The organism is Streptomyces flaveus, from assembly GCF_014647675.1.
In the GTDB taxonomy this organism is placed as follows: Bacteria; Actinomycetota; Actinomycetes; order Streptomycetales; family Streptomycetaceae; genus Streptomyces; species Streptomyces flaveus.
On record NZ_BMPQ01000018.1, the window covers coordinates 1 to 57,671 of the forward strand.

A 57,671-nucleotide genomic window follows, 5' to 3' on the forward strand; every position below is an offset into this window, starting at 1 on the left:
CCCCAACTCCCGTATCTGCGCCCGGACGGCCTGGGGGCCGCGGGCGTCGGCCACCTGGACGTCGTGACCGGCCGTGCTGAGTTTGGCGGCGAGGTTCCCGCCGATGGCACCGGCACCTATGACAGTAATTTTCATGATGTGTTCCTTGAGAGGTCGTGCCGCCCCCGGGGGCGGTGCGAGGTGATGGCCGGGGGGTGGTGCCGCCTGGCGTTGCGGGGGTCGGGGCGGGGCGGGGTGTCGGGCGGTTTACGCCTGGGTGTCCTGCCGGCGGTAGCCGCTCGCGATGAGTGTGCGGAGCCGGTCGAGCGACTCCTCGTCGGCGCCGGTGCCCTTGATCCAGGCAACGGAACAGGCCGCGAGGAACAGGTCGTTGCCCCGCACCGAGTCGCGCACGTGCCCGGTGAGTTGCGCGGCTTGCACGTACTGATCGGTGGCGGTGATGAGGGTGTGGCAGGGGATGGTGAGCGGGTTGTCCGGCTCCTGCGCGCGGGCCGCGGCCATGAGCGGGTCCGGCAGGCCGCTGAAGGCGCTGAAGTACTCCTCCATCGCGCGCAGCCACTGTTCCAGCGCCTGGGCGGGGTCGGCGAGCTGATCGATGCCGGCCTGGCGGGCGACCAGTTCCTCGGAGCGGGTGTGCAGCACGGCCGCCAGCAGTGCTTCCCGGGTGGGGAAGTGCCGGTACAGGGTGCCGGGTCCGACGCCTGCCTCCTTGGCCACCGCCTCCAGGGAGGTGCCGACTCCGTGCTGCAGGAAGTGACGCTGCGCGGTCTCCAGGAGGGCGGTGCGGTTGCGCTGGACGTCCGCGCGGGGCTTGCGTTCGCGCTGTTCGCCGGCGCTCATGCGCCCTCCTGCCTGCCGTGATCGTGCGGCCGCATCAAAACGGATGCTGCCTCCGTACGCATTCGAGAATAAAACGGAGGCGGCATCCGGTCAAATGGGCGGCCCGAGCGCGGAGCCCGGACCTCGCAGGGGGCGCGACATGTTTGGCCGTAGAGCGCAGGGCAAAAGCCGTGCGGGCTGCACCATTCCAGGGTGCCCTTGTCCGGCCCCTCCCGCGCCGAGTCCGGCCCGGTCCCGGTCCCGGTCCCGGACGTCAGGGGGTGAGCTGTTGGTGTCCGATGACGGAGAGCAGTTCGAGTTTGCTGTGGCTCTCCGTGCCGGGGCGCGTGGTCAGCACCACCAGGGTCTGCGCGCGGTTCTCGGTGTACAGGAGCTGGGCGTCGACGTCGATGCGGCCGAGTTCGGGATGGAGGACGGTCTTGCAGTCGCCGTAGCGGGCGACCTCCTGAAGTTCCCACATGCGGACGAACTCGGGGCTGTGTTCCTGGAGTTCGGCGAGGATCCGGGCGGCTCGGGGGGTGTCGCTGCCGGCTGTCAGCGCGGCCCGCAGGCGTGCTGCCTGGGCGCGGCCGTGGCGTTCGTGGGCCTCCTCGGGATACACCAGACGTTCGGCCGGGTCCATGAACCAGCGGTAGTAGCCGCTGCTGGCCAGACCGGTGTGGCGGGTCTGGTCGCCGAGCAGTGCGACGGCCAAGGGGTTCATCGCGAGAGTGTCGACCAGGTCGGTCGTTACCAGGGCCGGGGTGTCGTCCAGGCGGTCCAGGACCCGCAGCAGCGTCGGGCTGACATGCTCAGAGCGGTGGAAGCGGGCCGGGGCGTTGTGGCCGATGAGGACGAAGAGGTGGTCGCGTTCGTCCAGGGTCAGCCGCAGTGCCCGGGCGAGAGCTTCGGTGATCTGGACGGAGGGCTGCGGAGCACGCTGCTGTTCCAGCCGGGCGTAGTAGTCGGTGGACATGCCGGCGAGCTGCGCGACCTCCTCGCGGCGCAGCCCTTGGGTACGCCTGCGCGGCCCCTCGACCAGCCCGACGTCGCGGGGCCGCAGCGTCTCACGCCGGTAACGCAGGAATTCCGCCAGTTCCTTCTTGTCCATGGCCCCATCCTCGTCGCATCCCGCCCGGCTATCCAGAGACCGCCGATCCATGGCTGAGCCCTCCCCTTCTGCCCGCGCGAAGCCGCTCGTACGGCCGACGCCGAGGGCGCGCGCAGCCAGAAGACCCGATGGTCCCTTGACCTGCCTGGCCCGCTGGGAAATTCGCCGACCGTCGGCGGTGCGGCGCAGACCGTCGGTATGGAAGACGGCCTGCGGCGACGGTCCCCCGTCGAGGACACCCAACGCTTTGACCGGTCCCGAGCCTCGTCGCCCGGCCGACAGGACTATGTTCGCCGTGTCAGACGGCCGCTCGCGTGCCCCTCGGCGCTCAGGAAAGAGCCGGTCGCCTCCAGTGCGACGACCGGGGCGAAGCCGAAGGCGCTTCCTGACCGTTCCGCGTCTTGGGCGAGGACCTCCCCGAAGCGGGTCGAGCTCGCGTTCGCCCATGCTGTGGCCCCACAGGACCCGCCTGTGTGCTGTTGTTCCGCGTCGGGCATTTCGGGTCGGTCAGCTGCCGGTCATCATGGCGAGGACGTCGTCGTAGGAGCCGTTGGCCACCGCGTCGCGGATGAACCTGGCGGGCTCGACGACCAGCTCCTTCCCGTCGGGCTTCTCACGCAGCAGGCCGAGGACCTCGGTGAGGAAATCGTCCAACGGCATGGACTGCTCGCTGTCCTGCTGGCCCATCAGCGTCGTGCGCACGCCCGCCGGGACCACCTCGACCACCTGGACACCGGCGCCGGCACCGGCGAGCTGGATGCGCAGGCTCTCGGAGAAGGAGTGCAGCGCGGCCTTGGTCGCGCTGTAGGTCGGCGTGCTCGGGAACGGGACGAACGCCAGCGCCGAGGTGACGTTCATGACGACCGCGTCGTCCTTGCCCACCAGCAGCGGCAGGAAGGCGTACGTCATCCGGATCGTGCCCAGCAGATTGACCGTGACGTGATCCTCGGCGACCTGGAGTCCGGCCGGGTCGAGGAGGTTCTCCGGCAGCATGATGCCGGCGTTGTTGACCAGGACGTTCAGCCCCGGGTGGCTCGCCGCCACGGTCTCACGGGCCCGGGCGATCGAGTCGGGGTCCGCGACATCGAGGACGAGTGCGTCGATGCCCGGGTGCTCGGCCGTGATCTCGTCGAGGAGTTCCTTGCGCCGGCCGGCGACGATCACCTTGTTGCCGGCCTCGTGCAGGCGCAGGGCCAGGCCGAGGCCGATGCCCGAGGTGCCGCCGGTGATCAGGATCGTGTTGCCGGTCATCTTCATGGGGTCTTGCTCCTTCGGTACGGCGGGCCGGTGAGCGCCCGCAGCCTCGACCGTAGGAGCGCCCGTGCGGGGGCGGGAGAGGAAGGTTTATCCATGGACCGGCGGTCCCTGCCTCGTGAAGCGGCCCTGCGCAGCGGATCCGGTGTCGTGGGCGGTGGAGGTGGAGGTGGCGGCGATGGTGACGTCGATGCCGAGGCGGTCGGCGTCGGATGAGGCGACGTCGAGGGCGGTGACCGAGCCGCCCGGCGCATCCCTGATGCAGGGGGGATTGATGTGTTACATGCCACCTTCAGCACTATCCGCCAGGGAAGGTCACCGGGACCGGCAGCACTCCTGCGCCACCGAGACGAAGGCCAGCTTCGCGCGCTTGAGTTCGTCCGGCCTCTCATGGCGTCTCAGACAGTCGACGAGATGCTGCGCCGCGGCGGCGGCATCCGGCGGGCCTTCCAGGAGCACCCCGCCCAGGGCTCGTTGCAGCAGGACGTCGTCGGCCTGACCCCGCCCGTTCCGCTCGGTGAGGATCCTGGTCTCCGCGGCTCCGAGGAACTCCGCGTAGGTCTGGCGGCGGAGGGCGAACTCGCGGTGGTCGGACTCGGCGCGAAGCGTCATGCGAACCGATTCGAGCAGCGCGTCAGCCTGGCGCTCGCCCGCGTGGCGCGCGGCTGCGGCCTGCCGGATGCCGGCGCTGCGGGCGTACCAGCCGGTGACGATGCTGCCCGCGATCGCCGATCCCGCGGCGATCAGTGCGATTCCCCAGTCACTCATGCCGCCATCCTCGCGATCAGCCACGGTATGCCACACCGCCCTTGCCGAATGTGCGGTGTGGATCACTCTCGGCAGCCTTCGAACAGCGCGCGATAGGATCGGATCATGTCGCCCGACGACACCAACGAACCTGCCCCGACCTGCGGAAACAGCAGTTTCCGCCCGCCGGTTCCCGGTAGACTGAACACTCGTGGGCGACGGGCGACGGGCGACGGGCGACGGGCGACGGGCGACGGGCGACGGGCGACGGGCGACGGGTTCTGTTCGCGGCTCGGTCGGCGGTGGCCTTGTACCGCCTGCTCGACGTTCTGCCCGTCTTCTCCGGTGACGACCGGATCAGCCGCCTGTTCACTCTCGTCCCCGGGTCCGACTTCGGAGCCGACGCCCTCTCCGCGATCGACGCCCTCGGAGCCCGTACGGTGCCGTGGAGCGAAGCGTGCGGTCGTACGTACGACATGGTCGTCGCCGCGAGTCCGAAGGGGGACCTGAGGCTGCTGCGCGGCCCGCACGTCCTTGTGCCGCACGGCGCGGGCTTCAACAAGTCGATCCCCGGCGAAGGTTCGGCCGACTCGGCGTCCGGGCTGGATCCGGCGTATCTGCGACGGCCCGACCACGACGCTCCGATAGCGCTGCACGCCCTGGCCCATCCCGATCAGGTCGCCAGGCTGGCCGCCACGGACCCGCGGGCCGCCCGGCACGCGAAGGTGATCGGCGACCTCACTCTGGAACGCGTCCTCGCCTCGACGTCCCTGCGCGACCGCTACCGGGCGGCGCTGGGCACCGGGGCCCGCGAGCTGCTGGTCCTGGTCTCCACGTGGGGGCCGGAGTCCCTCATCCGGCAACACCCCGGACTGCCCGCCCGACTCGCGGCCCAACTGCCCCACGACGAATACCAGTTGGCGCTCGTAGTCCATCCCAACGAGCGCGGCCTGCTCGGGACGTACGAACTGACCGAACGTCTGGCGCCCGCCCTCGACGCGGGGATGATCCTCCCGGATCCGCACGAGGAGTGGGCCTCCGTCCTGATCGCCGCTGACGCCCTGGTCACCGACCACGGATCGGCCGCCCTGTACTACTGCGCCGCCCGGGACCGCCCCGTCGTGAGCGTCCACCGAGGCGGCGGCGAACTGATCCCCGGCAGCCCGATGGGCGTACTCCTCGACCGGATACCGCAGTTGGGACGCGCCGAGAACATCGCCGACGCACTGCGGGCGTATCGGCCGGGTCCTGGGCACGCCGCCGCCGAGGCCGCGTTCGCGCCCCCCGGTGATGCCGTCGACCGCCTGCGAACCGAGGTCTACGCCCTGCTCGGTCTCGCGCCGCCCATCCACGGCTTCACCCCCCGGCCGCTGCCCCCGCCCGCGCCCGCCACGCGTGTCCCGGCGGCGTTCGACGTCCACGTGGAGACCACCGCGGCCGGCACCCGGATCACCCGGCACCCGGCCGGCACCGGGCCGCCCGGCCACCACCTGGCCGTGGAGCACGGCTCCGCAGGCGAACAACTCGCCCGTTCCGCAGGCCTGTTGTACCGTCGCCCGCTCCCGGCGTCCACCGCCCCCGTGGACCTGGCCTGGACCGCCGACGGGTGGACCCGGCACGCCCTGTCCGCCTACCCGAACTGCCGCTCGGCCGCGGCCCTGCTGCCGTCCGGCCGGTGCCTGCTCCGAGTCCGCGGCCATGAACAGACGTACGCCGTCCAGGTCGAACCGCGGTCCGAAGAAGGCCGGATCGTACGGATCGACCCGGCCGTCGCTCTGTCGGCCGCGCACGCCCGGCTGGTCTCCCCTCAACCCGCCCCTGACAGCCACACCGTGCTGAACTGCCTCATCGGAGAGCGCACTTTCCGCATCACCCTCCGCCCGGCCACGGACACCGAAGCAACGCAGGTGATCTAGACGAGGCCGTTGCGCCGTCGGAGAGTCCGGGCCGCCGCACGATGCTCCTCGGCCTCCACCAAGTGCCCTTCGGCTGTGTCCAGTTCGGCAAGCGCGTCGTGGACGCGTGCCAGATCGAAGCCCGAGCGCCGCCTGTCGGCCCGCTCGAGCGACTGCTGGTACAGCTCACGGGCCTCGTCCGTCCGGCCGAGGCGGTGCAGGACACCGGCGAGGGCGAACGCCGAGCGTCCGATCAGCCTCTCGCGCTTCTTCGCCACGAACCCGGTGTACGCCTCGGACAGCAGACGATGCGCTGTCCCAAGGTCATCCGCCTTCGCGCTCGCCTCTCCCATCCGATAGGTCTGGAGCAGGACGCCGTAGGGGTTGGGGATCGCCCGGTGCATGTCGCGGGAGCCGGCGAAGTCGGCCAGAGCGGCACTCCACTCACCCCGTACGCCCTTGAGCATGCCGCGGAACTCGAGGGCTGACGCGGCGAGTTTGCGGTCCCGTTCGGAGTCCCCCAGCAGTTCAAGGGCGGACATCGCGCTGTCGAGCTGGACCTCGGCCTCGCTCAGTTCTCCCGACTCCCACAGCGGCCTGGCCAGCTGGCAGCGCGTACGCACCAGCCATCCCGCGTTTCCCCCGTGCCGGACCGCCGAGTCGACGGCGCGCCTGAAGACCTCGATGACCTCGGACTGGTGGGGATGGTCCAGAGCATGCGTCCACACGGGCTCGGACAGGGCCACGACCTCGGTGTCCATCCCACGGCCGTGGGCCAGGCGCGAGCACGCGAACAGCACATGGCGTTCCTCGTCCAGCCAACGGGCCGCGCGCTCGGCGCGTTCAGCCCGGACTTCGTCCTCCACGGCCGCTTCCGGATCCTGCAGTGGAACGTCCGGCACACCGGGAACAGGGTCGAGAAGATCCACGACGGTCAGCCGACGGCCGGCGGTGAACCGGTCGGCCAGCTGAGCCTGCCGCACGAACCAGCGCAGCAGCCTGGCCTGTGCCTCGGTCACCTCCCCGTCCGCCGCCTCCCGGCGGGACCGGCGCAGGGCGTGCCCGCGCTGCGGCCCGGGCAGCCTCATCTGGCCGGCCTCCGTCAGCGACAGCAGACGCAGGTCCAGCAATCCGGCCCGGTCCAGCTCCTCCAGGGCGTCCTGGCAGGCCTCCGGCTCCAGCCCCGACAACGCGGTGGCGGAGTGGAGTGTGAACGTCTCGCCGGGATGGTGCGGAAGCAACCGGTAGAGCAGGGCCGCCGGGCGGGACAGACCGGCGTAGGCCGTGTCCCAGATGTGCTCCACGCCGGACACGCCCTTCTCGTCCAACTCGGCCTGGAGGTCGGCGAGGATACGGGAGAGCGGGCGCAGCCGGTGCGTGCGCACCCACCGGCCCGCCACGTGCAGCGCCGCGGGGAGGCCGTCGCACAACCCGACCACCGCCCGCGCCGCCTCCGGGTCGGCGGCCAGCCGGTGGTCACGGACGATCAGTTCCAGCAGCTCCGTCGCCGCCCGCTCCTCCAGTGGCGGCAGCGCCAGATCCACCGCGGTTCCGGCTTCGAGGTCGTGGAGCGGACCGTGACTCGTGGCTATCACCACGCTGTCGCCCGACGCCGGAAGCAGGGGGACGACCTCCGAGGCGTAGCGCGCGTTGTCCAGCAGGAGGACCAGATTCGCGTCGGAGGTCCTGTTCCAGTACTGCCTGCACCGAGCCGCGTACTGGGCCTGCACCTGGTCCGGCGCCACGTCGAGGGAGTTCAGCAACTGGGAGAGCACATCACCGGGATCCAGCACGCCGTCCGCCCGGAAGTCGTCGAGGTCGACGGACAGCACACCATCGGCAAAGGGGCGGCGGTCGAGCAGAGTGCGGGCGATCAGGCCGGCCAGCTCCGTCTTTCCCAGGCCGCCAGGACCGCTCAGCGCCAGGACCAGCGGACGGGAACGGCTCCGCCATTCCGTCACGGCGCGCAAGGCACGTTCCCGCTCATCGTCGCGGTTGACGAAGTACACCGGCTCCGGCGGAAGTTCGACCCTCACAACAGTCCCCTCGACCATCCGCAGTGCCCTGCACGCACTTCCCGACGATCATGCACTCTAGAGACTTTCACCACCCGGTGCCCGGTATCCCGAAGACCCGAAAACCCCGGATCATCCGCGCTGCACCTCAACACCTCAACACCCACGCACGGCACTTGTCGGACCTGCACAGGTTGCCCGGGGGCAGGATCCTGCACGCTTTACCGGTAACCGGTCGCGAGCGACATCGTGCTCAGGCGTCGACGACCAACTGCCCCAGGAGGTGCTCCACACCCTTGCGGAGGTCGTCCGCGGCAGTGTCGCGACCGGTCAGGTACCTGAGCAGCGCCTGCTGGAAGAGCCCGTCGAAGAGCGCGTACGCCACGGGGGGCGACAACACGGGGGGCGAGCCGACGAGCTCGGCGAAATGGCTGACGACGCGCCAGATCATCCGTTCCAGGCTCTGGTCGATGTCGAGGACATCCTCACGGAACGACTCCTCGAACAGGCTCTGGTTCCGCAGGTCGTACCAGAGCCGGTGCATCGTCGCTTCCTCTCGCAGCGTGTCGGCCATCGCCGCGGCGAAACCCTGCTTGAGTTCCTCGGCCGAGCCGGCGGTGACGATGATCTGGTCGTAACGGGTGACGCACTCCGCCTTGTACTGCCGCACGCAGTAGGTGATCAGCTCCACCTTGTCGCGGAAGTAGTAGTGCAGGACGCCGTGGGAGAACTCGGAGTTCTGCGCGATCTCGCGCAGGCTCGTGCGGGCGTAGCCGAGTTCGGACAGGGTCTGCAGCGCGGACGCCGCCAGTTGCGCCCGTCGCTCGGCGAACTTGTCGACCTGCCGCCGGGAGATCCTGTCCCGGCTCTTGCCCGCAGTCTGGGTCACAGCGCGTCTCCGTCGGCCCTTCCGCCCGCCCGCACCCTGCGGACCGCTGCGCCAGGCTATCGCGGCCCGGGACGAGAACCCAGCAAGAATCTGGACAGTCGTCAAAGAAAGTTTGGACGGTCGTCAAAAGAAGTCTTGACGACTGTCCAGAAGTGCCTACGCTGGCGTCACGTCCCGCAGTCCCCCGGTCCGGGTTTCCGTACGACCGAGTGCGTGACGCCGACAGCACGTCATCTCAACGAGGAGATGTTCCATGAGCGTGTACGACCTGACCGGGCGCAAAGCCCTGGTGACGGGTGGGGCCCGAGGACTCGGGGCAGGCATGGCCGAGGCGCTCGCCCGGGCCGGCGCCGCCGTCGTCATCGGCGACATCCAGGAGGAGGCGGGCAAGGCGACCGCCGATTCGCTCAGGGAGTCCGGCGCCACCGCCGCCTTCGTGTCCCTCGACGTGACCGAGGACGCGAGCTGGGAATCGGCCGTCTCGCAGACGATCGACGAGCTCGGCGGCCTGGACATCGTCGTCAACAACGCCGGCGTCGAGATCTCCGGCCTGGTCGCCGACCTCGACCCGGCCGATGTCCGCCGGATGCTGGAAGTGAACGTCCTCGGCACGGCGCTCGGCGTCAAGCACGCCTTCCGCGCGATGCGCCCCGACGGTCCGGCCGGCAACGGCGGCGCCGTCGTCAACATCTCATCGGTCGCGGCGACCATCCCGTTCCCCGGCATCGCGGGCTACTCCGCGACGAAGTCGGCGGTCGACCGGCTCACCCGGGTGGCCGCGCTGGAATCCGGCAAGCTCGGCTACGGCGTGCGCGTCAACTGCGTCTATCCCGGCCTCGTACCGACCGAGATGGGCGCCAAACTCGCGGCGGACATGGAGACCCTGGGCCTCTGGCCGAGCGCGGAGGCGGCCGTCGGCGACGTCATCGCCCTGACCCCGCTCGGCCGGCTCGGCGAGGTCGCCGACATGGCCGACGCCGTGGTCTTCCTCGCCTCCGACGGCGCCCGCTTCATCACCGGGGCCGGCCTGCCGGTCGACGGCGGCATGGGCATGTGACGGGCCCCTACCCGGCGCCTCCACCTCACTCCCCCACCGCCGACACCGCCGACCATCGAAAGGCCGAACCATCATGAGCAACGACAAGCCCGTCGTCGTCTACGGGGCCTCCGGCTACACCGGCCGCCTCGTCTGCGAGTACCTCCGGGAATACAACATCCCCTTCATCGCCGCCGGACGCGACAAGGCGCGCATCCAGGAGGTCCTCGACAAGGTTCCCGGAATCGACACCGTGGACCACGAGGTCGTCGAGGTCGAGCACGCGGTCGGACCGCTGACCGAGCTCTTCCGCGGCGCCAAGGTGGTGAGCAACATGGTCGGCCCGTTCATCAAGTACGGGCCGGAGGTCGTCGAAGCCGCGCTCGCGGCCGGCTGCCACTACCTCGACACCACCGGGGAGCAGGACTGGGTCCTCGACGCGCAGGCGCGGTGGGGCGACCAGTACGCCGAGAAGGGCCTCCTGCTCTCCCCCGGTGTCGCGCAGATGTACACCACCGGGGAGATCGCGGCCAACATCTGCCTGGAGACACCGGGCCTGGACACCCTCGACATGCTGGTGCTGTGGAAGGGGTTCCCGACCTACGCCTCCACGCAGACGATCTTCACCATCCTGAAGGCCGACTGGCACTACCTGGAGGAGAACCAGTACAAGAAGTGGGACCCGCTCACCGCCGTCGAGGTGACCGTCCCCGGACAGCACGAAACGGCGCTGGCCCTGCCGTGGGGCGGCACCAGTCATCCCGTGTGGTTCAAGAACGATCCACGTGTGGCGAGTTGCAGGGTCCTCGGCGGCGTCATGGACCGCGGCGTCATGCAGGGCGTGGTCGAGACGGTGAAGATGGTCGAGACCCAGATCAAGACCCTGCCGGCCGACGAGCAGGACGCCGCGCTGGCCGAGGTGGCCGCCTCGGTGCAGGCGGGTATGCCGCCCCGGGAGAACCCGAGGATCAACACCTCGGTGGACTCCGTCCACGCCTCGGGCCCGCTCGGGCGGGCGCACTGCGTGATCCACGGCAACAGCAACTACAAGCAGACCGGGCTGCTCCAGGCGTACGCCGCGTACTCGCTGCTGCAGCAGGCGCCCAGGCGCGTCGGCCTGGCGTCGGCCTGCCAGGCCTTCGGCCACCGGGAACTGCTCGGCGTGCTCAAGGCGTTCGGCCTCGTACTCGACCCGGTGCTGACCGTCCACAACTGACCGTTCCGGGGGCTCCGGCCGCACTGAGCGGGTCCGGCGAGGTCCGGTGCGGTTCGGCAGCGCCCCGAAGGGGCGCGGGGCTGTATCGATGTGCGGCTCCGCCGCGTGGGCGCGACCAGCCACGACGGACCCGCGGTCGACGCACCGCACCTCCAGCGGAGCGCTTAGTGCCGGAGCTCCCGGTCACCCACGTAACCACTGAGGACGGCGTCCGTGCGGCTGACCGACTATCTCGACAAGGGCGCGTCCCTGGGCCCCGGGGCCCCTTGCCTGACCACGGGGGACCGCACACTCACGTACGGCGAGGTCCAGGAGCTCTCCTGGCAGGTGGCCCGCGCGCTGGACCGGTCGGGAGTACGCCCCGGGGACAAGGTGGCGATCCTCTCCGCGAACGATCCGACCGCCTTCTCCTGCGTGTTCGGCATCTCACGGGCGGGCGCGGTGTGGTGCCCGGTCAACCCCCGTAACGAAGCCGCGGAGAACCGCGACCTGCTGGACCTCTTCGACTGCACCTGCCTCGTCTTCCAGGAGGCCTACGCCCCCCTGGTCGCGAAGATCCTGCCGGATCTGCCGAAGCTCACCACGCTGGTCTGCCTCGACGGATCCCCGGCCTTCGCGACAGCCTTCGGCGAGTGGCTGGACGGCGTTCCCACCGAGCCCTGGCAGGCCGGGCCGGTCGACGGAACGGTCATGCTCGTCGGTACGGGCGGCACCACCGGCAGGCCCAAGGGCGTCATGCTGACCGACCGGAACATCGAGACCATGTCGGCGCTGACGCTGATGAGTTACCCGTTCGGCACCCGCCCGGTCTACCTGGCGCTCGCCCCGCTGACCCACGCGGCCGGAGTGCTGTGCTTCCCCGTCATGACGCTCGGCGGGGAGATCGTCATCATGCCCGCGCCTGACCTCACCGAGTTCCTCGCGCTGGTCGAACGGCACCGGGTCACCCACACCTTCCTGCCCCCGACCCTGATCTACATGCTCCTCGGCCACGCCCGCCTGGCAGCCACGGACCTGACATCCCTGCGGTGCCTCTGGTACGGCGCGGCCCCGATGTCGGCGGCCCGGCTGGCGGAGGCCGTCGAACGGATCGGCCCGGTGATGGCCCAGCTCTTCGGCCAGTCGGAAGCCCCCATGATGATCTCGACGATGGCGCCCGAGGACCATTTCCACGCCGACGGCTCGCTCGCCTCCGAACGTTTCGCCTCCGCGGGACGGCCCGCTCCGCTGGTGACCGTCGCCATCATGGACGGCGAGGGGAACCTGCTGCCATCCGGTGAGCGCGGCGAGATCGTGGTGCGCGGTTCCCTCGTGATGGCGGGCTACTACAAGAACCCTTCCGCCACCGAGGAAGCGTCCCGGCACGGCTGGCACCACACCGGGGACATCGGCTACCTCGACGCCGACAACTACCTGTTCATCGTCGACCGCGCGAAGGACATGATCATCAGCGGCGGCTTCAACGTCTACTCCGCGGAGGTCGAGCAGGCGGTGATGGAGCACTCCGCCGTCCAGGACTGCGCGGTCGTCGGCCTCCCCGACGACAAGTGGGGTGAGCGGGTCACAGCGGTCGTGCAACTCCACCCGGAGCAGAGCGTGACCGAGGGCGACGTGCGCGCCTTCGTCAAGGCCAGGATCGGCGGCGTCAAGGCTCCCAAGCAGGTCGAGGTATGGCCGGACCTGCCCCGGTCGAAGGTCGGCAAGGTCCTCAAGAACGAGGTCAGGTCCCAACTGCTGCGCGAACTCCCCCCTGGCCGTTCGTAGGAGGTCGCATGGCTGACGAGGTGCGCGTGGCCGGGGTCGGCATGATCCCGTACGTGCTCTGCTGAGCGGAGGACAGCTGACGGACACTGCCGTCGGCGCCCCGCAGACCGCAGGCCGGCGTTGCCGCGCTCGCCGAGGCAGGATTGGGCAAGCTGCTTGACCGGTCTGAAAGGCAGCGATCAAGTACGGAAGGACAACAGCTTCCAAGACCGGTTCCAGGACCAGCCGGCCCGAGCAGATCTTCACGAGAACCGACCCCGTCATGCCGCGCGTCTTGATCTACGGTGCCAGCAGTCACCCACGACGGGGAGGGCCCGTGGAGCAGACAAGTACAGCGCTCGCCGAGCGAATTGCCGAGCGGAGAAGGGGAGTCGGTGACCCTCGTGCGCTGATCGGTGAGATGCGGCGCTCGGTCCTTCTGGTGCCGACGGCCGGCGGAGGCCTCTGGTCGGCGCGGTCGGGCGGGGTGCGGTGGATCTGCGGGTTCACCGACGAGGCCGCGCTCGCCCGGTTCGCCCTGCATCACTCGTACGGTGATCAGCCCATGGATTACGCGGCGCTGCTGGGCGCCCGCATCGTCGACGAGGTCGTGCCGTCCCTGGACGAGCCCGCCGGCCTCGCCGTCGACATCGCCACCGAGGACGGGTCGATGTTCTTCCCGCCGGTCACCGGCATCGTCCCGGACGGCGTCGCCGTCGACTCCGGCGAGGCACAGGAGGGGCGCGGCCGTGGGCGGTGACGGGGCTGACCTGCAGTTCGACAAGGCGTCTGTCGCGAAGTTCACGCAGGGCGTGGGCGCGACCATCGACCAGCTCGGTGAACTCGGCGGCGCCACCGGTTCGGTGATGGGCAAGGGCTTCTCGGAGCTGTCGATGACCGGGATGGAGGCCGGGCACCACGGTCTCTCGGTCGACTTCGAGGACTTCTGCGAGCGCTGGGAGTGGGGTGTGCGAGCCCTGGTGAGCGACGCCAGTGCGCTCGCGAACCGTCTCGGCCTGGCGGCGGGCACCCAGTGGGAGCACGACCAGTACGTCGAGGGCTCACTGAAGGTGGGCGTCAACTCCGTGCTGGGCGGCAACCCGCACGCCACCGAGGAGGAGATCACCCAGCAGGACTGGGGCGAGGTGGCCACGCCGGACGCCCTGAACCCGGACTGGAGCGCCGAGTCGTGGGAGCAGGCCGGTCAGGAGATGGAGCAGACGTGGAAGGACACCGGCCGCACCGTCCTCACCGAGGGCCAGGGCGGTCAGCGGTCCGAGGTGCTCAACGACGCGCTCGGCATCTCCGACGACCAGTGGAACCAGGCACTGGACGACACCTTCGGCCCGTCGCCGGAGGAACGCGCCCAGCAGGCGCAGCAGCAGGGTGAGTCCGGGGGGAACTGACTGTGGGTATCGGCGACTTCATCAGTGACATCACGCCCGACTCGGTCGAGAACGCGGTCGAGGACGGCGTCGAGTGGGCCGGCAACCGGGTCGAGGACGCCGGGAACTGGACCGCCGACCGGCTGAATGACGTCGGCTGGGAGTCCGGTGCGGACTGGGTGCGCGAGCAGTCCCGTTCGGTAGCCAACCGGATGGGCGCCGAGGTCGACGAGATGGACCTCGGGCAGACCGAGGACAAGACCAAGCTGATCTACGGCAGCCCCGCCGAGCTCGACGCCACCGCCAAGAAACTCCGGGCCTTCCAGACGGCCTTCGACAACACCGGCGACGGTCTCAGGGGCCTCGACTCCTCCCGGCTCAAGGGCGAGGCGGCCGAAGCGCTGCGCACCGCGGTGAGCACCCAGCCGCCCAAGTGGTACGCCGCCGCCGACGCCTGCGCGAAGGCGCTCGGCGCGCTCGACGCGTTCGCCGACACCGTCACCTGGGCGCAGGGACAGGCGCAGGCGGCGATCGACAAGTGGAAGGAGGGTGTCAAGGCGTCCGAGGACGCCGCCGACGCCCACCGCAAGAAGGTCGACGACTTCAACGCCGCTGTCGACCGCTACAACGCCCAGCCCGCCGATGAGCGCAACCCGTCCTCGCTCCCTCCCAGGCCCGCGGAGACGTTCCACGACCCCGGCAAGCAGCTGATGCAGGATGCCCAGGACATCCTCGCCGAGGCCCGCAAGCAGCGGAACTCGGCGGCGGAGACGGCACGTACGGCGGTCCGCGCCGCCCGCGACATGGCCCCGGAGAAGCCGTCGTACGCCGACCAGTTGAGCGACGGCGTCCAGGAACTGCAGATCATGGGCGACCACGTCGGCGGCGGCATCATCAAGGGCACGGCGGGGATCCTCAACTTCGTCCGGGGCATCAACCCCATGGACCCGTACAACCTCACGCACCCGGCCGAGTACGCCACGTCCCTCAACAGCCTTGCCGCCGGTCTGGTGGTCGCCGCCAACGACCCGGTCGGCACCGGCACCCAGATCGTCAAGGACTTCATGAAGGACCCGGCCGAGGGCTTCGGCCGTCTGCTGCCGGATGCCGCGCTGACCGTGGCCACGGGCGGCGGCGGTGCCGCGGTGAAGGGCGTACGCATCGCCGAGGAGGCCGCCGACGCCGCACGGGCTCGCAAGCTGATCGACGACACCCCGGACGGGACTCACAACCGACCGGACGGCGAGCGCACCACCGACGGCACCGACCCGGTGGACCTCGCCTCAGGCCGGATGTACCTGCCCCAGACCGACCTCGAGATCCCCGGCATCCTGCCGCTGGTCTTCACCCGCCGCACCGAGTCCGGTTGCACGGTCGGCCGCTTCCTCGGGCCCGCCTGGACGTCCACCGTCGACGAGCGTCTGCAGATCGACGCCATCGGCGTCGTCCACGTCACCGCCGACGGACTCCTGATCCCGTACCCGCACCCGGTCCCCGGCGCACCCACCCGGCCGCATTCGGGCAGGGCCCGCACGCTCCTGGCCCGCGACGCCGACGGCGACTACACGGTCACCGACCCCGACAGCGGGCTCACCTTCCACTTCACCGCCCCGACCGGCGGCGAGCCGGGCGGCGACGGTACGGCCTGGCTGTCCGGCATCGCCGAACGCAACGGCCACACCGTCACGGTCGACCGCGCCGAGGACGGTCTGCCACTGGCCCTCGTCCACTCGGCGGGCCACCGGGTGAAGCTGTCCGTCACCGACGGCCTGGTCACCGCCCTGTCCCTGGCCGGCGCGGGCGAGGGCGGTGCGGACCTGCCCCTGATGAACTACGGCTACGAGGAGGGCAACCTCACCGCCGTCACCAAGCCCTCCGGCGCCACCACCACCTTCGTCTACGACGACCGCCGCCGCGTCATCGCCTGGATCGACTCCAACGGAAGCCGCTACGACTACCTCTACGACGACCGCGACCGCGTCATCGCCGAAGGCGGCGAAGCCGGCCACATCCAGATCACCCTTGCCTACACCGAACCCGACCCCGAGACGGGCCACCGCACCACCACCCTGACCACCGCCGGGGGTCACACCACCCGCCACCTCATCGGCCCCGGCTGTCGCGTCCTGGCCACCACAGATCCGCTCGGCCACATCAACAGCTTCACCTACGACACCCGCGGGAACCTCCTCACCCGCACCGACCCACTCGGCCGCACCACCGCCTGCACCTACGACGAGAACGACCGCCTGGTCGCCGTGCTCCGCCCGGACAGCAGCCGACTCGCCATGAAGCCTGGCCCGTTCGGGAGGTACACGGACCTCCACGGCCCGGACGGCAGCCGCTGGCTCCAGAGCTTCGACGAGCGCGGCAACCGGACAGCGGTCACCGACCCGGCCGGCCACACGACCCAGTACGCCTACGACGCTCGGGGATGCCTGACGTCGATCACCGACGCGCTGGGAGCCGTCACCACAGTCCGCTGCGACGCCATGGGCCAGCCCGTGCAGGTCATCGACCCGGCCGGCGGAACCACTCATCTTCAGCGTGACGCCCTCGGAAACGCAAGACGCGTCACAGACCCCACAGGCGGCGTCACTTGTCTCGAGTGGGACGCGGACGGCAACCTGATCCGCCGGGAGGCCCCGAACGGCGCCACCGAGTCGTGGACCTACGACGGCGAGGGCAACCGCCTCACCCACACCGACCCGGTCGGCGGGGTGTCCCGCTTCGAGTACACCCACTTCGACCTGGTAGCGGCCCGCACCCAGCCGAACGGAGGCCGGTACGAATTCGGGTACGACGCCGCCCTGCGACTCATCCAGGTCACCAACCCGCAGGGCGCGCGCTGGACTTACGAGTACGACGGGGCCGGTCGCATGGTCTCGGAGACCGACTTCGACGGCCGAACCCTCAGCTACCGTCTCGACTCCGCCGGACAACTCACCTCCCGAACCGACTCGCTCGGCCACATCATCTCCTTCGAGCGAGACCAACTCGGCCAGGTGATCCGGAAGGACGCCGACGGCCAGGTGACCACCTACGGCTACGACCGGGCCGGACGTCTTCTGCAGGCGTCCGGCCCGGACAGCGAACTCCTCTACATGTACGACCGCCGGGGACGGGTCAAGTCCGAGCTCGTCGACGGCCGCGCCATCAGTTACGCGTACAACGCCGTGGGCCGCCGCACCCGCCGTATCACTCCCACCGGCCACGTGACCACCTACACGTACGACGCCAGTGGCCGTCCCGAGCGCCTGACCACCGGAGGGTCCCCGGTCGTCTTCACCCATGATGTCGCGGGCCGTGAAACGGCTCGTGTCTTCGCAGACTTCGCCGCCCCCCTCACCGTCACCTCGGCCTGGGACGAGGCCGGGCGGCTCTCCGCCAGTCACCTGACCGCCGACGGCCGTACTCTCAACAGCCGTACCTACTCCTACCGCCCGGACGGCCACCTCAGCTCTGTCAGCGACCTCTTGTCAGGCACCCGCACCTTCGACCTGGACGCAATTGGCCAAGTCACCGCCGTCCACGCTCAGGATTGGACCGAGCGGTACGCCTACGACGCGAGCGGCAACCTGACCGAGGCGTCCTGGCCCGCTTCCCACCCCGGCAACGAAGCCACAGGACCGCGGACTTACGCCGGCACAGCGATCACCCGCGCCGGAGCCGTCCGCTTCGAACACGACGCCATCGGCCGCATCACACTGCGGCAGAAGACCCGCCTGTCCCGCAAACCCGACACCTGGCGCTACGAATGGGACGCCGAGAACCGACTCACCTCGGTGATCACCCCGGACGGGACCCGTTGGCGCTACCGCTACGACCCCCTGGGCCGCCGCGTCGCCAAACAGCGCCTGGCGGCCGACGGCGACAGCGTGGTGGAGGAGATCCGGTTCGCCTGGGACGGCATGACCCTCTGCGAACAGACCGTTCACCACCCGGACCTCCCGGGCGCAGTCGCCCTCACCTGGGACCATCGGTCCGGCGTTCCCCTCTCACAGACCGAGCGCATCCTCACGGCGGACACCCGTCAGGACGAGGTGGACCGGCGCTTCTTCGCCATCGCCACCGACCTCGTCGGGACCCCTACCGAGTTGATCGGCCAGGACGGCGACATCGCCTGGCGCACCCGCGCCACCCTCTGGGGCACCACCGCCTGGAGCAGTTCCAGCACGGCCTACACCCCGCTCCGCTTCCCCGGTCAGTACTACGACCCGGAAACCGGCCTGCATTACAACCTGTTCCGCCACTACGACCCTGAAACCGCGCGATACCTCACCCCCGACCCCCTCGGGCTCACCCCCGCGCCCAACCCCGCCACCTACGTCCACAACCCCCACACCTGGTCCGACCCCCTCGGACTCAGCCCGTATCCGCGTGGTGAGAAAGGCAACCCATTCGAGAACCGTGCGGATGCGGAAAAAGCCGCGTACGAGCTCGCCGGTGTTCGTTACGGCGAAGACCCCGTCGCCGAGTGGGTAGTCACTGGGGACAAGCAACTGAAGCACACGCCGGGTCATATTTATTCATCCGACCCGGCACACTGGGGAAATTTCCGGCAATTCGAAACGGACAGTGGCTCGCGTGTGGTCGTCGAGCACACCCACGATCCGGCAGGTCCACACTTCCATGCCGGCAAACCGAAGATCGATGACACCCGGAACTTCGTCAACTTCGGCTGGGACAATGCAAGGGTGCAGCGACCCGACGGTAGCCTCGGCTATCCGGAGTCCATGGAAAGATATGCCAAGATAAACAAATCGGGTGGTGACCATCACCTGTTCTACGAAGGAAACTGAATGCTGTAGGGACCGATGAAAGGTCAGGGATCATGAAGGACCGGCAGGCACCGGAGTGGCTGGACACCCTTGGGCGCTGCGGACTTGAGGTGACGGGGGAGGCGGCACCTGACGGCCCACCCGTGAACGCCGCCATCTATGCGGTCAGCGGATTCGAGGTGGAGCCGGTCGCCGCAATCCCCGCCTCCACTCCCAACGCCGCCGACGACCTGGACGAGGCGTGGCATCACCATGCTTCACAATCTTCGCTCTACGGGGAGAACGGAGAGTTTCTCATCCTCCCGCCCGTACCCGGCGGGAGCGAGGTCGGCTGGGTGCGCGTAAAAGACCCGGTCGGCAAGAACCTCCCGTCACGTATCTCCGGGGTGACTGGTTCACCCGAGTTCGTGGCTGTTTCGGTTGACGGCCGCCACCTGTGTGCCGCCTCGGTCGAAGAATCCGACTACTGGGTGGTGGTGCACGAATTCCGAGGTCCATGAGCGTCACGAGCTCATTTAGTCAGCAGTGACCAACCGAAGTCCGACACATTCCTCATGAAAAGCACGGCCGCATTCTCTTTCCCGGACGGCATTCACCATGAGACTCACCCTCGACGGCGACTGGCATGCGACGGCGACGGACGATCCACTGCGCATCACCCCGCGCTTCGGCCACTCCGTGGACATCGCGCCCTTCGCGAACGTGATGGAGCGTCAGCGGTTCCTCGCGGACACCTTCGGCAGCGAGGACTGGCTGTGGGACACGCCTGACATCCTCCGGTTCGACAAGGCGAGCCGAGAGCTGGTCGGAGCGGAATTCCACTGGCCGGAGGAGTCCGCCTCCGCCGAGGAGGTCGCCCGCCTGCCCCTCGCGCCCGCGGTACGCACGGGCGGGCTCCGTGCTGATGAGGCCCGGGACTTCCGGCATGAGAGGGGCACGGTGCTGTGCCGCGCCCCCGGAGACACCGTGCTGACCTGTCTACGCGACCTCGACGTCCTCGACGAACCACTGGACGCCCGCATCGGCATCGCTCCCGATGTGGCACTCCTCGTCCAGCACGGCACCGTCGTCGGCTGGAGCCTCACCGACCCCGCGCGCTACCTGACCACGGCGTACACCGACCCCGACCCCAATCCACCCTCCCCCGCCACCCGTCGCCTGCTCGCCGAATGCCTGGACCTCATCACCACGCCGGTGGTCGACGACGTAGCGGACGGCGAACCGGCCGCCCTGGCCTGCCTCCAGGCCGCCGACAAGGCCCTGCGCGAGCAGCGCGAGGACCGGCACCGGGCCGACGCCCTGCTCGAGCTGATCGCCACCTACGTGGAGGACTACGGAAACTGGTGAACGGGGACGAAGGCCAAGGAACTGGACGGTGCCGGGGGATCAAAGCCAGGCACAGCCAGGTCCCCGCCACATGCGCCGCAGCGCACGGCGATAGGCTGCACGTCCGTGAGCGAGTACCAATACTACGAGTTCCAGGCCATCGACCGACCGTTGACCAAGGACGAGCTCGAGCAGGTACGGGCCCTGTCGAGCCGGGCCAGGATCAACACGACGCACTTCGTCAACGAGTACCACTACGGCGACTTCCGCGGCGATGAGCACAAACTGATGGAGCAGCTGTACGACGCCCACTTGTACTTCGCCAACTGGGGCTCGCGGCGCCTGATGCTGCGCCTGCCCACCACGCTGCTGCCCGCCCGCAGCGTCGAACCGTACTGCATGGAAGACGCCTTGACCTGCTGGACCAGGAACGGGCATCTGCTGCTCGACTTCGCCTACTCGGCCGAGGACGGCAGCGAGTGGGACTTCGAGACCTCCTTCACCCTCGCCTCGTTCACCACCCTGCGTACCGAACTCGCCGCGGGCGACCTGCGTCCCCTCTATCTGGCCTGGCTCTCCGCGCTCACCCGCTGGGAGTTGGAGGAGGACGTCAACGAGGAGGAATACACCTCCACCGTCGAACCGCCCGTACCCGCAGGTCTTGCCCAACTCACCGGTCCGCAGCAGGCCTTGGCGGACTTCCTGCACATCGACCCGCACCTGCTCACCGCTGCCGCCCGCGCCGGCGGTGCGGCCTCTTCCCAGGCGATCGACAAGGACGCACTCGCCGCCTGGATCCGCGCCCTGCCGCAACATGAGAAGGATGCCCTGCTGCTGGACGCCGCCCTGGGCGCCGCCCCACAGCCGGGCCCCGCACTCCTGGCCCGCCACCGCGCCGCGTCCCACGACGGCACAGCCGAACCGTCCACCGCCACCCGGCGCCGCTCAGCCGCAGAACTCCTCGATGCCGCCTACGAGGTGCGCAGCGAGCACACCCGGCAGCGGGAACAGGCCCACGCCCAGGCCCGCTGAGCCGAACAGCCGGCCGCGAGAACCACCTGGCCGAGAACGCCGGGCAAGCCTGGCAGGACGTCGCCAACTTGATCGGGCAGAAGCAGCCCAGCCCCTACGGCGCCGCTGTCACCCTCCTGAAGGATCTCCGCGAGGCCCACAACCGGGCGGGCACCCCCGAGGAGTTCGCCCGGCGCCTCCACGACCTGCGCGAGCAGCACCGCGGCAAGTCCGTGGCTGAACCGCCGACCGGGCGCTGCCAGCCCTGACGGCGGCGATGAGCCTGCTGAAGGAGCAGTGCCCGGCGAGGCCGACAACTTCCGCGGCACCGTCCTGGTCGCCGTCGAAGCGGCAGCCTGGGCCGGCAAGGGCGGGCCCGGTCCCGTCCTGGCGGAGATGCCCCTCAAGATCACCGGCGCCATCGACGCCGCTTGACCGGACACGAGGGCCGGAACTCTTCCAACCGGCCCCCGACCGCTCAAGGCTGCTACCCGACGTCCTTCACCGAGGTCGGCCCCAACTGCTTGGCGCTGGCGTACTCCGGCATCGTCATGGGCTTGTCGAACAGGAAGAACGACTGGTTCGTGCCGACCGTGAACTCCATGTACGCGCCCGTCGTGGCGTCGAAACCGTAGTAGGCGTTGCAGGTGGAACCCGAACTGTACGTGCCGTCCATGCCGGGCTGTGCGAGGACCGCGATGCCGTTGTCGGAGTCCTCTATCTTCTCCGTCGGAGTGAGCATCTTGCAGCGCGGCACCGGCAGGCCCTTCATGATGAAGTACCCGTACTCGCCGTTGGCGTTCTGGATGTAGACGTACGAGAGTTTGCCCCGCTTCCCCCACGTCTTGATCCACTGGTTGATCGCTTCGCGGGTCGGCGAGTACTCCATGCGGCCCGCCGGCTGCTGGGCCACGAGGTGGTCGTAGTTGTCCTGCTTGGCCTTGTTCTCCTTGTCCTGGCTGGAGTCGTCGGTGCAGGACGTCAGGGCAAGGCCCACAACGAGCGCGACGACGGCGGCCAGGGCCATGCGTGCGAACTTCTTCATGCGGTGCTGCCCTCTTCCCTGGATGAGATGGGGATCAGTTGGTGCACGTCGTGCGCTCGGCGGTGGCATCCAGCCGGTACGGCAGATCCTTGTCACGGAAGGGCGCGCGGTGCTCCTGGGCGGCCTTCGAGTTGTAGGCGTTGACCGACTCGATCCGCGTGGCCTTCAGCGCGGTGATCGACTGGTCGATCTGCGTCGTGCGAGTCTCAGAAGCGGCCTTCCGCTCCTCCTGGAGCGCCTGGATCGTCCCTTCGGCGTTCTGCACGGCCTCGCACAGATCGAAGAACTCCTCGTACGTGGTCTGACGGAACTCGCCCGAGCCGACGGTGTTCTCGCGCTTGTCCGCCTCACCGCGGAACGGGGCGGTGATCCACCCCGCGCCGCCGAAGGCGAACACCCCGATCACGTACAACACCGCCAGGCCGATGACCCCGCCGACGGCCCAAGCCCCTAACCGTGCCCCCTCGCGTATCTGCCCCATGGCCATCCCCCTTCACAGGTGGTTCCGCGGCGTGGAACCACCTTCCGTGATGGAGGACACGGCGCCTGGTGAAACGGTTCCGCCGGCACGAGTGTCACGACCTGCGCCACGGCGCAGCCACCCTCATGCCGGCCAAGCGGACGAAGCCCGAAAAGTAGGTCCCAGGTCACTCCGCTCACGCAAGCCACCTCTCGGCACCCCGGCCGTGTGGCGCGTCATGCCCCGAGCAAGGAAAAACCCCAGGTCACGGCGAGTGAGTCCTGGGGTTTCTCGGAGCCGCCTTCGGGATTCGAACCCGAGACCTACGCATTACGAGTTGTCCGATCTTGATCCGGGGGTGTCCATGGGCGTCCCCGGCAAGGCTCGCATGGCCGGTCAGAGGGCCTTCCGGACTTCGCCGGAAACCGGCGGACCACCCCGGAACGAGCGGTGATTGAGACCACGACTGAGACCGCGACCTCTTCATCCCGAAGCAACTTGGGTGACTGTCCGGCCTTGGGCCGCTGCGTCTCTCACCTGCTCCGATGGTCCGCAGGCGTCCACGCTTGTCCGCCACTGTCCGTCGGCGTTGTCACGCAGTTAGACACTCAGCGGTGTTGGGCTGGCCTTCCGCAGACCTCGGCCCCCCTTGCGGGATGGCCGAGGCTTCGTGCCGCTCATGCGGTGGATCAACGCTGAACCCACCACGCGATGCAAGAGACCGCAGTGGTGCCGAGTCCGGCAGCGATGCCTCGAACGAGTCCGTGGCCGGCGGTGCGTCCCAGCGCGCGCACCTTGCGGCGCCGGGCTGGCGATGCCCACTGAGAACGGGTGTTCCGCAGCCAGAACCCCACGCGGGTGGGCAGAGTCGACGGCTTCCGGGGCTGGCCCGTAGCCTTGAGGGTGTTACTGATGGCTCCTCCTGTAGGTCGAGCGATTGGTTGTTTCATCTGGCGGCTCCCTGCGGGAACAGGGGGCCGCCGCCTTTTGGGCGGCGACCGGTGCCATTTGTCCTCACCTGGGTGGTGGGGTTCAGCCTGCTTCGCCCTTGCGGACTAGGAACTCCACGGTCGGAAGCAGTGGCTCGTCTGGGGCCGAAGTGGACGCTGCCTGCCCGTCTTTTTCGGTCTTGGTCTCATCACCTGCGGAGCAGTCAGCCGCTGTGGCGCGCTTGCTGACGTTCAGGTTGTAGGGGGCCTGGAAGGCATATTTGTCGGCGGTCGTCGTGAGGGTGGGCAGAGAAGTGTCGATGTAGATGCCGTACCCAATCGTGGTAAGAACCCCTGCCGTCAGCAGTTCCTCACGCCCTTTGCGGATCGTCTTCGGAGATAGCCCGTACCAGTCCGCGAACACCTCGGGAATATAGAACTGCGGATCGCGTCGGCTCATGCATATGAGCAGCAGCGCCTTACCTGACAGGGTCAGCTTCTCGTGCAGTCCATCGACCCAATACTGAAACGGCAGTCGGAAGTAGATGTCCTCAAGGGGGCCATCGGCCATGCCGATGGGCGGACGGTAGGAGGTGCTCGTGCCGTCCTCCATGAGCTTTGTAATCTTGGTGAACTTGCCGTTCTGGGACCTTTTGATCAAACCGAGTTGCTCAAGCTGCAACCAGAGGCGTGAAACCATGACACTGGCTGAGGCACCCGGAGCGTGGTGGCCCAGGCAGCGGGCCCAAAGCTCGGACCGCTCGGTTACGTCATAGGGGGCTGCGGTGGTTACAGATGCCATGAGCAGGTACAGATCCAACGCCCGCTCGCGGCGGGCGCGCACGAGTGCGCTCAGCGGACTAGGAGCCTTGGCGTCTCCACTGTCTCCCTGGACGACACGTTGCACGAGGGACCGGCGGATGGGCACCTCTCTCTTACGCCGCTTTGAGGAGCCCAGGAGCGCGGCGATGCTGTGCTCCTGGGAGAGGCCGCCATCCGGGAGGGGATCGTCGGCCGGTGGAAAAATGATCCGTGGCATAGACCCAGCATGCACGCAGGGCCGCCGGTCTGAGGTGCCGTCACCGGTACCTGCCTCACGACCCGGTTGCTCCTCTGAGCAGGCATCAGATATCCATGATGACTAGTAACAACTATTAGATACAGGCGAGGTGAGTACGACACCCGTCTCCGCAGATGGAGCAGGCTCTAGAAAAAAGGATCTTTAACGTCTTGACTCCAGGATCTTTGCTGGTTGTAGCCAGATCCCTTGTCTTTCCTTCCGGACGCCCGTTGCGCTCGTGTCCCGGCTCCGCAGGGTCTGAACGGGAGAGCAACGGCCTGTCTTCTTGCCCTGGGTCTGGCGGGCCCGTTTTTCGGCCCTGGCCAGAGAAGTGCAGGCCCAACTGACCTGCGGCTGAGCGGTTGTTGGTGGTCGTCGTCGGTCGTTGCCGGTCGTCGTCGGAGGTCCCACGGAGGTCCCAGAGAGGGCCCCAACCTGGGGCGCGTCGGGACCTCTAGCGCTAGAGGTCAGACCCTCTACCGCTAGAGGTCTTGAGGTGAACGCGTAGATCGCGTTTACGTGGTGAGTCCCGCCCTTTCACAAGCGGCTTTGTACTTGGGCGTGCAGATCTGATCGATCGTGTACATGCCGTCCTTGACGACCGTGTCCTTGATGTTGTCGGCGGTCAGGGAGATCGGCGTGAGCAGGACGGCCGGGATGTCGTCGGTGGTGGGGCTGTCGACCATGTCTGTGGCGATGTCGCCGAGTTGTTCACCCTGGGCCAGGGCGACGGCCATTTCGGCGGCGGCCTCGGCCTCAAGCTTGAAGGGCTTGTAGACGGTCATGTACTGCTCGCCGCTCACGATGCGCTGTACGGCCGTGATGTCGGCGTCCTGGCCGGTGACCGGGGGGAGCGGTGAGACCTTGGAGGCCCTGAGGGCGGAGATGACGCCGCCAGCGAGGCCGTCGTTGGCGGAGTAGACGCCGTCGATGTTGTCGGCGCCCAGAACGGAGATGGCGCCGGACATGTTGATGTGGGCGTTGTCCGGATTCCACTCGACGGTGTCGTACGCCTTGCCGATCTTCACCTTCCCCTGGAGGACGGACAGGGCGCCCCTCTTGAAGGCGGCCGAGTTCGGGTCGGCCGAGGAGCCATTCATCATGACGATCTGCCCGCCGTCCGCCTTGTCGCCCATGGCCTTGAGGAGCGCCCGGCCCTGGATCTCGCCGACCTTCTCGCCGTCGAAGGAGACGTAGCCCGAGATCGGGCCCGTGGCGAGGCGGTCGTAGGCGACGACCGGGATGCCCGCGCGATCGGCCGTCTCGACCGAGGATCGGGCCACCTTGGCGTCGACGGGGTCGAGGATCAGGACCTCGACCCCCTTGGTGACCATGGAGTGAATCTGCTGGTGTTGGGTGGCCACATCCTCCTTGGCGTTGGCGTACTCCACCGTGCAGTCGCCGCACAGGTCCTTGATCTTCTTCTCGATCAGGGGCCTGTCGAACTGCTCGGCGCGAGGGGTCCCGGCTCCCGGGAGCAGCAAGCCGATCGTCACGCCGGAGGTGTTCCCGGCCTTGCCGCAGGAGGCCAGGACGACGGCCAGGGACACCGCGGCCACAGAGACGGCGGCACGGCGCAGGTAGAGCTTCACGTGCGGGCACCTCCTTACCCGTCGACCGGACGCCGATCAGATCCCCATCCCAGTATGGGCAGGCACAGGGTTCTATGCGCAGGCACAGGGTGCGGAGGGCTGACCAGACTGCAGCAAGGGGCGGACGTTCCGGAGCCGCAAGTGCGCCGAGATACGGAACCGCTACAGCGCGGAACCAGCAGCTCAGGACTACCTGACTCTGAAGGTGTACGCGCACCTCATGCCGAGCAGTCGGGAGCGGGCCCGGAAGGCTCTCGGGCAGGCTCTCCGGCCGCAAGATCACACGGGCTGAGGTTCCAGAGAGGTTCCACGGCATGAAAATGCCCCTGAGTCGCGCCGTATGCGCAGCTCAGAGACATGATCACAAAACCTACTTCTTCTTGCCCTGGGTCTGGGGGCCCATTTTTCGTCCCTGATCAGCGGGCCGCGCACCTCAACTGACCTGCAGTTGGGCCGTCGTTGGGGTCTAATTCGGCAGACACCATTAACGTGGCCTCCGTCGTCAAACGCGGTTCAGGGACCCGGACACAGTGTCAGGGTCCCTTCGTTCTGCCCTGGGGAAACTCTCATCGGCTCGGGCTAGTGAACTAGGGTTTGTCCGGCCGATCATGTGACTGCCTCGTGTCTGGGTCGTTGATGTGGGCATGGGGCGGGGTGATCTGACGGATGCGGAGTGGGAGCGGCTGCGGCCGTTCCTGCCTGTCAGCAATGGGCGTTGTGGCCGGTGGCGGGATCACCGGCATGATCGACGGGATCCTGCACCGGGTGCGGACCGGGGTGCAGTGGCGGGATCTGCCCGAACGGTTCGGGCCGTGGAAGACCGTCTATGAACGCCACCGGCTGTGGTCGGCCGACGGTACCTGGGAACGCCTGCTCCACCAGGTCCAAGCCGCGGCCGACGCCACCGGCGACATCGACTGGGACATCGCGGTCGACTCGACCATCGTGCGCGCCCACCAGCACGCGGCCGGTGCTCGCACCGAACCACCGCCAGCGCCCGCGTCAAAGGGGGCCGAAACAGCAGAACACCAGGACGAGACGCCGTGGCAGAACCTGCTCGCCCGGCTGGTGGAGGTGGTGCAGGAGGTGAGGCACTGGGCCGCTCGCGCGGCGGGCTCACCAGCAAGCTCCACCTGAGCGCCGACGGACGCTGCCGCCCGCTGTCCCTGATCGTCACCGGTGGACAGCGCGCGGACTGCACTCAGTTCCAGCCGGTGCTGGAGAAGATCCGCGTCCCACGGCCGCGGCCGGGCAGGCCGCGAACGAAGCCCGACAGCCTCGCCGCCGACAAGGCCTACAGCAACGGGCCCTGCCGCGATTACCTGCGACGACGGGGCATCCGGCACACCATTCCGGAGAAGACCGACAGTCAGGCCGCCCGCCTGCGCAAGGGGTCACACGGCGGCCGGCCGCCCGGCTTCGACCAGGAGCGGTACAAGAAGCGCAACACGGTCGAGCGGGCGATCAACAGGTTGAAGCAGTCCCGGGCCGTGGCCACTCGCTACGACAAACGCGGCTACGTCTTCCTCGGCACTGCCACCATAGCCGCCCTGGTCATCTGGCTCCGCACATGATCGCCCGAACAAGCCCTAGGCGGTGACCGCGGCCTATCCGGTCGAGAGTGCCGACCTGGGACGGGGACGTGAATTCCTGGCCGAATTCCGGACGCTGGCCGCGGAGAAGGGCCAGGAATGGGAGAAGGTCCTGCGCGCCGACGCGGGATCCGCCCCGTGCCAGATCAAGAGAGGCCTCGCCTCTTTCGTCCGGGTTGTTTGGCCGCGCGTCGAAGCCCGCCTGCTGGCCCGCGCCGCGGCACCGCGCACGGTGCTGTTCCTGCACAACGCGGGCCTGCTCGCCCGGTACTGGGACGAAGGCGGCCACGACACCCTCGTCCGCCTGCAGGCGGCGGCCCGCCGCAAGAGGCGTCCTGAGGCCATGAGCGCACCGCCGGGCAGCGCCTGCTCGGCGGTGCGCCTGGCCCTGAGACCTATGTGAGTCCGGCCTCGTCACACGCGGACCGGAGTTCCGGGGTACAGATCTGGTCGATCGTGTACATGCCATCCTTGACGAGAGTGTCCTTGATGTCGCCGACGGTCACCGGGACCGGATCGAGCAGCACAGTCGGGATGTCCTTCGTGGAGGCGTTGTCGACCCTGGTATCGGCGAGGTCGTCGAGCTTCTCGCCGCGCGCCAGGGCGACGGCCATGGTGGCGGCGGCGTCGGCCTCCGGCTTGAACGGCTTGTAGACGGTCATGTACTGCTCGCCGCCGACGATACGCTGCACGCCCACGAGCTCGGCGTCCTGGCCGGTGATGGGCGGTAGTGGTGTGATGCCGGCGACCTTGAAGGCGGAGATCACACCGCCGGCGAGGTGATCGTTGGCGGCCAGCACGCCATCGATGTTCTCCCCTCCCAGGGCGGCGATGGCTCCGGACATGTTGGTGTGCGCGGTCCCCGCCCGCCAGTCGATGTTGTCGTACGACCGGGCGATCTTCGCTCTGCCCCGGAGGACGGACAGCGCGCCCCTTTTGAACCACCCTGCATTGGGATCGGTCGTGGGGCCGTTCATCATGACGATCTGGCCGTCCTGCGCATGGGCGCCCATGGCCCTCAGGAGCGCTTCGCCCTGAGCCCTGCCGACCTGCGCACCGTCGAAGGTGACGTAACCCGAGACCGGGCCTTCGGCGAGCCGGTCGTAGGCGACGACCGGGACGCCCTGCTCGTGCGCAGCCGCGACCGAGGAGCGCTGCGCCTTGGGGTCGACGGCCATGAGTATCAGTACATCGACCCCCTTGGTGAGCATGGAGTCGATCTGCTGCTGCTGGACCGTGACATCGTCCTTGGCGTCGGTGGACTGCACCCGGCAGTCCGGGCACAGCTCCTTCAGCTTCTTCTCGATCAAGGGCTTGTCGAACTGCCCGGTGCGAGAGGCCGCCCCAGCCGCCGGGAGCAGTACGCCGACAGTGACGCTGCCCCTCTCGGATCTGACGTCGCTGCCTCCGCAGCCACCCAGGGCCAATGCCAGCACCAAGCTCACGGCGATGGTCATGTTCCGCACACGGGTCTTCGCATCGCTCTTCACGTCACAGACCTCTCCCGGCCACCACGGGCTCGGCCGCAGAACGATCGGCTCGCGCGGTGGCACGACGATTGCGCTGCACACCTTCTCGCCGCCGCCGTCCGGCGCGATCCCGACGCCGCCGACATCGCCACGATGAGAAGGACGCCCCGGCAGCCGTTACCTCGCAGACCACGATCTGCGGCTCGCCGATGCATAAGGTGGCCGACTGCTCACGCCTACCGCGAGCGGTCGGGTCAGGTAGAGGCGCAGGGGACTGCGGCTCCCACAGGCGATCACGCCGTCGGGGTGTGATCCCGTTCGTCCTCGGCCTTGACGACTGCTTCCTGGACATGTCCGGTGCTGCTCCATGACGCTGCGTTCAGCGGTCAGTCGCCCTTACCCGCGGCATGCGACGAGAGCGGCGAGTACCGCCAGGTTCGTACTGCATGCCTCTGGACTGCCTGACGGGCCTCCTCGCTGGTTAATGCCCATGCTCCACCCTCACCCGTGGAAGGGCGAGACAGACGGCACAGTGCTGCGCACTGGGGGATGGCTTACCTGGATCAGGATGCCTTCTTAGGGCGACGTCATGCGTTCCGCCTGGTGTGGACGTCAGGACTGGCAGGATGGGGGAGATTTCCGGTTGTCGGTTGTCGGGTGGAGGGCTCTGGCTACGCGGAGATGCGGCGCGCCTGGGCCTGGCGCTCGAGCTGGGTGCCACGCATGTCCTCAATCCCGCCGAGACCAAGGACGTCGTATGGGACGTCCTTGAACTCACCGCCGGGGGACTGCACTACACGGTCGACGCCGTCGGTCTGGGCAGTGTGATCGAGCAGGCGCTGGGGGTGCTGCGTTCGCCCGGTACCTGCGCGACCGTGGGTCTGCAGGGGCTGGAGAACGAGATCACCGTGGACCAGGGGCACCTTCTCCTTGGCCGGACGCTGAAGGGCGTCATCGAGGGAGACGCCGATCCGCACGTGTTCATCCCGCGCCTGACACAGTTGTGGCACAGCGGCGTATTCCCGTTCGACCGGCTGGTCAAGACCTTTCCGTTCGCCGCCGTCAACGAGGCCCTCGACGCCGCGCGTCGCGGCGAGGTCGTCAAGCCCGTGCTGATCCCGGACGCCGGCTGGTGTTGCTGGCCATGAGGTTGGTGGCGCCGCTCGTCGGTGTTGACCTTCGAGTTGGTTGAAACTCCATGATGGCGAGGTGCCAAATTCTGAGCTGATGCCGATCGGGGTCTTTGCCCAGCGCAGTGGTCTGACCTCCAGCGCGTTGCGGTTCTACGCCGACTGCGGGCTGCTGCCCCCTGCCGAAGTCGACCCGGTCTCGGGCTACCGCTACTACAGCGCTGACCAGGTGGCGCGGGCGACTGTGCTGCGTCAGCTCCGTGAGATTGCTATGCCCCTCGCTGGTGTCGAGGCGGTACTCGGCTCCGAGGCTGACGAGGCATCCCGGCTGCTCGATGACCATGTGTCGAAGGTCGTCGGGGACGCGGCAGCGGCACAGCAGAAGGCTGCTGTCATCAAGTCCGCGCTCGGCAACGCGCCAGGTCTTCCGATTACGGCGCTGAAGGGTCCCGTTCTGGCGGATGCGGTCGAGCAGGTCCTGACCGCGACCGCACATGAGCCCAAGATGCCGGTACTCGCCGGCCTGCGGATCGAGGCAAGTCATGAGGCGGTCACCCTGACCGCGACTGACCGTTACCGGCTCTCCACCCGAACTCTGGTGCCGACTGAACCACCGAGGCAGACGTGGGCTGGCACGGTCGATGGCGACGAGCTGCGGGCCGCGGTCGCCGAGATCCGCCGCAGTGCGCTGGTGCGACTCGAAGCGGTGCCGCACGGAATCTGGTTCCGCGTGGCCGACAGGGAGGACCGGCATTGCCGGTTGCTGCCCGAGGAATTCCCCGACTATCGGCTGATGCTCGCGTCACTGGGCGAGGTCACCACTCGTGCAACGGTCTCGAAGGGTCTGCTCCTGCGAGCCCTGGAAGAACACCCCGGCGAGCGCATCGCGCTGCACGTTGCCGACCACGGAATGAACGTCCGGTCAGCGGATGACGAACACTCCGGCATCCCGCTCCCGGCCACCGCGACGGGGCAGGCCCTCCAGATCTGGTTCGAGCTGACCACGCTCTACCCCGCCGTGAGCACCGCGATCGGCCCTGACGTGATGCTCGACCTGAGGGGAAACGACCAGCCCGTCACGATCCGCTCCGCCGACCGCGGCGATCTCACCACCCTCGCCATGCCCATCAAGTCCGACCACTCCGCCTGAGACAGACGACGAGGAACACTTCATGACCACCGCACCCGCCAGCCCCGACCCGACCATGGACGCCATCGGCCACGCCGTCACCGAAGGCCGAGCCGGTGGCATCGCTTCCGCTCGCCAGAAACTTCTGAGTCTGTGGTCCGCGATCGGTGTCACCGGCGACCCGCTGCACCGCTGCTCCCTCGCTCACTACCTCGCAGATCTCTACGAAGATCCCGCCCAGGCCCTCGCCTGGGACATCCGGGCCCTGGACGCTGCCGACGCCGTGACCGAGCAGCGCGTCCAGGAGCACCACGCCAGCCTCCACATCGCCGGCTTCTACCCCTCCCTGCACCTCAACCTGGCCGACAACTACCGCCGACTCGGCTCCTTCGAAGCCGCCACCGAGCACATCAACGCGGCCAAAGCGCACGCCCCCAACCTTCCGCAGGATCCCTACGGTGACCTTCTTCGTGGCGCCATCCAAGAGGTCGCCGAGGCCATCGCCGGACGGGACCGCACACGGCGAGCATCTGCACCCGGTTCCCCTGCGTGACGCACAAGAACGCACCCCTCACCGTGGAGGGGCGACGTCGGCTCATCGAGCGCTGCCGCACGAGGCCCATCGCCCACGTCGCAGCCGAGATGGGGATATCCCGGGCGTGCGCATCAAAGTGGGTCAACCGATACCGGCGCCATGGCGAACTCGGGATCGAGGACCGCTCTTCCACGCCGCACCACCAGCCCACCGCGACACCGTCTGAGGTCCTCGAACTCATAGAAAAGCTGCGCCGCACCCACAAGTGGTCAGCGGCCCGGATCGCCTTCGAGCTCACCAAGGCCGGAACGCCGGTCGGCCGAAGGACCGTGAGCAGGCACTTGGCCGAGATCGGCCTCAACCGACGCCGATTCATCGACCCCGACGGTGAGGCCAACCGAAAGCCGCAGAGAATCCACGCCCGACGGCCCGGCCACATGATCCACGTCGATGTGAAGAAGGTAGGACGCATCCCCAACGGCGGAGGCTGGCGCGCGCACGGACGCGGCAGCGACCAGGCCAAAGCCGTGGACCGGCGGAAGAAGAAGACCGAGCGCGGTGGCTACGTCTATCTGCACTCGGCCATCGACGGGTACAGCCGGCTCGCCTACACCGAAGCACTGCCCGATGAGAAGGCCACCACCGCGATCGCCTTCCTCCATCGGGCCCGCGCCTGGTTCGCAGCACACGGGATCACACGCATCGAACGGATCGTGACAGACAACGGAGCCTGCTACCGCGCCGAGAGCTTCTCCCGAGCCCTACTCGGCGCCAGGCACCAGCGCATCGCCCCCTACACCCCACGGCACAACGGCAAGGTCGAGCGATACAACCGCATCCTGGCCGAAGAGTTCCTCTACGCTCGGACGTGGACATCGGAAGCCCAACGCACCCAACTCCTGGGTCGCTGGAATGTCCACTACAACTACCACCGACCCCACACCGCGGTCGGCAGCCAACCACCGGCAGCACGACTGCCAGGCAGCGTCACCAACGTCATGGCCTCCTACACCCAGATCAGTCAGACCCGGCGTTACGTGAAGGGCAGATCACACCTGTCGAAGGACGCGATGCGGCGCATGGGCGAGTTCTTCGCACCCGCTCCCCCGGACCCCATTCCGGGCCCCACTGAGACCAGAACTGAGACCCCCGACACCCGCGCGGCCCGCTCCCGCCGCCGCCGCCGCATCCGCTAAAAGCAAAAGCCCCAGGTCACGGCGAGTGAGTCCTGAGGCTTCCACAGAGCCGCCTTCGGGATTCGAACCCGAGACCTACGCATTACGAGTGCGTTGCTCTGGCCATCTGAGCTAAGGCGGCGCGCTGCTGACTATGGTGCGATCAGCAACGTCGGAAAGTCTACACAGTTTCCGGGGGTGCTCCGTACCTGCCGTGGGGCACCCCCCGGCCGCTCCCGCGATCAGTTCGCTGAGCAGCGCTTTCCCTTGGTCGGAGGGGTGCCTGCGAGGAGGTAGCGGTTGATCGTGGAGTCGATGCAGGCGCTGCCGCGGCCGTATGCCGTGTGGCCGTCGCCGTCGTAGGTGAGGAGGGTGGCGGAGGAGAGCTGGGCGGCGAGGGACTGGGACCAGGCGTAGGGGGTCGCGGGGTCACGGGTGGTGCCGACCACGACGATGGGGGCGGCGCCCCTCGCCTCGATGCGTTGGGGTTCGCCGGTCGGGTGGACGGGCCAGTACGTGCAGTTCAGGGAGGCCCAGGCCAGGGGCTCGCCGAAGACCGGGGAGGCTTTCTTGAAGGAGGGGAGGGCTTCTTCGAGCGCTTCGGGAGAGGAGAAGGCGGCCGGGAGGTCCAGGCAGTTGACTGCCGCGTTCGCGGACATCAGGTTCGCGTACCGGCCGTCGGCGCCGCGCTCGAAGTAGGTGTCGGCGAGGATGAGCAGGCCCGCCCCGTCCTTGTTCTTCATAGCCGTGGTCAGGGCCTCCCGCAGTCGTGGCCAGGCCGCCTCGTCGTACATCGCCGTGATGACGCCCATCGTCGCCAGCGACTCCCCGAGCTTGCGGCCGTCCGCGTCGTCGGCCTCGATGGGCGTGGCGTCGAGCTGCCGGAAGAAGGCTTTCAGGTTCTTGCCGACCTGGTCAGGTGTGGTGCGCGCGCCACCCAGCGGGCAGTCGGACCTGCGTACGCAGTCCTTCGCGAAGGCCTGGAAGGCCGTCTCGAAGCCGGCCGTCTGGTCCTCGTTCATCCGTCGCGCGGGCAGCGACGGGTCCACCGCGCCGTCCAGAACCAGCCGGCCCACCCGGTCCGGGTACAGACCCGCGTATGTCGCACCCAGGAACGTCCCGTACGAGGCACCGACGTACGTCAGCTTCTCGTCGCCCAGCACTGCCCGCAGGACGTCCATGTCGCGGGCCGCCTCGACCGTGGACACATGCCGCAGCAGTCTGGCCGAGCGCCGCCCGCAGCCCTCCGTGAACTCCTTGACGGCGTCGACCAGCTGGCCCCTCTCGCGTCGGTTGTCGGGGGTCAGGTCCGTCTGCGTGTACTCGTCCATCTGCCGGCCGGTGAGGCATTCGACCGGCTCGCTGCGGGCGACGCCGCGCGGGTCGACGGCGACCATGTCATAGCGGGCGCGGATCTCCTTCGGGTAGCCGACAGCCGCGTACGACTGGAGGTAACCGACCGCCGAGCCGCCCGGGCCTCCCGGGTTGACCAGCAGCGAACCGAGTCGCTTGCCCGGGCCCGTGGCCTTCTTGCGGGTGACGGCCAGCCTGATGTCGCCGGAGGCGGGCTTGGCGTAGTCGAGCGGGGCCTTGAGCGTGGCGCACTGGAAGCCGGGGGCGCCGCAGCCGCGCCAGTTCAGCTTCTGGCCGTAGTACGGAGCGAGCGCCGCCGGCGTGGCCTTGGGCAGCGCGGTCAGTGTCGAGGCCCCTGCCCGGCCCGTGGAGGTCGTCGAACTTCCCATGGAACAGGCGGAGATGAGCAGCCCGGCGAGGGCGAGCAGGGTGCCGTACAGATGGAGGAACCTGCGGGGAGGGGAGGGGTGATGGGAATGGCGGGGATGGCGGGAACGCGTTGATCTGGTCCGGATCGGCCTGAACTGGCGCCTGATGTGCATCAAGCGAGCGTAACCCTGCGCAATGAATTGACCACTGAAGGTTGCCGTCGCGCCTCGTGCGAGTGCCCTCGTCAACCCGTCGCTGCGACAAGCCACCCCTGAACCGCATCGCACGGCAACCCCCTGAGCCCACTGCCCCCTGAGCCTCACCCCGCCCGCAACGCCATCGTCATCGCCTCCACCGCCAGCAGCGGCGCCACATTGCGGTCGAGGGCCTCGCGGCAGGCGGCGATCGCTTCTATGCGGCGCAGGGTGGTCTCGGGGGTCGTGCCGCGTGCGAGGCGCTCCAGCGTGTCCTGCATCTCCGTGTTGGCGAGGGCGAGGCTGGTGCCGAACTGGAGGGCTAGGACGTCGCGGTAGAAGGCCGTCAGGTCGATCAGGGCGAGGTCCAGGCTGTCGCGCTGCGTACGTGTCCTGCGGCGCTTCTGCTTGTCCTCCAGCTCCTTCATCACGCCCGCCGTGCCGCGCGGCATGCGTCCGCCCTGGGACGCGCCGAGCGCTGCCTTCAGCTCGTCGGTCTCCTTGACGTCGGTCTCCTCGGCCATCTGCTTGGCGTCCTCGGAGGCGGCGTCGATCAGCTCCTGGGCCGCCTTCAGGCAGCCTCCGATGTCGTCGATACGGAGCGGGAGCCTGAGGACGGCGGCGCGGCGCTCGCGGGCGCTCGGGTCCGTGGCCAGGCGGCGGGCGCGGCCGACGTGGCCCTGGGTGGCACGGGCGGCGACGGCCGCGACCTCCGGTTCGATGCCGTCGCGACGTACGAGGATGTCGGCGACCGCCGCCACGGGAGGCGTCCGGAGTGTGAGGTGGCGGCAGCGGGAGCGGATGGTCGGCAGGACGTCCTCGATGGAGGGCGCGCACAGGAGCCATACCGTGCGGGGGGCGGGCTCCTCGACAGCCTTCAGCAGGACATTGCCCGCGCCCTCCGTCAGGCGGTCGGCGTCCTCCAGGACGATGACCTGCCAGCGGCCGACGGCCGGGGACATCTGGGCACGGCGGACCAGGTCACGGGTCTCCTTGACGCCGATCGAGAGGAGGTCGGTGCGGACGATCTCCACATCCGAGTGCGTACCGATCAGGCTCGTATGGCAGCCGTCGCAGAACCCGCAGCCGGGGACTCCGCCGAGGGCACGGTCGGGGCTCACGCACTGGAGGGCCGCCGCGAAAGCCCGCGCCGCCGTGGAGCGGCCCGAGCCCGGCGGACCCGTGAACAGCCAGGCGTGCGTCATCCTCGACGCCTCGGGCAGCTGGGTGTCGGCGGCCACCGCCGTGACCAGGGCGTCGGCGTCCCGGGCGGCGGCCTCGAGCTGCTCGCTCACCTTCTCCTGACCCACCAGGTCGTCCCATACGGGCATGGGTTGCCGCCCCTCCGTCGCACATCTGCCTTGCCGCGTCCCATTGTGCGGGAGAGCACTGACAACGGGGCTTCACGCCCTACCGCCCCTCACGCCTTCGCGTCAGCGCCCGCGACGGCAGGCCTCAGCGCCCTCGCCGCCCCCGCCCGCGCCTGTCGTCCAGGTCATCGTCCTCGCGCGGGCCCAGCAACTCGTCCGCCAGCGTCGGAAGGTCGTCCAGCGGGGTCTCCTCCGCCCAGTCGGAGCGGCCGCGTCGGCGAGGGCCGCCCTCGGCTTCGACCTGGGGCAGCTCACGGGTGCGGGCGTCGGAGCCGTCGGGCGCCGGCCGCTCGTCCCGGAAGTACCCCGGGGGAACCCGGTCCGCCGTGTCACCGCCCCGCTGCTCGCCGCCACGGTCGTCCCGTACAGCCTGGTCCTCCCTTACGGGAGGAAGGACGGCCGTCTCGTCCGCGTCCGAGCGCACCGGAGGAAGCACCGCCGTCTCGTCCGCGGCCCCCTCCGGCGCCGGAGGCTGCGGCAGCACGGCCGTCTCCTCCGCGTCGGGCCCGGTTTCGGGAGCGTCGCCGGGTGGCACGGGCCGCAGCACCTTGGTCTCGTCGTCCACCGGCCCACCGGGCGCGTTCGTCGGCGGCACGACGGGTGTGGGCGTCGGCACCGTGACCTCGTTGTCGGGGGTGGTCGCCGGAGCACCGGAACCCGAACCCTCCGTCACGGCAGCGGCAGCGGCAGCAGCCGCAGCCGCCGAAGCCGCCCCTCTGCGAGCCTCCTCGGCCCGGAGCAACGCCTCCTCGGCCTTCCGCTGCTTCTCCAGACGCCGCGCCTCAGCCTCCGCCCGGAGCCGCGCCTCCTCCTCGGCCTGCTTGCGCAGGCGCTCCTGCTCGGCCGCGCGGGCCTGCTCCTCCGCGAGCCGTCGGGCCCGCTCCTCCTCGGCCCGCCGACGCGCCTCTTCGGCCTGCTGCCGGGCCACCTCGGCCTGCCGCTCCAGCTCGCGCCGCTGGGCCTCCTCCAGCTCGCGCCGCTTGCGTTCCTCTTCCTCCGCGCGCAGCCGGGCGAGCTGCTCCTGCCGCTCGCGCTCGAGGCGCTCCTCCTCGGCCTTGCGGGCGGCCTCTTCCTCGGCGCGTCGCCGCGCCTCCTCCTCGGCCGCCTTACGGGCCTCCTCCTGGGCCTTCACCTCGGCCTCGGAGAGCGGCAGCATCACGTCGAGACGGTGCCGTATCACCGTCGTGACGGCCTCGGACTCCTGCCCACCGTCGACCACCAGGTAGCGCGTGGGGTCGGCGGCGGCGAGCGTCAGGAAACCGGAGCGCACGCGCGCGTGGAACTCGGCGGGCTCCGACTCCAGCCGGTCCGGTGCCTCCGTGAACCGCTCCCGCGCGGTCTGAGGCGACACATCGAGCAGCACGGTCAGATGAGGCACCAGCCCGTTGGTCGCCCATCGTGAGATCCGCGCGATCTCGGTCGGGGACAGATCGCGACCGGCCCCCTGGTACGCCACGGACGAGTCGGTGTAGCGGTCCGAGATGACCACCGCGCCCCGCTCCAGCGCGGGCCGCACCACGGTGTCCACGTGCTCGGCACGGTCGGCGGCGTACAGCAGCGCCTCCGCACGGTTCGACAGCCCGGCCGAGGACACGTCCAGCAGGATCGACCGCAGCCGCTTCCCCACAGGCGTGGCCCCCGGCTCGCGCGTCAGCACGACCTCGTGCCCCTTGGAGCGGATCCACTCCGCGAGCACCTCGGCCTGCGTCGACTTCCCGGCCCCGTCACCGCCCTCCAGGGCGATGAAGAACCCGTTCGCAGCCGGTGCCTGCGCGGGATCGTCCCCGCCCCGCAGCGCGTCCCGCAGGTCATGCCGCAGCGGTACGCCGGACCGGTCGTCGACCTTCGCCAGCACCAGCGCGGCGACCGGCAGCAGCAGCGCGCCGACCAGCATCAGGGTGAAGGCCGCGCCGCCGTGCGCGAACACGAACTTGCCGTTCTCCAGCCGGTGCGGCCCGATCGCCGCCGCCAGCACGGGGGCCACCAGGGCACCCAGGGCGACGTAGACCCGTACGACCGCGTGGAGATGCTCCGTCGTACGCGCCCGCCGGTGGTCCTCGGCCTCCTGGTCGAGCAGCGTGTGCCCGGTGTTCGCGGCGATGCCCGCGCCGATGCCCGCGAACGCCGTGATCAGGATCACGGTGGCGACGTCCGGGACGATCCCCGCGGCGAGCAGCGCGAGGCCTGTGAACGCGATGGCCAGCGAGAGCAGCCGGCGCCGCGACAGCGGCGGCAGCACCTTCGGAGCCGTACGGATGCCTACGACGACGCCGCCCGTCAGGCCTGCCACCAGCAGTCCGTACGTCACCGGCCCGCCGCCCAGGTCCTTGGCGTGCAGCACGGAGACGGCGACCGCGGCGGCGACCGCGCCGGCGACGGCCGCACAGGCCAGGACCAGCAGCGGAAGCGAGCCCGTACGCCCCTTGTCGACGCCGGTGCCCGACTTGGGGCGGCGCAGGCCCTCGAGCGGCGACCGCGCGCGGGGGGTGCGTGCGTCGGGCAGCTCGAGGACGGTCAGCACCGACAGGGAGGCGGCGAACAGGCCCGCCGCGACGTACGACGCGAGCGCCGCCTGATGCTGGTCGAACCAGGCCAGTCCGGCGCCCAGCAGGTTGTTGAGGAGCCCGGCCACGACGAGAGCGGCGGCCGCCAGGGGCACCGCCACGAATCCCGTACGCAGCGACAGGCGCCGCAGCGTCTCCGTGTGGTCCGGCAGCGGGCGGACCGCCGCGCCCTCCAGGGGTGCCGCGGGCAGCAGAGCGGGCGCCGCACTCTCCCGGCACACCGTCCAGAAGCGCTCGGCGACCCCGGTGACGAACGCGGTCACCAGGATCACGGCCAGCGCGTCGTCGGGCGTCCAGTCGATCCACAGGGGCGCGATGATCAGCAGTACGGTCCGCACTCCGTCCGCGCCGACCATGGTCCAGCGGCGGTCGAGCGGCCCCTCCTGGGAGGTCAGGGAGGTGAGCGGTCCGAGGAGTACGGCTCCGAAGAGCAGCGTCGCGAGTATCCGCGCCCCGAAGACGGCCGAGACGGCGAAGGCCACCCCGCGGTAGTTGCCCCCGAAGGACCCCGCCGCGACCGCCGCCTGGAGCGCGAGTACGACCAGGACGAGCAGGGCGAGGGCATCGCCGACGCCGGCCACGAGCTGAGCGCTCCACAGCCGCTTCAACTGCGGTACGCGAAGCAGCGCCCTCACGGCGCGCTCGCGTGAATCTGCGACCAGGGCGTCGTCTGGGGCCGGGGTATGGGCCGTTGGCTGCTCCGCTCGCGTCATGCGTTCAGCCTATCGGGAGGCACCGACAACCCCGAAGGGCGCCCAACACATGCGGACGCGAGGCTTCCACAGGGCGTTGAAGCACCACTCCAGGGAGCTGAAACGCAGCCCCGGGGACGTTCAAGCACTGCCCCGGGACACTCGAGCTCAGCCCTCCGAAGCCGCCGCCTTCTTGGCCGGAGCCTTCTTGGCAGCCGTCTTCGAAGTCGTCGTCTTCTTGGCTGCCGTTTTCTTGGCAGGTGCCTTCTTGGCGGCCGTTTTCTTGGCCACGGCCTTCTTCGCCGTCTTCTTGGCGGGTGCCTTCGCGCGCTTCTCCGCGAGCAGTTCGTAACCCCGCTCCGGAGTGATCTCCTCGACGCTGTCGCCGGACCGCAGGGTCGCGTTGGTCTCGCCGTCGGTGACGTACGGCCCGAAGCGCCCGTCCTTGACGACGACCGGCTTCTCGCTGACCGGGTCCGTGCCCAGCTCCTTGAGCGGCGGCTTGGCGGCGGCGCGCCCGCGCTGCTTGGGCTGGGCGTAGATCGCCAGTGCCTCTTCCAGCGTGATCGTGAAGAGCTGGTCCTCGGACTGCAGCGAACGCGAGTCCGTGCCCTTCTTCAGGTACGGCCCGTAGCGCCCGTTCTGCGCGGTGATCTCCACGCCCTCGGCGTCCTTGCCGACGACACGCGGCAGCGACATCAGTTTGAGCGCGTCGTCCAGGGTCACCGTGTCCAGGGACATCGACTTGAAGAGCGAGGCCGTACGCGGCTTGACGGCGTTCTTGCCGGTCTTCGGGGTGCCCTCGGGGAGTACCTCGGTGACGTACGGCCCGTAGCGGCCGTCCCTGGCGATGATCTGGCGACCCGTGACCGGGTCGGTCCCCAGCTCGAAGTCGCCGCTCGGCTTGGCGAGCAGCTCCTCCGCGTACTCGACGCTCAGCTCGTCCGGAGCGAGATCCTCCGGCACATCCGCGCGCTGGTGGTTCTCGGAGTCCTTCTCGCCGCGCTCGATGTACGGGCCGTAGCGCCCGACACGCAGCACGATGCCGTCGCCGACCGGGAACGACGACACCTCGCGGGCGTCGATCGCGCCCAGGTCGGTGACGAGTTCCTTGAGGCCGCCCAGGTGATCCCCGTCGCCGTTGCCGGCGTCCGCGGCACCGGGAACGCCATCTGCGCCCTCACCGAAGTAGAAGCGCTTCAGCCACGGCACGGCGCGCGCCTCGCCCCGCGCGATGCGGTCGAGGTCGTCCTCCATCTTCGCGGTGAAGCTGTAGTCGACGAGCCGCCCGAAGTGCTTCTCCAGGAGGTTGACCACGGCGAAGGACAGGAAGGAGGGCACGAGCGCGGTGCCCTTCTTGAAGACATAGCCGCGGTCGAGGATGGTCCCGATGATCGACGCGTACGTCGACGGGCGGCCGATCTCGCGCTCTTCGAGCTCCTTGACCAGGCTGGCCTCGGTGTAGCGGGCCGGGGGCTTGGTCGCATGGCCGTCGACCGAGATCTCCTCGGCGGAGAGCGCGTCGCCCTCGTTGACCTGGGGCAGCCGGCGCTCGCGGTCGTCCAGCTCGGCGTTCGGGTCGTCCGCGCCCTCGACGTACGCCTTCAGGAAGCCGTGGAAGGTGATGGTCTTGCCGGACGCACTGAACTCGGCGTCCCGGCCGTCAGCGGCGCGGCCACCGATCTTCACCGTGACGGAGTTCCCGGTCGCGTCCTTCATCTGGGAGGCGACGGTCCGCTTCCAGATCAGCTCGTAGAGCCTGAACTGGTCGCCGGTCAGCCCGGTCTCGGCGGGCGTACGGAAACGGTCCCCGGAGGGGCGGATCGCCTCGTGCGCCTCCTGCGCGTTCTTGACCTTCCCGGCGTACGTCCGCGGCTGCGGCGGCAGGTAGTCGGCGCCGTACAGCTGCGTGACCTGGGCGCGGGCCGCGGCGACCGCGGTGTCCGAGAGGGTCGTGGAGTCCGTACGCATGTAGGTGATGAAGCCGTTCTCGTACAGCTTCTGCGCCACCTGCATCGTGGCCTTCGCGCCGAAACCGAGCTTGCGCGAGGCCTCCTGCTGCATCGTCGTCGTACGGAACGGGGCGTACGGGGAGCGACGATACGGTTTCGACTCGACGGACCGTACGGAGAAGTTCGTGTTCTCCAGGGCGGCGGCGAGCGCGCGGGCGTTCGCCTCGTCCAGGTGGAGCGTGTTCGCGCTCTTCAGCTGCCCGAGCGAGTTGAAGTCGCGGCCCTGGGCGACACGCCTGCCGTCGACCGTGGTGAGGCGCGCGACCAGGGAGGACGGGTCGCTCGAGTCGCCGGCGCGACCGGTGCCGAAGGTGCCCGTCAGGTCCCAGTACTCGGCGGAACGGAACGCGATGCGCTCGCGCTCCCGCTCGACGACCATGCGGGTCGCCACGGACTGGACACGGCCTGCCGACAGGCGCGGCATGACCTTCTTCCACAGGACCGGCGAGACCTCGTAGCCGTAGAGGCGGTCGAGGATGCGGCGGGTCTCCTGGGCGTCGACGAGCTTCTGGTTGAGCTCGCGCGGGTTGGCGACGGCGGCCTGGATCGCGGCCTTGGTGATCTCGTGGAAGACCATCCGCTTGACCGGGACCTTGGGCTTGAGCACCTCCTGGAGGTGCCAGGCGATGGCCTCGCCCTCGCGGTCCTCATCGGTGGCCAGGAAGAGCTCGTCGGAGTCCTTCAGCAGATCCTTGAGCTTCTTGACCTGCGCCCTCTTGTCGGCGTTGACGACATAGATGGGCTGGAAGTCGTGCTCGACGTCCACGCCGAGGCGGCGCACCTCGCCGGTGTACTTCTCGGGCACCTCCGCGGCGCCATTGGGGAGGTCGCGGATGTGCCCGACGCTCGCTTCGACGACGTAGCCAGGGCCGAGATAGCCCTTGATCGTCTTCGCCTTGGCAGGCGACTCGACGATGACGAGTCGGCGGCCGCCGTGTGCGGTCTCGCTGGTCGGGGACAACTTCGCTCTTCTCTCCGGTCGACGCAGGGGGCTCGCCCCGGGCGTTGGTCCGGGGGTCGGGTCGTGCTGACGCTGCGGAGTGTGACGGTACATCCCGCCCCCGTGTCAAACGGGAAAAGCCCGCAACGGCCACTCGAACGGTAACCCGACTCCCGGCATTCCTGCCGCCCGGAGTGTGGACCTGCTGTTTCGACCCTATCCGGAGGGTGACTTCTCAGTTACCGAAACGGCGGGATCGCGACGGCCCGAGATCTTGCCTTCGGCTCTTCGGAGGCGACAACTCCGGTTCCCCGGAGGGCATCGCTCCAGGGGCGGGAGCCGCACCGGGGAGTCGCACCGGAAAGCGCGCATCCTCAGATGCGTGTGAAGCACCACACGGCGAGGAGCAGCGCGGCCGTCCCGGCCAAGCTCGCGGCCATCGCGGACGCGGCCTGGCCCATCCCGTCGGCGACAGGTTCGCGGTGCCGCAGCCGGGCCGCGGTCCACACCAGCAATCCGGCTCCGAACAGGGCGAACACCGATCCCGCGAAGACCGCCGGTCCGTTCTCCATGGTTCGTCCCCTTCGCCCTTGAGTGCCCAAGGACGGGAGGCTGACACCTCCGGGAAGCGAACACACGAACCCACGGTGAACGCTCGGCGGACACACCCGTGCGGCTCCCCGCGCACACCGTGCACCCACCGCCGTGCCGGCTCGGATCGAATGTGTGGCCGCAGCGATTTCGCGCCATCCATGACGGCTCGGCGATCGCGGGGCTTCTGCTCACCCGGCCGCTCACCCGGCGGGCTCGAGGAATCCCTGCTCGATCAGCAGCCGGATCTGCGTGGGCGTACGGTCCCGCAGCAACACCGGGTCTTCGCCGACCAGTTGGGCAATGGCGTCCAGAATTCGCCCCGCACTGAGTGTGCCGTCGCACACACCCGCGAAACCCGCGCCCACCGTGTCCACCCTGGTGGCCCGCCGCATCCCGCGGTTCTGGCGCAGTACGACATGCTCCGGATCCTCGGCGCCGGGCAGTCCGACCTGCTCCTGCACGATCTCGCCCGCAAGCTTGAAGTGCCCGGCGAGCAGCGCCGCGTCGTCGTGCGCACGCAGATAGTCCACGCGGTCGAAGTGCGCGCGCACCGTCTCGCCGAGCGGCTGTTCGACGGGATGCGGCCACTCCTCCACGACGACCGAGGGCTGCGCGGCCCCCGACTTGCGCAGGGTGATCCACCCGAAGCCCACGGCCCTGACCTTCCGCGTCTCGAACTCGTCGAGCCACGCGTCGTACCGCGTCTGGTATTCCACCGGATCCGCATGATGATCGCCGGCGTCTCGCAGCCACAATTCGGCGTACTGCATGACGTCCTGCACCTCGCGCTGCACGACCCACGCGTCACAGTCGCGCGGCACCCAGGACCGCAGCCGGTCCTGCCAGTCCTCCCCCTCCACGTGCTGCCAGTTGGCAAGGAACTGCGCATACCCCCCTTCGTTGAGGTGAGCGCCCGCACCTTGAACAAGCGCGCGACACAGATCGTCCCCGCCCATCCCGCCGTCCCGGTAGGTGAGCCGGGCACCCGGGGAGATGACGAAGGGAGGGTTGGAGACGATCAGGTCGTACGTCTCCTCGCCCACCGGCTCGAACAACGAGCCCTCGTGCAGCGCTGCCCCCGAGGCTCCGGACAGGGCGAGCGTGAGCGCGGTGATGTGCAGCGCGCGCGGGTTGACGTCGGTCGCGGTCACCCGCGTGGCGTGCTGTGCGGCGTGCAGCGCCTGGATTCCGGAGCCGCTGCCGAGGTCGAGGGCGGACGCGACGGGCGTACGCACCGTGATGCCCGCCAGGGTTGTGGACGCGCCGCCCACTCCGAGTACGACCCTTTCGTCACGGCTGCCGATGCCGCCGGCTCCGCCCACCGCGCAGCCCAGGTCCGAGACGATGAACCAGTCCTCGCCGCCGGGTCCGCCGTACGGCCGGACGTCGACCGTCGCCGCGACCTCGTCGCCGCCGGTCCTGGCCAGCCAGCCGCCCTCCAGACAGTCCTGAACCGGCAGTACGTCCACCACGCGCGCGTGCGGCACGGGCTGCTGCAACAGGAACAGCCGTACGAGCGTCTCCAGCGGCGTGTCGCCCCGAGTCGCCCGGAGCGCGGGCACGGTCTCGCTCCGGGCCAGCGCCGCGTACGCGGAGGCGCCCAGCAGATCGAGCAGGCCGTCGGCACTGAAGGAGGCGCTCAGGAAGGCGTCCCGCAGCCGCGCGGTGACGTCGGAGCGGTCGGTCGAGGGCAGCGTTGCCAGGCTGGTGTTACTCACGCCTCCATTGTTGCCGCTCCCGCCGACGGGACGCGTGTCCCTGTGGACAACATGCCGCCTGTGGACAACATGCCGGTGGCCCGGCACGCACGCGTACCGGGCCACCGTTCGGTTGACGAACGATCGGTCTCCTGGAGTCAGCCGATGTCTCCTGGGGTCAGCCGTTGGTCGCCGACGGCGAACCGGAGGCCGACTTGCAGCTCTCCTGCTTGGCCATCGCCTGGCCCACCTCGCCCTCCTGCAGCTTGTTCAGGGCGACGTTGCCGCTCTGGCCCAGCTTGTCCAGCTCGGTGGCGATGTCCTTGAGTCCGTCCGCGAACTTCCCCTGGTCCTTGGTGTCGAGCGCGTCGACCTGCTTCTTGAGGTCGGCGTACGACGTGGAGATGCCGTTGAGCTCCTTGACGGCGTCCGCCTTCTTCTTCTCGCCGTTCTCGACCTCCGGCGCCCCGGCCTTGGTCACGGCGGCGCCGATCGCCTTGTAGGCGTCGGACATGTCCTGGAAGGCCTGGGAGTCCGTCTTCTGGACATCCGCCGGCGTGCTGTTGTCCGAGGTCTGCTTCTGGATGGAGGTGTTGGCGGCCTCGATCTTCTTCGCCTGCGGCTGCACCTCGTCACAGACCTCTTTGGCCCAGGAGTTCAGCTTTTCGCTGCTGTCGTCTCCGCCACATCCCGACAGCGCCAGTACCAGTACCGCACCGCCGGACAGTGCGGCCGCGAGCTTCTTGTTCACCGGATTGGTCCCTTCCATGGCTCTCGGCCCCGGAACATACACGCCAAGTGGGCGACACCCACGAGACGGGAGTCCGATTTGCAAAATATTGCAACCATTTGCACCAAGCGAGAGAAGGCTCACGAACCCGGCGTGAAAACCCGAGAGCGGGCGGGCGACGCGTCAAGACGCGCCGCCCGCCCGCTCGTTGAGCGGAACCTGACCAGCCGTAAGGCCAAGCCGTGGAGCAATCGCCTACGAAACCACCGCCGCATCCGCCGACTTGGAAACCGGCTCGGAGTTGTCTTCGTCACTCACGGCGATCCCGCGCCGCTTGGACACGTACACCGCGCCCACGATGACAGCGATCGAGAGCACCGCGATGAGGACGCGCATACCCACGCTCTTGTCCTCGCCGTAGCTGAATTTGACCACCGCGGGCGCGATGAGCAGCGCCACCAGGTTCATCACCTTCAGCAGGGGGTTGATCGCGGGACCGGCGGTGTCCTTGAAGGGGTCGCCGACCGTGTCGCCGATCACCGTGGCGGCATGGGCCTCGCTGCCCTTGCCACCGTGGTGACCGTCCTCGACGAGCTTCTTCGCGTTGTCCCACGCCCCGCCGGAGTTGGCGAGGAAGACGGCCATCAGCGTGCCCGTACCGATCGCGCCCGCGAGGAACGAGCCGAGCGCACCGACCCCGAGCGTGAACCCGATCGCGATCGGCGTCAGTACGGCGAGCAGACCCGGTGTGGCCAGCTCGCGCAGCGCGTCCTTGGTGCAGATGTCGACGACGCGCCCGTACTCGGGCTTCTCGGTGTAGTCCATGATCCCGGGGTGCTCGCGGAACTGCCGCCGCACCTCGTAGACCACGGCCCCCGCGGACCGCGAGACCGCGTTGATCGCCAGCCCCGAGAAGAGGAAGACGACCGCGGCGCCCGCGATGAGTCCGACGAGGTTGTTGGGCTGCGAGATGTCCATCATCAGGTTCAGCGGCGCGTCCTCGCCGGTGACCGTCTCGCCCACTTCGTTCGCGGCCGTGAGGATCGCGTCGCGGTACGAGCCGAAGAGCGCCGCCGCCGCCAGGACCGCGGTGGCGATGGCGATGCCCTTGGTGATGGCCTTGGTGGTGTTGCCCACGGCGTCCAGGTCGGTGAGCACCTGCGCGCCCGCGCCCGTGACGTCACCGGACATCTCTGCGATGCCCTGCGCGTTGTCGGAGACCGGCCCGAAGGTGTCCATGGCGACGATCACGCCGACCGTGGTGAGCAGGCCGGTACCGGCCAGCGCCACCGCGAAGAGCGCAAGCATGATCGACGTACCGCCGAGCAGGAAGGCCCCGTAGACGCCGAGGCCGATCAACAGGGCGGTGTAGACGGCCGATTCGAGACCGATGGAGATACCCGCGAGGACGACGGTGGCCGCACCGGTGAGCGAGCTCTTGCCGATGTCCCGTACGGGACGGCGGGTCGTCTCGGTGAAGTAGCCCGTGAGCTGCTGGATCAGCGCGGCCAGCACGATGCCGATCGCGACGGCGACGAGCGCGAGGATCCGCGGATCGCCACCGTTGTCCAGGATGGCCGTGTCCGTGACGCCGTCCAGGTCGGCGTACGAGGACGGCAGGTAGATGAAGACGGCCGCGGCCACCAGCACCAGCGAGATCACCGCGGAGATGAAGAAACCACGGTTGATGGCGCTCATCCCGCTGCGGTCCGCACGGCGCGGAGCCACGGCGAAGATGCCGATCATGGCGGTGATGACACCGATCGCGGGCACGATCAGCGGGAAGCCGAGCCCGTAGTCGCCGAACGCCGCGCTGCCCAGGATCAGCGCGGCGACGAGCGTGACGGCGTACGACTCGAAGAGGTCGGCGGCCATACCGGCGCAGTCGCCGACGTTGTCGCCCACGTTGTCGGCGATGGTCGCGGCATTGCGCGGATCGTCCTCCGGAATGCCCTGCTCGACCTTGCCGACCAGGTCGGCGCCGACGTCGGCGGCCTTGGTGAAGATGCCGCCGCCGACACGCATGAACATGGCGATCAGCGCGGCGCCGAGACCGAAGCCCTCCAGGACCTTCGGTGCGTCGGCCGCGTACACCAGCACCACACAGGAGGCGCCCAGCAGACCGAGCCCCACCGTGAACATGCCGACGACGCCGCCCGTGCGGAATGCGATCTTCATGGCTTTGTGTGAGACAGCGGTGAGATCCTTTTCGGGTTCACCTTCCGCCGGAGTCGCTTCCCGTGCCGCGGCGGCTACGCGCACATTGCTGCGTACGGCGAGCCACATGCCGATATAACCGGTGGTCGCCGAGAACGCCGCGCCGATCAAGAAGAAGATCGATCGTCCGGCGCGCTGATTCCAGTCGTCCGCGGGCAGCAGCATGAGCAGGAAGAACACCACGACGGCGAATACGCCGAGGGTGCGCAACTGGCGCGTCAGATAGGCGTTCGCGCCTTCCTGAACCGCTGCCGCGATCTTCTTCATGCTGTCGGTGCCCTCGCCGGCCGCCAGCACCTGGCGTACCAGGACCCCGGCGACCACCAGAGCCGCCAGGGCGACGACCGCGATGACGATCACGATGAGTCGGTTGTCGTCGGTCAGAACCGCGGCCGCGAGGGTTGTGGGATGGTCAAACTGATGAGGGGTAGAAAGCCCCGCCATTCGTCCTCCTTGACGCTTGGGCTGAGCTCAAGATGTGGACGGATTGTAGGTAGCCGAACCTGATCAAAACAGTGCGCGGTAAGCGGAATCGTCCTTCACATGCTCTTGGGTAAATGATCCACGGACCATCATGGAACCCGAAAGGAGTAATGCCTCAAAAGCATTGACGCTTGATCCGTTGACGCGCGACAGGAAGTAAACACGATCATAAGGCTGATCGTGAATTCATTCACGATAACGCGTGCGCAATCCACGTGCACGAGCGCGCACGAAAAAGGGCCCCGCTGAGCAGGGCCCTTTCCGTACTGCGTGGGTGAGGGGTCAGGGGGCGAGCGTGGCCGGCGGCGTGGTTGGCCAGCTCATCCTGATCAGTCCGCCGTTCTCACCGGCGGTGACCTCCACGTCGTCGACGAGGCCGCTGATGACCGCGAGGCCCATCTCGTCCTCCTCGGTCTCCGCGTCCGACTCGTCGGCTCCGCCATGGGCTCCCGGCACCTCGCCGGGAGCCGTATGCGGCGCCTCGTCGCCGACCTCGATGGAGAACTGCTTCTCCTCCTCGATCAGCAGCACCCGCACCGGCGCCGAGATACCGCCGCTCTGGTGCAGTCCGACGGCCCGCGTACAGGCTTCACCGACGGCGAGCCTGACCTCGTCGAGGACGGCCTCGTCCACTCCGGACCTGCGCGCCACCGCTGCCGCCACCAGTCGGGCGGTCCTGACGTGCTCGGGCAGCGCGCTGAAGCGGAGTTCAACGGTGGCCATGCATCCCCCTCGGAACTACGGGCGTGCTGTCAGGGGGCCGGGCCGCCGAGCCCGAACCCCCCTCGTTGACTTTCTTCCGTCCCGGACCACGGCCCGGAACCGGCCTTCGGCCAAGGGCCGCTCGGTCACGACCGAGGACCGCTCAGTCCGTGGCCGCTACCGCCTCCTCGACCGAGGTGTGAATCGGGAACACCTTGGTGAGGCCGGTGATGCGGAAGATCTTCAGAATGCGCTCCTGGTTGCAGACCAGTCGCAGCGAGCCCTCGTGGGCGCGCACCCGCTTCAGGCCGCCTACCAGCACGCCGAGCCCGGTGGAGTCGAGGAAGTCCACGCCCTCCATGTCGACGACAAGATGAAAACTGCCGTCGTTCACCAGCTCGACCAGCTGCTCGCGCAGCTTGGGCGCGGTATATACATCGATTTCGCCACCGACTTCGACGACCGTACGATCGCCGACGGTACGTGTCGACAGGGACAGGTCCACGGATCCTCCAGCACCTTGCTATCGAGCGGTCGCCCCTCGGGACACCTCGGCGGAGCCCCCGGGACTGTTCGCCAGCCGCGATGGCATTCAATCACTTACCGGCAGGCGTGCACGACGCCTTAGGCCCATTGTCCGTCACGCCAGTGACACACTCGATGCCGATGGCCAAGAATCCCCGGTCCGATCGACCCTCGACGGACACCGCATCCCGACCCGCTCCGAGCACGGTTCTGAACCGGCTCGCCTCGGGGCCGAGCCGGGCTTCGCGCATCACTCATACGGAGCACTTGCCCCCGCGCGAGGGCCGCCATGCCGTCTGGCCCGACCGGATCCGCTCCGAGGTCATCGCGGCGGTGCAGGCCACGGGCATCGAGCACCCGTGGGCCCACCAGGCACAAGCCGCCGAGCACGCCCTGGACGGCGACTCCGTGATCGTCGCCACAGGCACCGCCTCGGGCAAGTCGCTGGCGTATCTCGTCCCGGTGCTGTCGTGTCTGCTCGACGGCGCCGAAGCCCCTAACGGCCGTGGCACAACCGCCCTCTACCTCGCCCCGACCAAGGCCCTCGCGGCGGATCAGTGCCGAGCCGTGAAGGAAATTTCACATCCTCTGGGCAACGCGGTGCGTCCCGCCGTCTACGACGGGGACACTCCCGTCGAGGAACGCGAGTGGGTACGCCAGTACGCCAACTACGTCCTGACCAACCCCGACATGCTGCACCGCGGGATACTGCCCTCCCATCCCCGCTGGTCCTCCTTCCTGCGCGCCCTGCGCTATGTCGTCATCGACGAGTGCCACACCTACCGAGGCGTCTTCGGCTCGCACGTCGCCCAGGTACTGCGCCGGCTGCGCCGCCTGTGTGCGCGGTACGGCTCCTCGCCCGTCTTCCTGCTGGCCTCCGCGACCGCCGCCGAGCCGTCGGTGGCCGCTCGCCGGCTGACCGGCCTGCCGGTCGTCGAGGTCGCGGACGACGCCTCACCGCGCGGCGAACTGGTGTTCGCGCTCTGGGAGCCCCCGCTCACCGAACTCCACGGCGAGAAGGGAGCCCCCGTCCGCCGTACCGCCACCGCCGAGACCGCGGACCTCCTCACCGACCTGACCGTGCAGGGCGTCCGCTCGGTCGCCTTCGTACGCTCCCGCCGGGGCGCCGAGCTGATCTCGGTGATCGCCCAGGAACGGCTCGCCGAGATCGACCGTTCCCTGGCCCGGCGCGTGGCCGCGTACCGCGGCGGCTACCTCCCCGAGGAACGCCGCGCCCTCGAGCAAGCCCTCCACTCCGGTGAACTCCTCGGCCTCGCCGCCACCACCGCCCTCGAACTCGGCATCGACGTCTCCGGTCTGGACGCCGTCGTCATCGCCGGCTATCCCGGCACGAGGGCCTCGCTGTGGCAGCAGGCGGGCCGCGCGGGACGCTCCGGGCAGGGCGCCCTCGCGATCCTGGTCGCCCGCGACGACCCACTGGACACGTTCCTCGTCCACCACCCGGAGGCCCTGTTCGACCAGCCGGTGGAGTCCACCGTCCTCGACCCCGACAACCCGTACGTCCTCGCGCCCCACCTGTGCGCCGCCGCCGCCGAACTGCCTCTGACGGACGAGGACCTGCCGCTCTTCGGCCCGGCCGCCGCCGATCTGCTTCCGCAGCTGGAGGCCGCGAAGCTGCTGCGTCGCCGTACGAAGGCATGGCACTGGACGCGCCGGGAACGGGCCGCCGACCTCACGGACATCCGCGGCGGGGGCGGCGATCCGGTACAGGTCGTCGAGGCCGGTTCGGGCCGACTGCTGGGCACGGTCGACGCCGGCGCCGCGCACACCAGCGTCCACGACGGGGCGGTCCACCTCCACCAGGGCCGTACGTACCTGGTGAAGGAACTGGACCTCGAGGACTCGGTAGCCCTCGTCGAGGAGGCCAACCCGCCGTATTCGACGGTCGCCCGCGACACCACGGCCATCTCCGTCCTGGAAACGGACGTCGAAGTCCCCTGGGGCGAGGGCCGGTTGTGCTACGGCTCCGTCGAGGTCACCAACCAAGTCGTCTCCTTCCTGCGTCGTCGTGTCATCACCGGCGAAGTACTCGGCGAGACGAAACTCGACCTCCCTCCTCGTACGCTCCGCACACGCGCCGTGTGGTGGACGGTCACCGAGGACCAGCTCGACGCCGCCCGCGTGACCCCGGAGATCCTCGGCGGCGCCCTGCACGCCGCCGAGCACGCGTCGATCGGCATGCTCCCGCTGTTCGCCACCTGCGACCGCTGGGACATCGGCGGCGTCTCCATCCCCCTGCACCCGGACACCCTCCTCCCGACGGTCTTCGTGTACGACGGCCACCCCGGCGGGGCGGGCTTCGCCGAGCGCGCCTTCCACACGGCTCGCGAGTGGCTCACGGCCACCCGCCAGGCCATCGCCTCCTGCGAGTGCGAGGCCGGCTGCCCGTCCTGCATCCAGTCCCCCAAGTGCGGCAACGGCAACGACCCACTGCACAAGCGGGGGGCTGTGCGATTGCTGACGGTTCTGCTGCGGGGGACGCCGGAGGGGCGGGAGGCCGGGGCAGCCTCGGGGGCGGGAGCTGGAGGTGAGGGGGCGGAGGGGTAGATCGGAGCGGAGGGGTGGGGCGGCGAGAGTGTCGGCTTCCGGCCGCCGGCCCAAGCTGGGCGCCTGGGCCGGCAGGAGGCTGCCTGGCTCCACGGGAGGCTGCCGGGCCATGGCGTCCCCTCCGGTGCGGAGTCGTCTCGCTCCTGGGCGCGAGGCTGGCTCCTCCCGGCTTCTGTGCGAGGCCGACCCTCCACCGACTCCGAACCAGCCCCTCTACCGGTTCACCCACTCTGCCTCTACTGGTTCACCCCCTCTCCGGACTCGGCGGCTTCGCCCGCGGGGTGAGGCGGCGCCATCACCCCCTCGGGCCCCGCCGGAGGCACCGGCCCTGCCGGTCCCGCCCGAGACCTGACCTCCGCGGTGAACGGCCCTCGCCCCGCCGCGACCCTGACGTCCGAGATCTCGCCGTAGACGGCACACCGCACGATGCGGGTGCCCTGGGCCCGCGCCACCCGGTCCGCCCGGGCGCAGGCCGCCGTACCGCCCTCCATCCAGTGGTCCGCCGCCGCGAGCGCCGCCAAGTCAGCGGCGCCACCCGCGTGGTGACGGGTCAACACCGCTTGGCTCATCGCGAGGATGACGCCGAAGATGACGCACAGCACCGCGATCACGCCCACCGCCGAGACGGTCGCCGAGCCCCGGTCCGAAGCGAACGCTCTCCTGCGCGAACCCCACCATCGCTCGCTTCCCTTCGTCATCCGCCCGCCCCCACCGTCTCCTCGGCCAGGGCCACGGCCTCGTGCTCCAGGTCGAGGGTCAGCGCGTCGGGGCCCGGGGGCTTCGCCGTGACCCGTACGCGCACCAGGTCGCCCTCGCGTCGAACCGTGACCTGCGCCCCGCTCGGCGCCGTCTGCCGGGCCACCGTCGTCACCGTGCCCGGTGGGTCCTGACGGGCCGCCGCACGTGCCCCCGCCCGGGCCGCGTCCACGCACTGGATCTGCGCGGACACGGCCATCAGGGCCCAGACCAGTGCCATCGCGAACGCGACCAGCACGGGCAGCACGATGGCCGCCTCCGCCGTCACGAACCCTCGGTCCCCGGCCATACGCGGGCCCAGACCCCGGCCCAGTACCGGACGGGCCGCCCGCTCCTCAGAACTGGCCATTGAGCGCTCGCTCCACGATGTCCTGCAGAGCTCCCTTGACCTGCCCGCTGGTCAGCACCTCGTAGAGCAGCGCGGCGAAGCCCACTGCCGCGATCAGCCCCATCGCGTACTCGGAGGTCACCATTCCGGCATCCCTCCGCGCCGCCGAAGTCCTCCGCACCGCCCAGGCCGTCGGCAGCTCCCACGCCCTGCCCATCAGCGCCTGCACCCTGCCGGCCCGCACTCGTACCCGCATTGCCTTGCTCATTCGAACCCCCGTGTAGATCCGCTCTGTCGACTCGTTCGACGAGTTCGACTCATTCACTTCGTCCAGCCCCGCTGGACCCGTTCCGTTCATCGCTCGCCCTTCATCACGTCTCGCCCGTCATCCACCGCCTCCCAACACCCCGCCCGCCAGCCCGATCACCACAGGCAGCACCCCGATGGCGATGAACGCGGGCAGGAAACACAGCCCCACAGGCGCGGTGACCATGACGGCCGCCCGCCGCGCACGAGTGGTGGCGGTACGTCCCCACTCCGCGCGTGCCTCCGCGGCGAGCCGCCCGACAGGACTCGCCGCCGGTACGCCCGACTCACCCGCCCGCTCCAGCAGCCGGGCCAGTGCCCGGGCGCCGGACAGCGCGGCCAACCCCCGCCACGCCTCGGCCGGTTCACCGCCGAGCCGCACCTCGGCCGCGCCCCGTGCGAGCCGTTCTCCCACGGGCCCTTCCAGCGCCTCCCCCACCGCCTGAGCCGCCGCCACGGGACTGGCGCCGGCCGCGATGCAGGCCGCCAACAGATCGGCGGCAAGCGGGAGTTGCCGCTCGGCCAGTCCCGAGCCGGACTCCTCCGCCGGCGTAGGCCTTCGCTGCCACCTCCTCACCCCGAACCCGGCCACGAGCCCCACGACGATCCCGGGAACTCCGCCGACGAACACCCAGCAGGCGCTGACGGCGCCCGCCACCGGCAGCCACTTCCGCATCGGGGTCCGCACGTCGAAGCGTCGTCCGGTGGGCATCGGTGCCACGACCAGCACCGCTCCCAGCCGTCTGCGCACCCTCCGCTCCCGCCGCGCCGCCCCCAGGGCCCACACCAGCGACCACATCCCCGCCACCAGGCACAGGGCCACCCCCAGCCTGTGGGCAACCTCCGTACTCATCCCGCCTCCGCCTTCCGTACGATCCACAGCGCCCACCACAGCCCGACGCCCTCCAGCGCCCCGCCGACCAGCAGACAGCCGAGGCCGGCGCCGGTGTGCAGCACGACGTGCAGCGGATCGGCGCCGAGCGCGGTGCCGAGGAGCAGGCCCAGCAGGGGCAAGCCCGCGAGCAGCACCGCCGTCGACCGCGCCCCCGCCAACTGGGCGCGCAGATCGGCACGTTGATCCCGCTCCGCGCGCAACGCCGCCTCCAGCCGGTCGAGCCCGGCCGCGAGTCCGGCACCCCGGTCCACGGCGACCCGCCAGCACGCGGCGAGGCCCAGCAGTCCCTCGGCGCCCGGCCGCCGTGCCGCATCGGTGAGCGCGCCGGGCACATCCCCGCCGAACCGCGCCGCCGCCAGCACCACCGCCTGCGCATCGCCGAGCCCGCCCGAGTCACGAGCGGCCCGCAGCAGCGCCTCACCCGGCTGCCGCCCGGCGCGCACCTCACCCGCGAGCGCCCCGCACAACGCGATCACCGCATCGGCCCACCGCTCCCGCGTACGCCGCGCCTGACCGGCCCGCCGAGCCCGCCTCACCAGCGGCACCCCGAGCGCGCCCACGACGAGCGGCACCACAGACGCCCCCAGAAGGGCGATCACCGCTCCGGCGACCAGCGACCACCACTCGCCCCGAAGCCGATGCAGCCGCCGTAGCCACTCCACAGCCGGCGCGACCCGCTCCCGCGCCCTTCGCTCCCACGTCGGCGGTCCAGCCCCCGCCAACCCGCCACCCGCACACAGCAGTTGCGCCCGCCGGGCCCCTGGCCCTTGGCCACTCATCAGCCAGGCCGCCGCCCCGGCACACACCATCGCCGCACCCACCGACACCTCACCGACCCCCGTCACAAGCCCTCACTCCTCTCACCGAGCAGCCCCCGCAGCCGCTCCCAACCCCGCTCGTACGCGAAGACCTCCGCGCCCCAGCGCAGCGCCGGCACCGTCACCACCAGCCCCGCCGGATCCCGCTCCAGCACATGCACCTCGGCGATCCGCCGCCGCCCGGCCCGGTCGCGTACGAGATGGAGCACCACCGAAAGGGCAGCCGCCACCTGGCTGTGCAGGGCGGCCCGGTCGAGCCCCGCCGCCGTGCCCAGCGCCTCCAAGCGGGCGGGCACCAATGACGCGGCGTTCGCGTGGACGGTGCCACCGCCGTTGTGGCCGGTGTTCAGCGCAGCCAGCAGATGGACGACTTCGGGCCCGCGCACCTCGCCGACGACCAACCGGTCCGGGCGCATCCGCAGGGCCTGGCGCACCAGGTCCTGGAGCGTGACAAGTCCGGCGCCCTCCTGATTGGCGGGTCGGGATTCCAGGCGTACGACATGGGGATGGTCGGGGCGCAGCTCCGCCGAGTCCTCGGCGAGCACGATCCGCTCACCCGGTCCGACCAGCCCCAGCAGGGCACTCAGGAGTGTCGTCTTCCCGCTGCCCGTACCGCCGCTGATCAGGAACGACAGCCGGGCGTCGAGCAGCGCCCGCAGCACCCGGTCACCGCCAGGGGGTACGGTCCCCGCCGCCACCAGTTCGTCGAGCGTGAACGCCCGGGGCCGCACGACCCGCAGCGACAGGCACGTCGAGCCGACCGCGACCGGTGGCAGCACCGCATGCAGACGCGTACCGTCCGGAAGCCGCGCGTCGACCCAGGGGTGCGCGTCGTCGAGCCGACGCCCGGCCACGGCCGCGAGGCGCTGCGCGAGCCGTCGTACGGCCGCCGCGTCCGGAAAGGAAACGGCCGTCAGCTCCAGGCCGCCGCCCCGGTCCACCCACACCCGGTCAGGTGCCGAGACCAGCACATCGGTCACCGAGGGATCGGCGAGCAGCGGCTCCAGCGGACCGGTCCCAACCAGCTCGGAGCGCAACCGCTCGGCGGCGCCGAGCACTTCGGCGTCCCCCAGTACCCTCCCCTGGTCCCGCAAGGCCTGCGCCACCCGCGCCGGAGTCGGTTCGGCCCCGCTCTCGGCCAGCCACTGCCGCACCCCGTCCAGCAGCTCCCCATCGGCGGGCCGACCCACGCCCGTACGTCCACCGAGCCCTCCGGCGCGCACGCGTGTGCCCCCGCTCATACGCCCCCTCCCGCAACCGCGGCCCGCTCCCAGAACGCCGAGCAGAAGCGGGCAAGCGGCCCCCGCGTGTCTGCTCCGGGCGGAGCCCCGCGTTCCTGGGCCACCGGCAGCCCCGCCTCCACGGGGACCTCGCCCGCCAAGGGCAGCCCGAGCAGTCGGGCCACCTCCTTGTCGTCCAGGCCAGGTGCGTACGGCCCTCGTACCGCGACTCGTAGATCGCGCAGGACCATGCCGATCACGGACGCCACCCGTCCTGCCGCCGCGACGGCGCGCAGCTCGGCGGGGACCACGAGGAGCCCGAGGTCCAGCTGGGCGAGCACCTCCGCGACCCCTTCGTCGATCCGGCGCGGCAGGTCCACGACCACCGTGCCGCCCCGCCGCCGGGCTGCGGCCAGCACCGCGCGTACGGCCTCGGGAGCGATGGCGACGCAGTCACCGCGGTCCCAGCTGAGGACACGCAAGGCGTGCAGCTCGGGCAGCGACTCCTCCAGGGCGCCGCCTCCGACCCGGCCGCGCGAGGCGGCGAAGGCCGGCCAGCGCAGGCCCTCGGCCGTCTCGCCGCCGAGGAGTACGTCGAGTCCGCCGCCCAGCGGATCCGCGTCCACGAGCAGTGTGCGCCGCCCCTCGCGCGCCGAGGTGACCGCGAGCGCGCAGGCGAGCGTGGAGGAACCGGCCCCGCCGCGGCCGCCGATCACGCCGACGGTGAGCGCGGGCGGGCCGACTCCTTCAGCCACGTCGGCGATCCGGTCGACCAGCCATTGTTCGCCATCGGGCAGCAGCAGAACATGGTCGGCGCCGATCTCCACGGCCCGCTGCCACACCCCCGAATCGTCCTGATCCCGCCCTACCAGCACCACTCCGCGCCTGCGCACGGCTCCGCGCACCCGTCGCGCGGCATCATCGCCGACCAGCACCAAAGGTGCCGTCTCCCAGCCGCCTCCGCGCTCCGGCACCCCGTGGTGGACCTCGGGCC

46 protein-coding genes, 1 tRNA gene and 3 pseudogenes (1 of these 50 running past the window's edge) are annotated in these 57,671 nt (G+C 69.6%); 20 read left to right on the forward strand and 30 right to left on the reverse strand.

All coding sequences use genetic code 11. The annotated features are described in order from the left end of the window. The 5 genes from IEZ21_RS29125 to IEZ21_RS29145 form a co-directional block, all read right to left on the reverse strand. Nucleotides 1-135 (reverse strand): NAD(P)-binding domain-containing protein (locus IEZ21_RS29125; protein ID WP_189324852.1); only part of this gene is annotated, 135 nt, incomplete at its 3' end. Between the two features lie 111 nt (nucleotides 136-246). Then, nucleotides 247-840 carry a TetR/AcrR family transcriptional regulator gene (locus tag IEZ21_RS29130; protein WP_189324853.1) on the reverse strand — a complete coding sequence of 198 codons (594 nt, stop codon included), beginning with the start codon at nucleotides 838-840 and terminating at the stop codon, nucleotides 247-249. A gap of 253 nt (nucleotides 841-1,093) precedes the next feature. Continuing rightward, nucleotides 1,094-1,930, reverse strand: a complete 837-nt coding sequence (locus tag IEZ21_RS29135) for a helix-turn-helix transcriptional regulator (RefSeq protein WP_189324854.1) — start codon at nucleotides 1,928-1,930, stop codon at nucleotides 1,094-1,096. 507 nt (nucleotides 1,931-2,437) lie between these two features. Further along, a complete protein-coding gene (locus IEZ21_RS29140; RefSeq protein WP_189324855.1) occupies nucleotides 2,438-3,187 on the reverse strand; it encodes an SDR family oxidoreductase in 750 nt (249 codons plus the stop codon). A gap of 312 nt (nucleotides 3,188-3,499) precedes the next feature. Further along, the gene (locus IEZ21_RS29145; RefSeq protein WP_189324856.1) at nucleotides 3,500-3,952 is read right to left on the reverse strand and encodes a hypothetical protein; all 453 of its coding nucleotides are present in this window, start codon (nucleotides 3,950-3,952) and stop codon (nucleotides 3,500-3,502) included. A gap of 281 nt (nucleotides 3,953-4,233) precedes the next feature. On the opposite strand from IEZ21_RS29145, the gene IEZ21_RS29150 reads away from it, so the two are divergent. Continuing rightward, a complete protein-coding gene (locus IEZ21_RS29150) occupies nucleotides 4,234-5,847 on the forward strand; it encodes a CDP-glycerol glycerophosphotransferase family protein (RefSeq protein ID WP_246568229.1) in 1,614 nt (537 codons plus the stop codon). Here IEZ21_RS29150 and IEZ21_RS29155 read toward each other — a convergent pair. Both IEZ21_RS29155 and IEZ21_RS29160 read right to left on the reverse strand, forming a co-directional pair. Continuing rightward, complete coding sequence (locus IEZ21_RS29155; RefSeq protein ID WP_246568231.1) at nucleotides 5,844-7,862, reverse strand: P-loop NTPase family protein; 2,019 nt, start codon at nucleotides 7,860-7,862, stop codon at nucleotides 5,844-5,846. The two genes, IEZ21_RS29150 and IEZ21_RS29155, sit on opposite strands and share 4 nt — an antisense overlap. A gap of 232 nt (nucleotides 7,863-8,094) precedes the next feature. Further along, nucleotides 8,095-8,730 (reverse strand): TetR/AcrR family transcriptional regulator, encoded by a 636-nt coding sequence (locus IEZ21_RS29160; protein WP_189324858.1) that lies wholly within the window; start codon nucleotides 8,728-8,730, stop codon nucleotides 8,095-8,097. Nucleotides 8,731-8,983: 253 nt separating this feature from the next. Between IEZ21_RS29160 and IEZ21_RS29165 the strand changes: the two genes are divergently transcribed. The 11 genes from IEZ21_RS29165 to IEZ21_RS29215 all read left to right on the forward strand — a co-directional run bounded on the left by IEZ21_RS29165 (nucleotide 8,984) and on the right by IEZ21_RS29215 (nucleotide 21,663). Further along, entirely contained in the window at nucleotides 8,984-9,787 is an 804-nt protein-coding gene (locus IEZ21_RS29165) for an SDR family NAD(P)-dependent oxidoreductase (RefSeq protein ID WP_189324859.1), read from the forward strand. Between the two features lie 73 nt (nucleotides 9,788-9,860). After that, on the forward strand, nucleotides 9,861-10,982 hold the full coding sequence (locus IEZ21_RS29170; protein ID WP_033321718.1) for a DUF5938 domain-containing protein: 1,122 nt from the start codon (nucleotides 9,861-9,863) through the stop codon (nucleotides 10,980-10,982). 213 nt (nucleotides 10,983-11,195) lie between these two features. Continuing rightward, nucleotides 11,196-12,746: an acyl-CoA synthetase gene (locus IEZ21_RS29175; RefSeq protein ID WP_189324860.1), complete on the forward strand. Its 1,551-nt coding sequence runs from the start codon at nucleotides 11,196-11,198 to the stop codon at nucleotides 12,744-12,746. Between the two features lie 316 nt (nucleotides 12,747-13,062). Further along, nucleotides 13,063-13,485 carry a hypothetical protein gene (locus IEZ21_RS29180; RefSeq protein WP_189324861.1) on the forward strand — a complete coding sequence of 141 codons (423 nt, stop codon included), beginning with the start codon at nucleotides 13,063-13,065 and terminating at the stop codon, nucleotides 13,483-13,485. Beyond that, nucleotides 13,475-14,131, forward strand: coding sequence for a hypothetical protein (locus IEZ21_RS29185; protein ID WP_189324862.1), 657 nt, complete (start codon nucleotides 13,475-13,477; stop codon nucleotides 14,129-14,131). Before IEZ21_RS29180 ends, IEZ21_RS29185 begins: the two co-directional genes overlap by 11 nt. A gap of 2 nt (nucleotides 14,132-14,133) precedes the next feature. Further along, nucleotides 14,134-18,912: a putative T7SS-secreted protein gene (locus IEZ21_RS29190; protein WP_189324863.1), complete on the forward strand. Its 4,779-nt coding sequence runs from the start codon at nucleotides 14,134-14,136 to the stop codon at nucleotides 18,910-18,912. Nucleotides 18,913-18,944: 32 nt separating this feature from the next. After that, nucleotides 18,945-19,391, forward strand: coding sequence for a PH domain-containing protein (locus IEZ21_RS29195; protein ID WP_189324864.1), 447 nt, complete (start codon nucleotides 18,945-18,947; stop codon nucleotides 19,389-19,391). 97 nt (nucleotides 19,392-19,488) lie between these two features. After that, nucleotides 19,489-20,238, forward strand: a complete 750-nt coding sequence (locus IEZ21_RS29200) for a hypothetical protein (protein WP_189324865.1) — start codon at nucleotides 19,489-19,491, stop codon at nucleotides 20,236-20,238. A gap of 105 nt (nucleotides 20,239-20,343) precedes the next feature. Next, nucleotides 20,344-21,249, forward strand: a complete 906-nt coding sequence (locus tag IEZ21_RS29205) for a hypothetical protein (protein ID WP_189324866.1) — start codon at nucleotides 20,344-20,346, stop codon at nucleotides 21,247-21,249. A 68-nt stretch (nucleotides 21,250-21,317) separates the two neighbouring features. Further along, complete coding sequence (locus tag IEZ21_RS29210; RefSeq protein WP_189324867.1) at nucleotides 21,318-21,497, forward strand: hypothetical protein; 180 nt, start codon at nucleotides 21,318-21,320, stop codon at nucleotides 21,495-21,497. A 28-nt stretch (nucleotides 21,498-21,525) separates the two neighbouring features. Then, a complete protein-coding gene (locus IEZ21_RS29215) occupies nucleotides 21,526-21,663 on the forward strand; it encodes a hypothetical protein (protein ID WP_189324868.1) in 138 nt (45 codons plus the stop codon). A 52-nt stretch (nucleotides 21,664-21,715) separates the two neighbouring features. Here IEZ21_RS29215 and IEZ21_RS29220 read toward each other — a convergent pair whose 3' ends face one another. The 4 genes from IEZ21_RS29220 to IEZ21_RS29235 form a co-directional block, all read right to left on the reverse strand. Next, complete coding sequence (locus IEZ21_RS29220) at nucleotides 21,716-22,273, reverse strand: hypothetical protein (RefSeq protein ID WP_189324869.1); 558 nt, start codon at nucleotides 22,271-22,273, stop codon at nucleotides 21,716-21,718. Nucleotides 22,274-22,307: 34 nt separating this feature from the next. Further along, nucleotides 22,308-22,760, reverse strand: a complete 453-nt coding sequence (locus IEZ21_RS29225) for a hypothetical protein (RefSeq protein WP_189324870.1) — start codon at nucleotides 22,758-22,760, stop codon at nucleotides 22,308-22,310. Between the two features lie 1,005 nt (nucleotides 22,761-23,765). After that, a complete protein-coding gene (locus IEZ21_RS29230; RefSeq protein WP_189324871.1) occupies nucleotides 23,766-24,701 on the reverse strand; it encodes a hypothetical protein in 936 nt (311 codons plus the stop codon). A gap of 536 nt (nucleotides 24,702-25,237) precedes the next feature. Beyond that, complete coding sequence (locus tag IEZ21_RS29235; RefSeq protein WP_189324872.1) at nucleotides 25,238-26,314, reverse strand: substrate-binding domain-containing protein; 1,077 nt, start codon at nucleotides 26,312-26,314, stop codon at nucleotides 25,238-25,240. Nucleotides 26,315-26,507: 193 nt separating this feature from the next. Between IEZ21_RS29235 and IEZ21_RS49220 the strand changes: the two are divergent. The 3 genes and pseudogenes from IEZ21_RS49220 to IEZ21_RS29245 form a co-directional block, all read left to right on the forward strand. Beyond that, a pseudogene (locus IEZ21_RS49220) lies at nucleotides 26,508-26,606 on the forward strand (tyrosine-type recombinase/integrase); the annotation flags it as partial. 352 nt (nucleotides 26,607-26,958) lie between these two features. Then, nucleotides 26,959-27,888 (forward strand): annotated as a pseudogene (locus IEZ21_RS29240) (IS5 family transposase). A 22-nt stretch (nucleotides 27,889-27,910) separates the two neighbouring features. After that, complete coding sequence (locus tag IEZ21_RS29245) at nucleotides 27,911-28,309, forward strand: hypothetical protein (protein ID WP_246568233.1); 399 nt, start codon at nucleotides 27,911-27,913, stop codon at nucleotides 28,307-28,309. On the opposite strand, the gene IEZ21_RS29250 is transcribed toward IEZ21_RS29245, so the two are convergent. After that, on the reverse strand, nucleotides 28,302-29,363 hold the full coding sequence (locus IEZ21_RS29250; RefSeq protein WP_189324983.1) for a sugar ABC transporter substrate-binding protein: 1,062 nt from the start codon (nucleotides 29,361-29,363) through the stop codon (nucleotides 28,302-28,304). The genes IEZ21_RS29245 and IEZ21_RS29250 overlap by 8 nt on opposite strands. Nucleotides 29,364-30,001: 638 nt before the next feature. Here IEZ21_RS29250 and IEZ21_RS29255 point away from each other — a divergent pair. The 4 genes and pseudogenes from IEZ21_RS29255 to IEZ21_RS29270 form a co-directional block, all read left to right on the forward strand. After that, nucleotides 30,002-30,523, forward strand: a complete 522-nt coding sequence (locus IEZ21_RS29255) for a zinc-binding dehydrogenase (protein ID WP_189324873.1) — start codon at nucleotides 30,002-30,004, stop codon at nucleotides 30,521-30,523. Between the two features lie 61 nt (nucleotides 30,524-30,584). Continuing rightward, nucleotides 30,585-31,655: a DNA polymerase III subunit beta family protein gene (locus tag IEZ21_RS29260; protein ID WP_189324874.1), complete on the forward strand. Its 1,071-nt coding sequence runs from the start codon at nucleotides 30,585-30,587 to the stop codon at nucleotides 31,653-31,655. Between the two features lie 22 nt (nucleotides 31,656-31,677). After that, nucleotides 31,678-32,187, forward strand: coding sequence for a hypothetical protein (locus tag IEZ21_RS29265; RefSeq protein WP_189324875.1), 510 nt, complete (start codon nucleotides 31,678-31,680; stop codon nucleotides 32,185-32,187). Beyond that, a pseudogene (locus IEZ21_RS29270) lies at nucleotides 32,184-33,182 on the forward strand (IS481 family transposase); the annotation flags it as partial. The gene IEZ21_RS29265 and the pseudogene IEZ21_RS29270, both read left to right, overlap by 4 nt. Before the next feature lie 230 nt (nucleotides 33,183-33,412). On the opposite strand, the gene IEZ21_RS29275 reads toward IEZ21_RS29270, so the two are convergent. The 11 genes from IEZ21_RS29275 to bldG form a co-directional block, all read right to left on the reverse strand. Further along, a tRNA-Thr gene (locus IEZ21_RS29275) sits at nucleotides 33,413-33,486 on the reverse strand. Between the two features lie 100 nt (nucleotides 33,487-33,586). Next, the gene (locus IEZ21_RS29280) at nucleotides 33,587-35,239 is read right to left on the reverse strand and encodes an alpha/beta hydrolase (RefSeq protein ID WP_189324876.1); all 1,653 of its coding nucleotides are present in this window, start codon (nucleotides 35,237-35,239) and stop codon (nucleotides 33,587-33,589) included. A 146-nt stretch (nucleotides 35,240-35,385) separates the two neighbouring features. Further along, nucleotides 35,386-36,591 carry a DNA polymerase III subunit delta' gene (locus tag IEZ21_RS29285; RefSeq protein WP_189324877.1) on the reverse strand — a complete coding sequence of 402 codons (1,206 nt, stop codon included), beginning with the start codon at nucleotides 36,589-36,591 and terminating at the stop codon, nucleotides 35,386-35,388. Between the two features lie 124 nt (nucleotides 36,592-36,715). Further along, complete coding sequence (tmk, locus tag IEZ21_RS29290) at nucleotides 36,716-39,907, reverse strand: dTMP kinase (RefSeq protein WP_189324878.1); 3,192 nt, start codon at nucleotides 39,905-39,907, stop codon at nucleotides 36,716-36,718. Between the two features lie 147 nt (nucleotides 39,908-40,054). Further along, nucleotides 40,055-42,859, reverse strand: coding sequence for a type I DNA topoisomerase (gene topA / locus IEZ21_RS29295; RefSeq protein ID WP_189324879.1), 2,805 nt, complete (start codon nucleotides 42,857-42,859; stop codon nucleotides 40,055-40,057). Between the two features lie 353 nt (nucleotides 42,860-43,212). Beyond that, on the reverse strand, nucleotides 43,213-43,410 hold the full coding sequence (locus IEZ21_RS29300) for a hypothetical protein (RefSeq protein ID WP_189324880.1): 198 nt from the start codon (nucleotides 43,408-43,410) through the stop codon (nucleotides 43,213-43,215). A 222-nt stretch (nucleotides 43,411-43,632) separates the two neighbouring features. Next, a complete protein-coding gene (locus tag IEZ21_RS29305) occupies nucleotides 43,633-45,150 on the reverse strand; it encodes a DUF7059 domain-containing protein (protein WP_189324881.1) in 1,518 nt (505 codons plus the stop codon). A 157-nt stretch (nucleotides 45,151-45,307) separates the two neighbouring features. Then, a complete protein-coding gene (locus IEZ21_RS29310; RefSeq protein WP_033321739.1) occupies nucleotides 45,308-45,898 on the reverse strand; it encodes a hypothetical protein in 591 nt (196 codons plus the stop codon). 216 nt (nucleotides 45,899-46,114) lie between these two features. Continuing rightward, nucleotides 46,115-48,520: a sodium-translocating pyrophosphatase gene (locus IEZ21_RS29315; RefSeq protein WP_189324882.1), complete on the reverse strand. Its 2,406-nt coding sequence runs from the start codon at nucleotides 48,518-48,520 to the stop codon at nucleotides 46,115-46,117. A 321-nt stretch (nucleotides 48,521-48,841) separates the two neighbouring features. Continuing rightward, entirely contained in the window at nucleotides 48,842-49,282 is a 441-nt protein-coding gene (locus tag IEZ21_RS29320; RefSeq protein ID WP_189324883.1) for an ATP-binding protein, read from the reverse strand. A 142-nt stretch (nucleotides 49,283-49,424) separates the two neighbouring features. Next, the gene (bldG, locus tag IEZ21_RS29325) at nucleotides 49,425-49,766 is read right to left on the reverse strand and encodes an anti-sigma factor antagonist BldG (protein WP_003975386.1); all 342 of its coding nucleotides are present in this window, start codon (nucleotides 49,764-49,766) and stop codon (nucleotides 49,425-49,427) included. Between the two features lie 80 nt (nucleotides 49,767-49,846). Here bldG and sftH point away from each other — a divergent pair, with 80 nt between their 5' ends. Next, nucleotides 49,847-52,354, forward strand: a complete 2,508-nt coding sequence (gene sftH, locus IEZ21_RS29330) for a DEAD/DEAH box helicase (protein WP_189324884.1) — start codon at nucleotides 49,847-49,849, stop codon at nucleotides 52,352-52,354. A gap of 236 nt (nucleotides 52,355-52,590) precedes the next feature. Here the strand turns inward: sftH and IEZ21_RS29335 are convergent, their stop codons facing one another. From IEZ21_RS29335 to ssd, 7 genes are all read right to left on the reverse strand, one after another. Then, nucleotides 52,591-53,052 carry an Rv3654c family TadE-like protein gene (locus tag IEZ21_RS29335; protein WP_189324885.1) on the reverse strand — a complete coding sequence of 154 codons (462 nt, stop codon included), beginning with the start codon at nucleotides 53,050-53,052 and terminating at the stop codon, nucleotides 52,591-52,593. Further along, the gene (locus IEZ21_RS29340; RefSeq protein ID WP_373302323.1) at nucleotides 53,049-53,459 is read right to left on the reverse strand and encodes a TadE family type IV pilus minor pilin; all 411 of its coding nucleotides are present in this window, start codon (nucleotides 53,457-53,459) and stop codon (nucleotides 53,049-53,051) included. The genes IEZ21_RS29335 and IEZ21_RS29340 overlap by 4 nt, the downstream gene beginning before the upstream one ends. After that, a complete protein-coding gene (locus IEZ21_RS29345) occupies nucleotides 53,446-53,706 on the reverse strand; it encodes a DUF4244 domain-containing protein (RefSeq protein WP_373302324.1) in 261 nt (86 codons plus the stop codon). Before IEZ21_RS29345 ends, IEZ21_RS29340 begins: the two co-directional genes overlap by 14 nt. 117 nt (nucleotides 53,707-53,823) lie before the next feature. After that, a complete protein-coding gene (locus IEZ21_RS29350; RefSeq protein ID WP_189324886.1) occupies nucleotides 53,824-54,597 on the reverse strand; it encodes a type II secretion system F family protein in 774 nt (257 codons plus the stop codon). Next, complete coding sequence (locus IEZ21_RS29355) at nucleotides 54,594-55,448, reverse strand: type II secretion system F family protein (RefSeq protein WP_189324987.1); 855 nt, start codon at nucleotides 55,446-55,448, stop codon at nucleotides 54,594-54,596. Before IEZ21_RS29355 ends, IEZ21_RS29350 begins: the two co-directional genes overlap by 4 nt. Before the next feature lie 32 nt (nucleotides 55,449-55,480). After that, complete coding sequence (locus IEZ21_RS29360) at nucleotides 55,481-56,698, reverse strand: TadA family conjugal transfer-associated ATPase (RefSeq protein WP_246568235.1); 1,218 nt, start codon at nucleotides 56,696-56,698, stop codon at nucleotides 55,481-55,483. Continuing rightward, a protein-coding gene (ssd, locus tag IEZ21_RS29365) for a septum site-determining protein Ssd (RefSeq protein ID WP_189324988.1) crosses the window boundary here: on the reverse strand, nucleotides 56,695-57,671 show its 3' portion. 127 nt of this gene lie beyond the right edge of the window; the window shows 977 of its 1,104 coding nt (coding positions 128-1,104); its start codon lies beyond the right edge, outside the window — the gene reads right to left on this strand; its stop codon occupies nucleotides 56,695-56,697. Before ssd ends, IEZ21_RS29360 begins: the two co-directional genes overlap by 4 nt.

Coding starts and splice junctions, on each gene's coding strand:
- IEZ21_RS29165 (WP_189324859.1), top strand. CDS start 8,984: ATGAGCGTGTACGACCTGACCGGGCGCAAAGCCCTGGTGACGGGTGGG.
- sftH (WP_189324884.1), top strand. CDS start 49,847: ATGGCATTCAATCACTTACCGGCAGGCGTGCACGACGCCTTAGGCCCA.
- IEZ21_RS29225 (WP_189324870.1), bottom strand. CDS start 22,760: ATGGCCATGGGGCAGATACGCGAGGGGGCACGGTTAGGGGCTTGGGCC.
- IEZ21_RS29170 (WP_033321718.1), top strand. CDS start 9,861: ATGAGCAACGACAAGCCCGTCGTCGTCTACGGGGCCTCCGGCTACACC.
- IEZ21_RS29135 (WP_189324854.1), bottom strand. CDS start 1,930: ATGGACAAGAAGGAACTGGCGGAATTCCTGCGTTACCGGCGTGAGACG.
- tmk (WP_189324878.1), bottom strand. CDS start 39,907: ATGACGCGAGCGGAGCAGCCAACGGCCCATACCCCGGCCCCAGACGAC.
- IEZ21_RS29335 (WP_189324885.1), bottom strand. CDS start 53,052: ATGACGAAGGGAAGCGAGCGATGGTGGGGTTCGCGCAGGAGAGCGTTC.
- IEZ21_RS29360 (WP_246568235.1), bottom strand. CDS start 56,698: ATGAGCGGGGGCACACGCGTGCGCGCCGGAGGGCTCGGTGGACGTACG.
- IEZ21_RS29350 (WP_189324886.1), bottom strand. CDS start 54,597: ATGAGTACGGAGGTTGCCCACAGGCTGGGGGTGGCCCTGTGCCTGGTG.
- IEZ21_RS29220 (WP_189324869.1), bottom strand. CDS start 22,273: ATGAAGAAGTTCGCACGCATGGCCCTGGCCGCCGTCGTCGCGCTCGTT.
- IEZ21_RS29355 (WP_189324987.1), bottom strand. CDS start 55,448: ATGGTGTGTGCCGGGGCGGCGGCCTGGCTGATGAGTGGCCAAGGGCCA.
- IEZ21_RS29200 (WP_189324865.1), top strand. CDS start 19,489: ATGAGACTCACCCTCGACGGCGACTGGCATGCGACGGCGACGGACGAT.
- IEZ21_RS29280 (WP_189324876.1), bottom strand. CDS start 35,239: ATGCACATCAGGCGCCAGTTCAGGCCGATCCGGACCAGATCAACGCGT.
- IEZ21_RS29310 (WP_033321739.1), bottom strand. CDS start 45,898: ATGGAAGGGACCAATCCGGTGAACAAGAAGCTCGCGGCCGCACTGTCC.
- IEZ21_RS29195 (WP_189324864.1), top strand. CDS start 18,945: ATGAAGGACCGGCAGGCACCGGAGTGGCTGGACACCCTTGGGCGCTGC.
- IEZ21_RS29340 (WP_373302323.1), bottom strand. CDS start 53,459: ATGGCCAGTTCTGAGGAGCGGGCGGCCCGTCCGGTACTGGGCCGGGGT.
- IEZ21_RS29130 (WP_189324853.1), bottom strand. CDS start 840: ATGAGCGCCGGCGAACAGCGCGAACGCAAGCCCCGCGCGGACGTCCAG.
- IEZ21_RS29230 (WP_189324871.1), bottom strand. CDS start 24,701: ATGCCACGGATCATTTTTCCACCGGCCGACGATCCCCTCCCGGATGGC.
- IEZ21_RS29300 (WP_189324880.1), bottom strand. CDS start 43,410: ATGGAGAACGGACCGGCGGTCTTCGCGGGATCGGTGTTCGCCCTGTTC.
- IEZ21_RS29285 (WP_189324877.1), bottom strand. CDS start 36,591: ATGCCCGTATGGGACGACCTGGTGGGTCAGGAGAAGGTGAGCGAGCAG.
- IEZ21_RS29345 (WP_373302324.1), bottom strand. CDS start 53,706: ATGAGCAAGGCAATGCGGGTACGAGTGCGGGCCGGCAGGGTGCAGGCG.
- IEZ21_RS29145 (WP_189324856.1), bottom strand. CDS start 3,952: ATGAGTGACTGGGGAATCGCACTGATCGCCGCGGGATCGGCGATCGCG.
- IEZ21_RS29140 (WP_189324855.1), bottom strand. CDS start 3,187: ATGAAGATGACCGGCAACACGATCCTGATCACCGGCGGCACCTCGGGC.
- IEZ21_RS29265 (WP_189324875.1), top strand. CDS start 31,678: ATGACCACCGCACCCGCCAGCCCCGACCCGACCATGGACGCCATCGGC.
- IEZ21_RS29250 (WP_189324983.1), bottom strand. CDS start 29,363: ATGACCATCGCCGTGAGCTTGGTGCTGGCATTGGCCCTGGGTGGCTGC.
- IEZ21_RS29320 (WP_189324883.1), bottom strand. CDS start 49,282: ATGGCCACCGTTGAACTCCGCTTCAGCGCGCTGCCCGAGCACGTCAGG.
- IEZ21_RS29315 (WP_189324882.1), bottom strand. CDS start 48,520: ATGGCGGGGCTTTCTACCCCTCATCAGTTTGACCATCCCACAACCCTC.
- IEZ21_RS29255 (WP_189324873.1), top strand. CDS start 30,002: ATGGGGGAGATTTCCGGTTGTCGGTTGTCGGGTGGAGGGCTCTGGCTA.